Raw genomic sequence first — 57671 nt, 5'->3', positions numbered from 1 at the left:
ACCCTCGCGCGCCTGCTTGACCCGCCGAAAGGGCCGCGCATCGTGCTGACGACGGTCAATGCCCTGGTGCAGCGCGTGCCGCCGCGTGCCGCCTTCCAAGGCGCCAGCATGGAGCTGACCACCAACGGCCAGGTGAAGCCGGAGAAGCTGGCCGAGTTCCTGGAAGCCAACGGCTATGGCCGAGCCGGCACGGTGATGGAGCCTGGCGAGTACGCCATGCGCGGCGGCATCATTGATATCTTTCCGGCGGGCGAGGCGGACCCAGTGCGGCTGGATCTGTTCGGCGACACGATCGAGTCGATCCGGGTCTTTGATCCGTCGTCCCAGCGTAGTGCCGGCAAACGCGCCAGCCTGTCGCTGCGCCCGGTTTCCGAAGTGCCGCTCGGCCGGGAGTCGATCGCGCGGTTCCGCTCCGGCTGGCGCGACCTGTTCGGGCAGGAGGCGGCGGGCGATCCAATTTATCTGTCCATTTCCGATGGCCGCCGCCATCCGGGGATGGAGCACTGGGTGCCGCTGTTCCATCCGACGATGGAAAACCTGCTCGACTATCTGCCCGATGCCGCGGTCAGCCTGGACCACCAGTCCGATGAGGTGCTGGAGGGGCGGCTGGAGATGATCGCGGACCACGCGCAGGCGCGTAAAGCCGTGCCACGCGACGGCGAGGTGCCGTACCGGCCGATCCCGCCGGCGATGCTTTACCTGGACCGCGACGGCTGGGACGAGATGCTGTCGTTTGGTCCGCTGCTGGCCTTCACGCCGTTTGGCAAGCCGGACGGAGCGGGCGGGGTGGACGGCGGCGGACGGCCTGGGCCGGTGTTCGCCCAGTCTGGCGGTGGTTTGGCTGGCGGTGGGCCGGGCATCACCGTGTTCCAGCAGTTCCTCGGCCAGGCGGAGCGGTGGCGGTCGGAGGGCCGCCGTATCGTCGTTGCTGGCTGGACAAAGGGCTCGCGCGAACGGTTGACCAACCTGCTGCGCGAGCAAGGCTTCAAGGATGTCGTGCCGGAGGACAGTTGGGCGTCCGTGCGGCGCAAGCCGGCGGGGTCGGTCTCGCTGGTCGTGCTTGGTGTGGAACGCGGCTTCGTCGCCGACCGCCTGGCTCTGGTCAGCGAACAGGACCTTCTGGGCGAACGGATTTCCCGTCCGCCCCGCCGGCGCAAGCGGGCGGACCAGTTCATCGCCGAGGCCACCGAGATTGCCGAGGGCGACCTTGTCGTGCACCAGGAGTACGGCATCGGCCGCTACGACGGCCTGGCGACGTTGAACGTGACCGGCGCGCCGCACGACTGCCTGCGACTGATCTACGACGGCGACGAGAAGCTGTTCCTGCCGGTCGAGAACATCGAGGTCCTGTCGCGCTACGGCAGCGAGCACCAGGGCACGGCGCTTGACAAGATGGGGGGCGCTGCCTGGCAGAACCGCAAGGCGCGGATGAAGCAGCGCATCCGCGACATGGCGGGCGAACTGATCCGCATCGCGGCCGCCCGCAAGATTCGTGACGCGGCCTTGATGACGCCGGCGGAAGGCACCTGGGACGAATTCTGTGCCCGGTTCACCTTCGTCGAGACCGAGGACCAGGCCCGCGCGATCGGTGAGGTGCTGGAGGACCTGGCGTCCGGCAAGCCGATGGACCGGCTGGTCTGCGGCGATGTCGGCTTCGGCAAGACCGAGGTGGCGCTGCGGGCCGCCTTCGTCGCAGCGATGTCCGGGGCGCAGGTCGCGGTCGTGGTGCCGACCACATTGCTGGCGCGGCAGCATTTTCGAACCTTTTCGGCGCGCTTCGCCGGGCTGCCGATCCGGGTGGCGCAACTTTCGCGCATGGTCACCGCCAAGGAAGCGACAGAGGTCCGGCGCGGCCTTGCCAACGGCGACGTCAATATCGTCGTTGGCACCCACGCGCTGCTGGCGAAGTCGATCGAATTCTCCGACCTCGGGCTGCTGGTGGTGGACGAGGAACAGCATTTTGGTGTCTCGCACAAGGAGCGGCTGAAGGCGCTGAAGGCCGATGTGCATGTGCTGACGCTGACCGCGACGCCTATCCCCCGCACCTTGCAGCTCGCGCTGACCGGGGTGCGGGAGATGTCGATCATCTCCACCCCGCCGGTGGATCGGCTGGCGGTGCGCACGTTCATCATGCCGTTCGATCAGGTGGTGATCCGGGAGGCGTTGCAGCGCGAACGCTTCCGCGGCGGCCAGGTGTTCTGCGTCGTGCCGCGGATCGAGGACATGCAGCGGATGTCGGACCGGTTGAAGGAGATCGTGCCGGAAGCCCGCACCATCCAGGCGCACGGACGGCTGGCGCCGACCGAGCTGGAACGGGTGATGACCGAGTTCGGCGACGGCAAATACGACATCCTGCTGTCCACCAATATCGTTGAAAGCGGCCTGGACATGCCGGCGGTAAATACACTTGTAATTTACCGCGCCGACATGTTCGGGCTGGGGCAGCTTTATCAGTTGCGCGGCCGGGTCGGCCGCGGCAAGCAGCGGGGCTATGCCTACCTGACCTGGCCGCCGAACCACCGGCTGTCCATCGCGGCGGAGAAACGGCTGACGGTGATGCAGACGCTGGATGCGCTGGGGGCGGGGTTCACGTTAGCCTCCCACGATCTGGACATCCGCGGCGCCGGCAATCTGCTGGGCGACGAGCAGTCGGGCCACATCAAGGAAGTCGGCATCGAGCTTTATCAGCAGATGCTGGAAGACGCAGTGGCCGACATCCGGGTTGGAGAGGGCAAGCGTGTCGGTCAGGAGCGTGACTGGACGCCGAACATCTCCCTCGGCTTGCCGGTGCTGATCCCGGAGACCTATGTGCGCGATTTGCCGGTGCGGCTGGGGCTGTACCGGCGGATCGGCGCCCTGGCGTCCGACCCGGAGAGCGATGCGATGGCGGCCGAACTGGTCGATCGTTTCGGGCCGTTGCCGGAGGAAGTCGACAACCTGCTGGGTGTGGTCGCGCTGAAGCGCGCCTGCCGGGAAGCGGGTGTGGAGAAGCTGGAGGCCGGGCCGAAAGGCATGGTGCTGACGTTCCGCGGCAACGCGTTCTCCAACCCGGCCGGCCTGGTGCGGTGGCTGTCGAGCAAGGGCGGACTGGTGCGGCTGCGGCCGGACCACAAGCTGGCGATCTCCCGCGACATGGACGTGCTGACGCGTCTGAAGTTCGCGCGTGACACGCTGGGGGCACTGGACCAGATCGCGCGGCAGGCCAAGGCGGCGTGAGGCGCCGGACGGTTCTGGCTTTGCCGCTGATGGGCGTTGCCGGCGGCCGAGCCCAGGCGGCGATGGGCGAGGTGAACCTGCTGTTCGACGGTGACAGCATTTCGGCCGGGTTGGGTGCCTCGCCGGGACAGGGCCTGGATACCCGCGTCGGCGCCGCGCTTGGCGATCGCGTCCGGCTGCACAATGTCGCGGTCAGTGGGCGACCTGTGAGCACAGGCCTGCGGCTGTACCCCGAACTGGTCGCGCCGCTGTTCATGCCGGACAGCCGATGCAACGTGATCGTCTTCCACGCCGGAGACAACGATATTCTGCAAGGCCGGACGGCCGCACAGACTTATGCCGCGTTGACCGCCTATGTCGCCGCGGCGCACCGGCAGGGGTGGAAGATCGTTACTTCAACGGAACTGTTGCGCCCAGACTTCTCGCCGGGGCAGGAGGCTGAACTCCGGAGCTACAACCGGCTGCTCCGCGCCAACGGCGCCGGGGCGGATGCGGTGGTGAATTTCAGCTCCGATCCGCGGATGGTGGAGCTCGATCGGCGGAAAGATCCGCGGCTGTTCAGCCCCGATGGTATCCACCCGAGCGACGGCGGGTATGCGGTGCTGGCTGGGATGTTGACGCCGGCGGTGAAGCGGGTGGTTGAACGTTAGTTGTTTGGCAGAGGTGCCAGAGGGCCTTTGGTGAGTCTGGTCGGCCAGCCGGTAGCGACCCTGCGTGGAGAGTGCGCTGAAAACGTGAAATTTTCAGTTAACTGTGCTACTTTCGAGTATTATGAGCACAGAGCCACCACAGCTAGAAGACCTCGCGGGACTCTATCGTCGCGCCTTCGCCGAGTATGGCACGCGGGCGCTATGGAATATGCGCCCGGTTAGGGAGCCGACCCCGGCAGACGCCTTGGCGATCACCAAAGCGTTGCGCACGCATGGCCGCATGGACGGGCGGCGGCTTGCAGAGCGCATCGAAGAGATTTGCCGTGCCTATCAGTAAATTCCAATCGGACGTGTTGCGGCTGTTAGCGGCACAGCGTAGCCCCGACAGCTATATTGCGGGCGGCGTCGCCATTAACCAGCAAGGCCCGCGTTTTTCGGACGACATCGATATTTTTCATGACTCTGCCGCTCGGCAAGAAAGCGCTGTCAAGGCAGACGAGGCCGTGCTTACTGCCGCCGGCTACACAATCACATGGCCGCCAAATCAACGCACCGGGAAGCATGAGGCAACCATCGGAAAACACGGCGAGCAGATGCAGCTTGAGTGGGTGACGGACTCCGCTTTCCGGTTTTTTCCGACCCAGCCGGACGACCTGTTTGGCTATGTCCTGCATCCCGTCGATCTTGCGACCAACAAGGCATCAGCAGCGGCAGACCGCCGAGCGATGTTGTCGATCTTGTCACCATTCACGAAAATATCCTGCCGCTTGGGGCCGTCGTCGCGGCAGCGTGCGGTAAGTTCATCGGCACCACGCCGGAGGAAATGCTGGCCGAGATCATACGGCACAGCCGGTTCACGGGGGAAGAATTTCAGGTCTTGGCGATCGAGCAGCCGATAGACGTGCGCGGCTTGCATCGCCGTATCCGCAGCATGATCGAGGATGCCGAAAGCTTTATCGCTAAGCTGCCGAGCGATGCCGTGGGCGTGATCTTCATGGACGGTGGAGAATCGGTGCAGCCGGACGTGAATATGCTCGACAAGTATCAGCGCAACCCCGGCGCACCGAGCGGCCTCTGGCCTTCGTCGCCCGGAATTTCTAGGGCAATGCTCGAACGCTGCGGTAAGCCAAATCCCTAGCTTGGCGTCTGCGGCAATCAAGAACCCTGGATCAAGAACCCGTCCCAACGCCGTGCCAAGAAGCCAGGAAGACAGTTCCGATAACTTGTGCACCCAGGCAGCGAACTGCGTCCCAGTTTCAACATCGGTCATTGTCTGCTAGCCGCGCCCCGCCGGCTGGCGGTACCCTAACTGCGGATGACTCGACAAAACCACGCGCACTAGCCGGAAGCGGGCTAGACCCTAGCGGCGGCTGTCACCCCAAGATCCGCCGCGCTGATCGGTTCGCCGGGAATGACCAGCAGATACATGAACGTGGAGACCAGCCCGATCGCCGCACTGGTCAGCAGCGCCGGCGTGAAGTTTCCAGTCGCCTGGACGATGAACCCGGTGACGGTCGGTGCCAACGCGCCGCCGAGGTAGCCGCCGAAATTCTGGATGGCGCCGAGCGACGCGGTGCAGTTGGCGGGGGCGGCGACGGACGCCAGCGCCCAGGACATCCCGCTGGCCGAGGCGCCGAACATCAGCGCCGCCGAGATGGCGCCCACGGCCACGATGTTGCTGGATGTCTCGGCCGCGACGACGGTGAAGGCCGCCATGCCGAGCAGGCCGATGATGACGGGGATCTTTCGGCTGTTGATGGGGGAGAACCCTTGCTTCATCAGGCGATCGGCAATCCATCCGCCGCCAATGCTGCCGACGACGCCGAAGGCGAACGGGATGGCCGCCACCATTCCGGTCCTCGGGATCGACATGTGCCGCTGCATCTCCAGGTAGCCGGGCAGCCAGGCCAGGTACAGCCATCCCATGTAGACCACCCCGAAGAATCCCAGCAGCAAGCCCCAGGTGGTTCGAAACCGGAACAGGTGCAACCATTCATTGAGGGTAACAGGATCGCCGCGTTGGGCTTCTTCGCCATCGGTGAGGTATTGCGTTTCGGGTTCGGTGAAGCCGGCCTCTTTCGCATCGCGATACAGCAGGAACCAGGTGGTGGCGACGGCGATGCCCACCAGGCCCATGATGGCGAACATCCAGCGCCAGCCAAACGCAAGCATCAGCACGGTCAGGATCGGCGGCGCTATGGCAGGCCCAAGGGACGACGTCGAGTTCCAGATGCCGGTCGGCAAGCCGCGGTCCCGCACGCTGTACCAGTCCCGCACCACGCGGACCGCCGAGGAGAACATTGGCGCCTCACCCAGCCCGAGAAATATGCGCGCGATGGAGAACTGCCAGAACGACGTGACAAAGCCCGCCGCCGCCTGGGCGATCGACCACAGGCCAAGACCGGCTGCCAGCAGGCGATGCGGACCCACCCGGTCGACCAGCGCGCCGCCCGGCAACTGCGCGAAGGCATAGGCCCAAAGGAACGCCGACAGCAGCAGCCCCATGTCGCCAATCGACAGTCCAAGCTCCTGCCGGATCAGCGGGTTGGCGATCGACAAGGTGGAACGGTCCAGGTAATTCAGCGTCCCGGCGATAACCAGCATGATCAGGGCATTGCGCTGTGTCCGCCTGATGCGGAGCGGAGCGGTTGGTCCGGCCATCTTGACATCCTCCTGAGCAGGCTCTTGTGCGCGGTCCGCTCGGTGGAGGAAGATGACTCGGACCTTGTCAGCCCGTATAGGCGGGCATGATAAGCCTCACGGTCGTTTGATAAGGCGACGGGCTGGTTCGACAGGATGTGGTGGAATCGGGTAGTATCCATCTTGCCTATCAAGAACGAGCGGAGGAGGTCCTAATGGCGGGCAACGCAGAAGCTATGATCGAACTCGACCGTCAGCGCATGACCGCGATGGCGGAAAAGGATGTCGCGACCTTGAACAAGCTTATTTCCGACGATCTCATCTACACTCATTCTTCCGCTCGGCTTGATACCAAGCAGAGCCTGATCGATGCCATGGCGTCCGGGGCGACTGTCTATACGTCTGTCGAGCCATCGGATGTCGTGGCGCAGGATTTGGGGAGTGCCGTGGTACTGACAGGTGTGGCGGCGATCAGTGTCAATTCCGCTGGCAAGGCAAATTCGTTCCGAGTTCGCTTTACGGATGTCTATACCAACAAAGGTGGCGCCTGGCAGATGGTAACCTGGCAGAGCACGCGTCTGGCCTGATTGTAGACGCGCCTCATGGTGGTCCCTTGCATCGCAAAGTCGGCGCGGCCGCTCTTGTACGTCGTGGTGGTTCGATCAAGGTCAGCAGGCCGAGCAGGGGTGGTCAGGGCAAGGTAGGGTCTATGCCGGCTGGGGAGCGTCCCGACCCCTTCGAGCGGTGGGCGTTCGTCATGCCGACGGAGCAGGTCGGCATCGACGCCTTGCATTGTGCTTCTCCTGGAACCATGCGATCACCTGCGCCTCAGGCCAGTTCCACACGATGGCGAGGGCCTGGATATGGCAGCGGTAGATAACATTGTCGCGCCTGATGTTGCAGCCTAAACAGGCTATTGCGAAATTGTCCTCGTCGTCAGTCCCACCCCAGTCTCGTGGGAGGACATGCTCCAAGGTGGCACGTAACTGATTATTGCGCGTATCGGTCATGCGGCTGGCGCAATAGCAGCACCGCCAGTTCTGAGCTTCCGCGAGGCGAAGGCGAATGGACTGGAGCCGAACGCGGGGCATGTCATGCATCCGCCACGCGGCCTCGATCTGCCATCTTTTGATGTCGGAATGATCATCGACTGGCATTAGCCCGGCTCTCGCACTTGTTCATCAGGGCGCAATCCCGTTCGCGCCGAGCGACCAACTTGTTTTGGTTCAGGTCTGAAGAAGAAATTTCCTTGAATGCGTTCCTTCACGGCTGTTCCAGACATACACGCGACAATATTTTCTGTTACTTTGTAGATACAGCATTGCAAAGTGAAAACACCTCTAATGTCATCAGCTATTCCCACATGTCATCGGCTTTTAAATGCGAACGGCTGATGTGCCGCAATAACTCCAATCGTAGTATGTGCACATGCACACGTGCGGATGGCGAGCCTGCACCGCCATGACGTGGAAACCGCGGTGGGCGTCGATCAGCATATACCTAAATTGTTATAGTTATGCAAGATTCTCTCGCAAGGTGTGGCCTGCATACGACGTGCGAAACCTGCCTCGCCGTTGCAGTTCCGGCACCAGCAGGCCGGTGATGTTCTGCAGCAAAGCGCGGTGACCCGCCTGTGAGTGGACCAGCATGAAACCGCCGCGGGAGCCAGTGGCTTCAAATATTTCCTCGAAATAGTCGGCGATCTGCGTGGCGGTGCCCGCCTGGGTCGTTGCATATCCGGTGGCGGCGTGCAGGCCATGCTCGAAGAATTCATCGCGGGAGAGCTCGGTAGCCTCGCCATACTGGCGTGCCAGGATGCCGACGAAGCCGATAGGGGAAGCGTTGGCGGCGATAATCCGCTGGTTCAGTTCACGCAACGAAAAGCGTGGCGGCAACGTCGACATGTCGAAGCCGGTGTTATGAGAGAGCCAGACGCCGACGGCTTCGGGCGGCACGTCGGCAATCAGGCGTTGCTTGCCGCGGATCGCTTCGACCTCGGTTTCGGCGACGACCACCTTGGTGGCCCAAAGGATGCCGACCTGTTGCGGATCGCGGCCTTCGGCCTTCAGCGCGGCGTCCAACTGGGCGCGCTGTTCCGCCATCAGCTTGAGGCCCTTGCCGGCGCCGAACACGTGGTCAACGAAACGGGCGGCGCTCTGGATGCCGCGCGGCGACCCGCCGGCCTGGATCAGCACCGGGCGGCCTTGCGGTGAGGCCGGCACGGACAGTGGCCCTTTCACCTTGAAGAAGCGTCCGGCATGGTTGATCGCACGCACCTTGGCCGGATCGGCGACAAGTCCTGTCTTGCTGTCCCAGATGAATGCGTCCGGCTCGACGCTGGCCCAAAGTTGCTTGCAGACGTCGATAAACTCATCCATCCGGTCGTAGCGCTGGGCGTGCTCCATCAGCTCGTCGAAGCCGTAATTCTCGGCGTCGGCGCGCCGCTGTGAGGTGATCACGTTGAAGGCGATGCGGCCGTTGGTGATGTGGTCAAGCGAGTTCAGCAGGCGCGCGACGTAGAACGGGTGCATGAAGGTCGACGCGTAGGTCAGTCCGAAGCCGATATGGCTGGTGACGCGGGACATCGCGGTGATCCAGGGGCTCATGTCCAGACGCGGGAAGGCGACGCCGCGGCGGACGGCGGCGTCGATGGAACCTTCCCAGGTGTTGGGGATGCCGGTGCCGTCGCCGAAGAAGATCAGGTCGAACAGGCCGCGTTCGGCGATGCGGGCCAGGTCCTCGAACAAGCCGACATCGGGATAGGAGCGGTTGACCCACGACGTCGGCTGGCGCCAGTCGGTTTCGACCTGGGTCCAGGAGAAGTCGAGTGCCAGATGCATCCGTGGCTTGCCTGCACGGGGTCCCGACGACATGGTGCTTGCTCCGACCGTTCATCCGCGGGCTGCGGATGCCGCGCCAAAGCGCAAGCAAGTGTCGTACCGCCCAGGGCCAGTGCTGGCCATCCGCTGCCGATCGGCATTACATGCTAAAACGAAACAATATCCAGCCGTGGGCGGCCATTGGTGACAGGGACAGCGTGGACAAGCGCGCTTGATATCACCGGGCGAGACGATCTTGTCTTGTTGGCACCAAACATGCAGTGTCTGTCATGCAAAGTTGCGCCTGGTCGCCGCAGATAGCGACACGTCCCAATTCTGGAGATGCCTATGCCGACCGATGACCTGCATTACCTAGAACTGACCGAGCTGACGCGGCGCATGCACGCCGGGCAGGTTTCCCCGGTCGAGGCAACGCAGGCGATGCTGTCGCGCATTGCGTCGCTGGACGGCCGCCTGCACAGCTACGCGCTGGTGCTGTCGGACACAGCGCTCGCGGAGGCGCGTCAGGCCGCGGCGGAGATCGCCCGCGGCGAGATCAAAGGCCCGCTGCACGGCGCGCCGATCGCGGTCAAGGACCTGTGCTGGATGCAAGGCGTGCCGACCGCCGCCGGCATGACGATCTACCGCGACTACAAGCCGTCAGCCGACGCCACCGTAGTGCGCCGGCTGCGCGACGCCGGTGCCATCATCCTGGGCAAGCTGCAACTGACCGAAGGCGCCTACGTCGACCACCACCCGAAGATCACGCCGCCGGTCAATCCATGGGGCGCCGAGCACTGGGTCGGCTCGTCGTCGTCGGGCTCGGGTGTCGCGACGGCGGCCGGGTTGTGCTACGGCTCGCTCGGCTCCGACACCGGCGGCTCGATCCGCTTCCCGTCGGCGGCGCAGGGGTTGACCGGCCTGAAGCCGACCTGGGGCCGTGTCAGCCGCTACGGCGTGTTCGAGCTGGCGGCGACCTTGGACCACATCGGCCCGATGACCCGCAGTGCCGCCGATGCCGCCGCCATGCTGGCCGCGATCGCCGGCGCCGACGCGGACGACCCGACCGCGCTGCAGGACCCGGTGCCCGATTACATGGCGCAGCTCGACGGCGGCGTGCGCGGCGTGCGGATTGGCGTCGATGCCACCTGGATGGCCGCCGAGACCGATACGCCGGCGCAGCAGGTGCTGGACGCTGCCTTGAAGACCCTGCGCGAGCTTGGCGCCGACATCGTCGAGGTGAAATTTCCCGACACCGGCCAGATCATCCAGGACTGGTTCCCGTTGTGCGGCGTGGAAACCGCGGTCGCCCATCAGGAAACCTATCCATCCCGCCATAACGAATATGGCTCGTCTTTGGCCGGGCTAATCGACCTCGGGCGCGGCCTGTCCGGCATGGACTACCAGAAGATCGTGCTGCGGCGTAACGACTTCCGTGGGCGGGTGGCCAAGCTGTTTGGATCGATCGACCTGCTGCTGGCGCCGGCGCAGGGCTTCACCTCGCCCACCATCGCCAAGATGGCGACGGCTGGCCAGGACCCGGCGCTGATGCGCGCGCTGCTGAGCTACACCTGCCCGTTCGACATGAGCGGCAGCCCGACCATCACGCTGCCCGGCGGCGCCACCTCGGACAACATGCCGGTGGCCTTCCAGTTGGTCGGCGGACACCTGTCGGAAGGCCTGCTCTGCCGAGCGGGATATGCGTTCCAGGGGGTGACGGAGTTTCATCGGCAACATCCCGCGCTTGGCTGATCCCGACACGCGACGAAAAGGAAAATCACTGCCATGCACAGAAGATCCCTGCTGTTGGGCGCTGCCGCGGCGCCGCTTGCCGGGTTGGCCGGACGCGGCGCCCAAGCCGCCAATACACCGATCAAGATCGGCCTGCTGGAAGACGTTTCGGGCGATCTGGCGGCGATCGGCCTGCCGAAGCTGCACGGCTCGCAGTTGGCGGTGGACGAGGTCAACGCCTCGGGCGGCATCATGGGTCGGCCAGTCGACCTGACGCACCTCGACCCGCAGGGCGACAACGCGCGCTATCAGGAATTTGCCCGCCGCCTGCTGCAGCGCGACAAGGTGGACGTGCTGATCGGCGGCATCACCTCGGCGTCGCGCGAAGCGGTGCGCCCTATCGCCGACCGCGCCAACGCCTTCTACATCTACACCAACCAGTATGAAGGCGGCGTCTGCGATGCCAACATGCTGAGCGTCGGCGCGGTGCCGGAACAGCAGCTTTCCACCCTGCTTCCCTACATGGTCGAGAAGTTCGGCAAGCGCGTCTACACCGTCGCCGCGGACTACAACTTCGGCCACCTGTCGTCGGAATGGGGGCATTCGATCATGCAACCCCTAGGCGTCGACTTCGTCGGCGAGGAGTTCATTCCGCTGGGGGTGTCGCAGTTCGCCCAGACCATCCAGAACATCCAGCGCGCCAAGCCTGACTGGCTGTACATGCTGGACGTCGGCGCCGCGCAGTCGTCGTTCTACGAGCAGAAGAACGCCGCCGGCGTGCACCTGCCGATGGCTAGCCCGGTGAAGATCATGCTGGGCTTCGAGCACAAGCTGTTCCCGCCCGGCGTGATGGCCAACATGTACGCCGCCGCCAACTGGTTCGAGGAACTCGACACGCCGCCCGCCGATGCTTTCAAGAAGCGCTGGCGCGCCAAATATCCCAAGGAAGTCTACATCAACGACATGGGCTACAACGCCTATGTCGCCATCATGATGTACAAGATGCTGGTGGAAACCGGCAAATCCACCAGTCTGGCTTCCATCCGCAAGGTCATGGCCAGCGGCACCGCCGGGATCGAGGCACCTGAAGGTTTCATCACCATCGATCCCGCCAGCCAGCATTGCTCCCACCACATGCGGCTGATCAGCGTCGACGCCAAGAACGACGTTCATGTGCTGAAGGATTTCGGCATTATCAAACCGTACTGGCTGTCCTCGATCGGCTGCGACCTGACCAAGGCCAACCCGAAGGAGCAGTACACCCCGGATCATCTGCCCAAGCGGTAGAGCAAGATGCTGGGGACCGTCTTTTCAACCTTCTATCAGTTCGCCGACGTGTTCGCCTTCCTGGTGCTGTCGGCGGCCGGGCTCGCCATCATCTTCGGCATGATGGGCGTCATCAACATGGCGCATGGCGAGTTCATCATGTGCGGCGTCTACGTCACCGCCGCCACCTACCATGCCGGACTGCCGCTGCCGGCGGCGCAGGTCTGCGGCACGCTGGCCCCGGCGCTGATCGGCATGGTGATCGAGGTACTGGTCATCCGCCCGCTGTACACAAGACCGCTCGATTCGCTGCTGGTGACCTGGGGCCTCAGTCTGATCGTCACCCAGGGCACGCTGGTGCTGGTCGGCTCCACGTTTCCCGGCATCGGCACGCCGCTCGGTGGGTTCGAGGTCGGCGGCTACAGCTTTTCAAGCTACCGCATGGTGCTGTTCGCCGCCTCGCTCGCCGTGCTGGCGTTTGTCTACCTGCTGTTCATGCGCACAATTTTTGGCGTGCATGCGCGTGCAGTCATGCAGAATGCCGGCATGGCGCAGGCGCTGGGGGTGCGCCGCAGCCGCATCTACGCGCTGAGTTTTGGCATTGGCGCCGGCCTGGCTGGCTTTTGCGGCGCGCTGTATGCGCCGACCATGTCGCTGATCCCGACCATGGGGTCCAGCTTCATCGTGGAATCCTTCGTCACCGTGGTGGTCGGCGGGTCGAGCGTGCTGCTGGGCACCGCGCCCGCGGCGGTGGCGCTGGCGGTCGTGCGGACCGGGCTGAATGCCTGGTACGGCCAGATCATCGGCCAGATCGGCTTGCTGGTCGCCGTCATCCTGATCATCCGCGTGCTGCCGGACGGCTTTTCCGGCTGGCTCGCGAAACGCACCGGGTGAGGTTGCATTCATGCTGAAACTGATCAACGGCCCGCAGACGATGGGACGCGGCCGGGTCTTCTGGACCTGTGCCGCGGTGGTGTTGTTGGCGGCGCTGATCTACCCGGTGTTCGCCGATCCTTACGATGTCGGCAATTTCGGCTACTTCTTCATCTGGATCTTCATGGCGCTGGGGCTGTGCCTGATGTGGGGGCTGTGCGGCATGCTGTCGTTCGGCCAGACCTTCTTCTTTGGGCTGGCAGGCTATGGCTACGGCGTGCTGGCGACCGATCTGGGCAACACGCCGTGGGCTACCATGGCCGGGCTGGTCGGCGCCGTCGCGCTGAGTGCGGTCGCCGCCGCAGTCCTCGGCTACTTCCTGGTCTACGGCCGCATCAGCGGCGTGTTCTTCGGCATCGTGACCTTGTCCGTCACCCTGGCACTGGCATTTTTCCTCGGCCAGACCGCCGGACCCGAATGGGCCATCGGCGAGGCTCGGCTGAACGGCTTCAACGGCATGCAGGGCATGTCGCCGCTGACCGTGCCGTTCTTCGGCGGTCCAGTCGATCTGGAGCAGACGCCGCTTTATTACGTGCTGGTTGTCGGTCTGGTGGTCGTCTACCTGCTGCTGCGCATCCTGGCGAACTCCCGCTTCGGCAACGTGCTGGTGGCGATCCGCGAAGACCCGCAGCGCGCGGAGTTGCTGGGCTACGACGTGCGCCGCTACCAGTTGCTGGTGTTCGTGCTGGGCAGTGCGCTGGCCGGACTGAGTGGCGTGTTGTACACATCGTGGGGGCAGTTCATCACGCCGTCCAGCATCGGGTTGCCGGCGGCGGCGATGCCGATCATCTGGGTTGCGTTCTCCGGCCGGTCCGACCTGACGGCGACATTGGTCGGCACCTTCCTGCTGCTGTTCGGCTTCCAGACGATCACGGTCTACAGCCAGGAATCCGCACTGATCCTGATGGGCGCGCTGCTGGTCGCGACTGTGCTGTTCGTGCCGAAGGGCTTTGTCGTGGGCTTGGGCGATCTGCTGGCCCGCATGACGACGCGCCGCCGCCGAACCACGCGCCCGGTCCCGGTGCGGGAAACCTGAGATGGCCGCACTGTTGCGCATCGATACCGTAAGCAAGAGCTTTGGCGGCTTCTTCGCTGTTCGGGATGTCGACCTGACAGTGGAAATCGGCGACATCCATTGCCTGATTGGGCCAAACGGCGCCGGCAAGAGCACGCTGTTCAAGCTGGTGGTCGGCACCTATGCGCCGACCCGCGGCGCCATCCATTTTCGTGACCACGACGTCACGTGGGACCCGCCGTTCGCCCGCGTGCAGCGGGGCATGAGCATCAAGATGCAGACGCCAAGCGTGTTCAAGGCGCTGCCGGTGCGGCAGAACCTGCACATCGCGCTGCAGCATCATGTCGCCGCCGCCGACCTTCCGCGGGAGGAAGAGCGCCTGCTCGACCTTCTCGGCCTGGTCGCCAGCGCAACGCGGTTGGCTGGGGAATTGTCGCACGGTCAGCAGCAATGGCTGGAGATCGGCATGGCGGTCGCGCTGCGCCCCAGCCTGCTGCTGCTGGATGAGCCGACAGCCGGTCTGTCGCCCGAGGAAACCTGGCGCACCGGCGAACTTGTCAAGCGCCTCAGTGCCGGTGGCATGACGGTGCTGGCGGTCGAGCATGACATGGCGTTTGTCCGACAGATCGCCACCGCCGTCACCGTGCTGCACCTGGGTGCGATCTTCGCGCGCGGCAGCGTGGCGGACATCGTCGCCGATCCGCGCGTCGCCGAGATCTACCTGGGGACGCCGAATGCCGCCTGACATCCTGCTGGACGTGGTCGGGTTGCACGCCAGCTATGGCGCGACGCCGGTGCTGCAGGATGTCGACCTGCGCATCGGCCGTGGGGAGATCGTCGCGCTGATCGGCCGCAACGGCGTCGGCAAGACGACGATGATGCGATGCCTGATCGGCCTGCTGCGCGCCACCCGAGGCAGCATCCGTTACCGCGGCGCCGACATCACGCGGATGGCCGCCGATGACCGCGCGCGTCAGGGGATCGGCTATATTCCGCAAGGCCGCGACGTGTTCCCGCGCATGACGGTCGAGGAGAACCTGCTGGTGGGCCAGTCGGCCGGCGGCGGCGGGCCGGGCGGGCGCCGCGACCTGATCTACGGCTACTTCCCGATCCTGAAGGAGCGGCGCCGGCAGATGGCTGGCACCCTGTCGGGCGGTCAGCAGCAGCAGCTTGCCATCGGGCGGGCGCTGATCGGGGGTCCCGACCTGATCCTGCTCGATGAACCGTCGGAGGGCGTGCAGCCCAACATCGTGCAGTTGATCGTCCGCGTGCTGCGCTCGATCCGTCACGACATCGGCACCACGATCCTGTTCGTGGAGCAGAACCTGGACACCATCCTGACCTTGGCGGAGCGTTGCTACGTGATGGAGAAAGGCCAGGTCGTCGCGCAGATTCCGATGGGCGAGGTCTCGCAGGAGAGCGTACGGCAGCACCTGCTGCTGTAGGTGGAAATCACTCGGGGTCCGTCCGGCGCGCCGGGGCAGGGCGGCTTGACCCACACTCGATCGGGCGCATGCTGTCCATTCGTCAGCAAGGATGCCTGTGGTGGCGCCGACACCCGTACCGTTCACCCTTTCCGTTCCAGACAGCGACATCGCCGACCTGAAGACTCGCCTCGCTCTGACCCGTTTCCCGGATCAGGCGCCGGATGCACCTTGGGCCTATGGCACCGACCTGGATTACATGAAGACGCTGGTGCCGTACTGGCGGGACCAGTTCGACTGGCGCGCGCAGGAGGCGGCGCTGAACGCGTTCCCGCAGTTCAAGGTGCCGCTGCACGGCATCGACCTGCATTACCTGCACGTTCCGGGACAAGGGCCGGCGCCCATGCCGCTGCTGCTGATGCACGGCTGGCCGGGATCGGTATACGAATTCCTCGATATCATTCCGCGGCTGACCGATCCGGCCCGATTCGGCGGCGATCCGGCTGACGCCTTCACCGTGGTGGCGCCATCGCTGCCGGGCTACGGCCTGTCGTTCACGCCAGGGCAGCCGCGCTTCGACATCGAAGCCATCGCCGCCTGCTTCGCCGACCTGATGACCGACGTGCTGGGCTACAGGCGCTATGCGGCGCAGGGCGGCGACTATGGCGCGTTCACCGCGTCCCGCCTTGGCGTTGCGCACGCCGCCGGCGTGATCGGCATTCATATCAACCTTTTAACGATCCAGCGGGATCGGCCGCCGCCACCGAATCCGACCGAGGCAGAGCAACGCTATTTCGCCGAGCTGGCCGCGTGGCTGAAGGAGGAAACCGGTTACCAGTGGATTCAGGGCACCAAGCCGCAGACCTTAGCCTACGGCCTGACGGACTCACCGGCTGGCCTTGCCGCATGGATCGCGGAAAAGTTCCGGACCTGGACCGACTGCAATGGTGATCCCGAATCGGCGATCAGCCGTGATCATCTTCTGGCGAACGTTTCATTGTACTGGTTCACTGGCGCCATTGGTTCTTCGTTCTGGCCCTATTATGCCAGGAAGCATGGGCAATGGCCGATCCCCAGCGGTGCGACGGTCGATGTGCCGATGGGCTACTGTGCCTTTCCGAAGGAGATCATACGGCCGCCGCGCTCGGTCGCGCAGCAGATGTATACCAACATTCAGCGCTGGACCGAGATGCCGCGCGGTGGGCACTTCGCGGCGATGGAGCAGCCGGAGGCGCTGGCGGCGGAGATAGCGGCGTTTTTTCGCGGTTTGAGGTAGCAAGGGCAGGGCGCTGCCCTGCACCCGCAAAGGGGGCGACGCCCCCTTTGATGCCATTGAATAAGGGGTTTGGGAAGGAGGGGGCGACGGAGATGGATGAAACGCCCGATTAGCCCCCTCCTCCCCAAACCCCTTAATGGAAGGGTTCCAAGGGCATCCGCCCTTGGCGGGGTGCGGGGCAGCGCCCCGCGCTTGCTGCCTCAGAACTTCGAAACCCGCGTCTCCTTCGCCGTGATGAACTCCAGCAGCGCCGGCTTGCCCGCCTGCGTCTGCTCGATCCCGCGCTGGATCGCCGCCTTGATATCCTCCGGCTGCGTCACCCGCTCGCCATAGCCGCCGAAGGCCCGCGCCATTGCCGCGTAGTCGCCGGAGATATCGGTGGAACGATACTTCTCGGTGGAGATCGGCATCACTTTCAGCTCGATCGCCATGGAAAAATTGTTCAGCAGGATCGACAGGATGGGGATACGTTCTCGCACCGCGGTCTCGAAGTCCATGCCGGTGAAGCCGATCGCCGCATCGCCCCACAGGTTGATGCACAGCTTGTCCGGCTTGGCCAGCTTCGCCCCCATCGCCAGGCCCAGGCCCATGCCCAACTGCGTCGTCTTGCCCCAGCCGATATAGGACATCGGCTCGGTCGACACCCAGAACGGCGAAATCTGGTCCCTTGGACTGCCGGCGTCGTGCGTGATGATGGTGTTCTTCGGGTCCACCGTGTTCATCAGTTCCCAGATCACCCGGTACGGGCTGAGCGGCGCCTCGTTCGAGTTCAGCAGCGGGCGCCACTGCGCCATCCATTCCTCGCGGATGCCGGTGATCTCCGCCACCACCGCGGAGGCGTCGCGGTTGGACTTGAGGGTCTGCCGCAGCTCCCCGATCAGTGCGTTCAAGGTCAGGCCGGCGTCGCCGACCAGGCCGATCTCGCTCACCACGTCCTTGTTGAGGTGGTTGGGGTCCAAGGTCGAATGAATGATCTTCTTGCCCTTGGGAAACTTGATACCGAAGTTTGTTTCGGTAAATGAGCAACCAATGCCGATGATCAGATCGGCGTTGGTGATGAAGTGGTGCACCGGCTTCGGCACCGCGTTGCCGCCCGAGCCGAGCGACAGGGGGTGGTTTTCTGGGAAGGCGCTCTTGCCGCCCAGGCTGGTGGTGACGGGGGCACCCAGCAACTCGGCGAATTCGCGCAGTTGCGGCCAGGCTTCGGCCCATTGAACGCCGGTGCCGGCATAGATGACCGGGCGCTTGGCGGCCAGGATCGCGGCGGCGGCCTTGCGGACCTCGGCTGGGTCCGGCCCGAATTTCGGCGCGCCAACCGGGGTGTAGTCGATGTCGCCGATCTCCTCGTTCCAGATGTCGGTGGGGATCTCGACGATCGCCGGCCCGCTGCGGCCGTTGCGGATGGCGCTGAACGCGCGCCGCATGACGTTGGCCACCTCATGCGGCATGAACACCGGTTCGGCGCGTTTGGAAATTCCCCGCATCTCCCGCACGGCGCTGTAGTTGGGGTCGATGTGCGCGAGGCGGCGGGGATAGCCCTGCGGGATCAACAGCATCGGGATGGATTCGGAGAAAGCCTGTGCCACGCCGCCATAGGCGTTCTCGGTGCCCGGGCCGTGCTGCATGCAGAAAGCGCCGATCTTGCGGCCGGAGGTGACCCGCGAGATCGCGTCCGCCATATGTATGCCGATGCGTTCCTGCCGCACGATGACCGGGCGGATGTCCGCGGCGGCGGCGAATTCCAGCAGGTGGTTGACGGGGTAGCCGCACAGGATCTCGATCCCTTCCCGCTTCATGATCTCGGCGACAGCCTGACCGACTTTCATCCGCTTCTTCCTCCACGCTGGTGTTGCCTTGATGCAGGTATCCACGCCCCAGTCCGCATTGGGTCCGCGGCGCCTGACGACGAACGGTAGGACCGGGTTAGAGCCATGGCAACGTCTGTACGGCGACGGGCCTGGGCGGTCACAGGCCATGTTGTGGTTTTTGCGCCGCCCGGTCCGCCCGCGGCGGCGCCGGTCAGCCTCGCCGGGCGCCACTCATGGCCGGGAACAGCACGATCCGTGGCCTCATACCTCGACTGGTTCAGCGCTGGCGGTCATCTTGACGCGAACCGGAACATCAGACTTTCGCGGATGGTCCGGACACTGTCCACCTGACCTGTTGCCAGGTGAAATCCTGCCTACCATCATGTGCTGGCTGCATTCGACAACGGCCGTGCTACAATAAGGCCGGTGATCATTTGCGACGTGCTACTAGCTATTGCGTCTGGACGTCCAGATGACCACAATCAGTAGGATCAGGCGCGCCGCGATTCGGACGCCTCAGCCTCACAGCAAGGGAAAGGCCAGTCGGGCATGGATGGAATTGCGAACGCCGCCGACGAACATCCGATCAGGTTCGACCTGCTGACGGAGAACCCGGTCTACAAGCCTTTCCGCTATCCGTGGGCGTATGAAGCATGGTTGACCCAGCAGCGCGTCCATTGGCTGCCGGAGGAAGTTCCGCTCGCCGACGACGTCAAGGACTGGCACCGCAACCTCTCGGATGGGGAGCGTAATCTTCTGTCGCAGATCTTCCGCTTCTTCACGCAGGCGGATGTCGAGGTGAACAACTGCTACATGAAGCACTATTCGCAGGTGTTCAAACCGACTGAAGTGCTGATGATGCTGTCGGCTTTCTCCAATATCGAGACCGTGCACATCGCCGCCTACAGTCATCTGCTCGACACCATCGGCATGCCGGAGATCGAATATCAGGCGTTTCTGAAATACAAGGAGATGAAGGACAAATACGACTACATGCAGGGGTTTTCGATTGCGTCGCGGTTTGAAATTGCCAAGACGCTGGCGGCGTTCGGCGCCTTTACTGAAGGCTTGCAGCTCTTCGCCTCTTTCGCCATCCTGCTGAATTTCCCGCGCTTTGGAAAAATGAAGGGCATGGGGCAGATCGTCACCTGGTCGGTCCGCGACGAAAGCCTGCACTGCAACTCGGTGATCCGGTTGTTTCGCACGTTCATTCAGGAAAACCAGGATCTTTGGACGGATGAACTACGCCGGGAGATCTACCTGAGCTGCGCGACCATCGTGTCGCATGAGGATGCCTTCATCGACCTTGCCTTCGAGCAGGGACCGGTCCAAGGGCTGAATGCACGAGAGGTGAAGCAGTATATCCGCTACATCGCCGACCGCCGGCTGATCCAGCTTGGCCTGAATGCGCTGTTTCACGTTGCCAAGAACCCGTTGCCCTGGTTGGACGAGATGTTGAATGCCGTTGAGCACGCCAACTTCTTTGAGAACCGCGCCACCGAGTACAGCAAGGCTTCGACCTCTGGGACCTGGGAAGAAGCCTTCGCCAATACGGCGGCGAGCGGAAATGCCGCGCGCCTGCCTGCCGCCCTTGGCTGAGGCGGCCAGACGACGGGCGTGCCGCGCACGATCATGGCTTGAGCCGCGAACGGAGCTAGTACGTTAATTGCAATGAAACTATCCTGACAAATTCGCCAAAATATCTCGGCTGTTTAGGATTATTTTTGCTGTGCCTCGTTTTTTTTGAGGACCTGCGTTCACGTTAACGCCTTATTCACGGCTGGTGCGCTTCAATATGCATTACTGGTCCTGGAACAGGCCTACAGCCTATCAGCAGCCCCGACAGGATTTTCACGGTGATACGGTGCGCCGATGCACCATTAGGAGAACTCAATGGCAGGCACCATCATGGTAAGGGACCCGGTGAGCCATCATGAGGACGAAACCGGTCGCGAAACAACCCCTGGCGGCGCGCCGCGATACAGCCGGCGCCTGTCGGACAAAATCCTGATTGCCTTCCATCACGCCTGCGATCAGGGGGATTTCGAAGTCAGCGAACAGCTCCTGCATATCCTGGAAATGATGCTGACTCGCCGTCCATTGACACCGGATGGCACACGTCGCCGCAACATGGAAAGCCTGGTGGCCGCGCATGAGCGGTTGTGGCACCTGCGTCATCCCGATGCGGACGAGATGTAATCGCCTAGTGTCCAACCTAGTCGATGGCTAGGGCCGCACCGTCGCGGAGTATGGACTGCGCGGTCTCCGAGAAGGTTCCGTCCAACTGATGCAGTACGAGGCCCGGTGCCAATCGCATCGGCGTGCGTGAATTCCGTATGCCACGGATCATCACAAGTTTTGCCGACTGTCCGATCCTTGGCCACAACGGATAGATCACGGTGCAGGGACAGCGCGACTCGGCCATTGCGGTCACGCAGGTCGGCAGCAGGGCACTCGGCACGATCAGGGTCAGGCTGCCGCGGTCGCGCAGCTGACCGGACAAAGCCGCGATCCACGCCTGGACCAGGGTCTGCGACGCGCGTTTGGCAACGTCCCTCGCGTGGTCTGGGGATGCCGAGCCGCAGGCTGGATGGTAGGGCGGATTGGCAAGGGCGTGGTCGAATGCCTGATGGGGCGCCGCGGCTTCAATGCGGCCTGGGTTGACCTCGATGCCAGTGAAGCCGTTGGCCCTGGCATTAGCCGCCGCCAGTCGGGCCATCGCTTCATCAACCTCGATGCCGAGCGATCGGATGCAGGGCACGCGGGCGTGCAGGCAGAGCAAGGTCGCGCCTGCCCCGGTTCCCGCTTCCAGGATCCGGTCACCTGGTTTGGCGGGAACCGCGGCGGCGAGCAGTACCGGCTCGATCCCGCTGCGGAAACCCGAGGCTGGCTGATGGTAGACCAGCCGGCCATCCAGCAGGCGGCCTTCCGTCGTCACCACTCGCCAGCCTCGCGGAAGATGCGGCAGGCGCGTGGGAAATCTTCCTCCGCGACGACCAGCCGTCGTGGGATTGCCGCACCGCTGCCCTCAGCAATGCTGGCATGGGTGTCCAGCATCACGGTCTCGATCCCGGCGTCTGTCAGAAGCGCCGTCAGGAACGACAGTCTGACGGGATTGTTAGATGTGACAATCGTGCGCATTTATCGATCGTGAGCCGGATGATGGTCCGCCGCAACATGGAACTCGACCGGCAAAAGCGGCAGGTCACGGGGATGGGCCATGAGATAATCACGTTGTTCCAGCACGGCTGAGCAAAGATTGCACGGTGGGCCGTTGCCTTGGTCTTGTGCCAGGCTCGGGGCGGTCATCACAAGACCGCGCGCCATCGGACAGGCGGTGCAACCGGCGACAAGCGAATATGCCGGCGCGTGCTGGCTTGACCCTCTTTGTCGCCGCCCGATATGAAGATCACGCCGTTGAGGCTGTGGGGAGAACCAGTTGGCCGGCGTCGCCAGTCCATTCAATCTAGATGCGGCGCCCGTGTCCGGTCCAGCCGCGCGTGGAACCGAGGATGCGCTGACGACGCTGGTTGCCCTGGTCCATCACGACCTGGAAGCGTGCAACCGCGTGATCGTCGCCCGGATGGACAGCCCGGTGGCGCTTATTCCACAGCTTGCCGCACATCTTGTTGCCGCGGGGGGCAAGCGCCTGAGGCCTCTCCTGACCCTCGCCGCGGCTCGTTTGTGCGACTATCCACGCCAGGACGGCCTGTGCCAGGATGGGGCAACGCGGCATGTCGATCTGGCGGCCTGCGTCGAGTTCATCCATACCGCGACCTTGCTGCATGACGACGTGGTGGATGAAAGCCGGTTGCGCCGGGGTCTGGCCTCGGCCAACGCGGTGTTCGGCAACAAGGCGTCGGTTCTGGTCGGCGACTTTCTGTTCGCGCGCGCCTTTCAGTTGATGGTCGATGACGGCTCCCTCAAGGTTCTGGCGATTCTCTCGAAAGCGGCCGCGACGATCGCCGAGGGTGAAGTTCTTCAACTTGCCACGCAAAACGATCTTTCGACGACCGAGGCGCGGTATCTCGACGTTGTCAAGGGCAAGACCGCCGCGCTGTTCGCGGCCGCCTGCCAGGTTGGCGCCGTGGTCGCCGACCGGCCGGAGCGGGAGGAAGCCGCATTGGCGGAATACGGCATGAAGCTCGGGATCGCGTTCCAGCTTGTCGATGACGCGCTGGATTACGTCGCGGATCAAGCCACTCTGGGCAAGACCGTCGGCGATGATTTCCGGGAGGGCAAGATTACCCTGCCGGTCCTGGTTGCGTTCCTGGCGGGCAATGAGCGGGAAAAGGCGTTCTGGCAGCGGACAATCGAGACGCTGGACCAGCAGGACTCGGATCTGGATCAGGCGATGCGCCTGATCTCGGAGCATGGCGCGATCGACGCCACCTTGGGCCGGGCCAAGCGGTTTGCGACAGAAGCCAGAAATGCGCTGATGATCTTCTCGGATTGTCCGATCAGGCAGGCGCTCGCCGATGTCGCGGATTACACGGTGCAGCGGATCCGGTAAAACCATTTTGCGCGTGGTTAAGCCGGCAGGGTGGATGGCGACATGGCTGGTCTGCCACCATAGCCTGTCCGTGGTTCGACGGGCCGCCGACAGCCTGCGCCCCGTGCGCGCGGAAAAATTCGAAAGCATCTGTAAACCGACGTGGCACACCTGCGGCGCCTGTGGCACCTTGATGTAAAGGAGGTTCGCGATTGCGAAGCCAGTGGCGAAACGAATGAAGCATCAGGCCCGCGGTGCGGCCCAACCGGGCAGGCAGCCTGACAACGGGCAAGCTCCACGGGACAAAACGTTCACGAACCATCGTCAACTCTTTCGTTCTGTCGTCGGCCGGCTGCCGGAAACGGCGGTCGTTCAGGTCACTGGCACCGATCCGGACGGTGATGCGGTAGGCAGGCCGGCGACCTGGGACAAGACCTTCGGGGCACCGCCGCTGATCCTGATGCAACCCGAATTGCCCGGCCGTCCCGCCCTGGCGCCTGGCGAGAAGGTCCTGGTTCGGCTGAAGCCGATCGGTCCCGGACGCTATGAGGGACGAACGTTGAAGCGCTTGTCCGAGACGCCTGGCCGGGTGCTGGGCGTGTTCCGGCCCGGACGCGGCGAAAATCGCATCATCCCGACCGACCGCCGCTCAAAAGCGGAATGGATCGTTCCCGCGGGTGAGGCGGCGGGCGCCGAAGCGGATGAGATCGTGCTGGCGGAACCGCTGGCCCAGCAGCACCGTCTCGGACTTAAGCCGGCGCGGGTGATCGAGCGGCTCGGCCGGTTGGGCGACGCTCGTTCGATCAGTCTTATCGCGATCCACACCCACGACATCCCGCAGGCGTTTTCCGCGGCCGCATTGGCCGAAGCGTCGCGTGCGCGCGGCGTCCGGCTCGGGCGGCGCACCGACCTGCGGGGGATTGCGCTGATCACCATCGATGGCGCGGATGCCCGCGATTTCGACGACGCGGTCTATGCCGAACCGGATGCCGACAGTCCAGGCGGCTTTCGCCTGATCGTCGCGATCGCCGACGTGGCGCATTATGTGCGGCCCGGTTCGGCGCTGGACGAGGCCGGTCACAACCGCGGCAACAGCGTCTACTTTCCCGATCGTGTCGTGCCGATGCTGCCGGAAGCCCTGTCCAACGGCCTGTGCAGCCTGCGCCCGAACGAAGACCGGGGCTGCCTGTTCGTCGACATGCGCATCGACCGCCACGGCCGCAAGACCGCCCATCGCTTCGGCCGCGGATTGATGCGGAGTGCCGCGCGCCTGACCTATGAGGCGGTGCAGGCCGCGCGGGACAGGGATGAGGACCTCGGCCTGCCCCTGCCGCATCTTTACGCCGCGTTCCGTGCCTTGCTCGACGCCCGACAGGCGCGCGGCACGCTTGACCTCGATCTGCCCGAACGCAAGGTGGTCCTGGACGACCAGGGGCATGTCAGCAGCGTGGCGCCGCGGCCGCGTCTGGACAGTCATCGCCTGATCGAGGAGTTCATGGTCCTGGCCAATGTCGCGGCGGCCGAGGAACTGGAACGTTTGCATCAACCCTGCATGTACCGGGTGCACGCGCCGCCGTCCGACGAGAAAGTCGATGCACTGCGCGGTTTCCTTGCCACGCTCGGCGTCTCCTTGCCAGCCGCCAACCGACTGCATCCGCGTGACCTCGATCACGTGCTGCGCCAGGTAGCCGGCACGCCGGAAGCAACGCTGGTCAACGAGGTCATGTTGCGCAGCCAGTCCCAGGCGGCCTATAGCCCCGACAATATTGGTCATTTTGGCCTAGCATTGTCGCGCTACGCGCATTTCACCAGCCCGATCCGCCGCTATGCCGACCTGCTGGTGCATCGCGGCCTGATCAAGGGTCTGCGGCTTGGCTCGGACGGACCGGCGGACGATCAGGCTGCCGCGTTGCAGCAGACCGGTGACCACATCACCCAGACGGAACGGCGAGCCCAGCTTGCGGAACGCGATGCGATCGATCGTTATCTGGCTGCCTTCATGGCGGAGAAAGTCGGATCGTGCTTCGCCGCGCGCATATCAGGCGTGACGCGTTTCGGCCTGTTTGTAACGGTTGCGGAGTCCGGCGCCAGTGGTCTCATCCCCATGGCGAATCTCCCTGATGATTACTGGCAGCATGATGAACGGGAGCAGACCCTGACCGGCCGCCGCACGCATGTGGTGTTTCGCCTGGCACAAGACGTGGATGTCCTGCTGAGCGAGGCAAACGCCGTCACCGGCGGGTTGGTGTTTCACATTCTGCAAGGTGGTGACAACAGGCGGCCCCACCCGAGGCAGCCCCAAAGAGGCAAGCGGCCTCATTGGCAATAATCCGGATCTCGGTCCTGCTGGTGCTGTTCGGCGTTGGACGAGTACAAGCCCAGACCGGCGAAGTATCGTCAGTCGGCAATCTGTTTGCCACCGACAGGCTCGTTTCACTCTATACTGAGTCGCTGACTTTCATCACGCCGCGCATCCTCAATGCCGTTCCAGTCTCGCAATTGACGCTTTGGGGGCTGCAAGGGCTGACTGCCCTCGATCCGGAGATCACGACAGTCCAGAAGGACGGACACTTGCAGATGTCCCGGCAGGACAAGATGCTGCTGGACTTGATGGCACCGAACGACGAGGCGCCGGCGACCTGGGCACGGATTGCCGTGCTGATGACCTCGGCCGGATATGCCGCATCGCCAGCGGTTCATCGTGCCGGCGCCCAGGGCATCGTTCAGGGGTTCTTCGATGAGCTGTTCAGTCATATCGATCCCTACTCCCGCTATGTTCCGCCCACCGAGGCGGGGGAGGATCGCACAAGGCGGGCGGGCCGCGCTGGTCTTGGGCTTACCATAGGCCAGCGTGGCAGGCTGATGACCGTCAGGGCGGTGGTGCGAGACAGTCCCGGCGCGATCGCTGGTATTCAACCTGGGGCGATTCTTCTGGCCGTCGACGGTCAGCGTACCAAGAGCCGGGATGCCAGGACAATCGGTGCCCTGATGGCGGGCCCGGAAGGCTCCGCCGTCACGCTGTGCTGGCGCGGGCGCGACGGACGCACGCGGGATGCGAGGCTGATCCGGATCACGGTGCCTTCCGAGACGGTCTTCGCCGAACGTCATGCCGATATGCTGGTGTTGCGGATCACCAGCTTCAGCATGAGCACGGCGTCGCACATCGCTTTGTCGGTGCGGGACATGCTGGCGGAACCGCATCCGGTTGCCGGCATCGTGCTGGACCTGCGGGACAACCGCGGCGGGTTGTTGCGACAGGCGGTCACCGCGGCGGACAGCTTCCTGCCCGCCGGGGTGATCGCCACGACCACCGGCCGCGATGCGGACGCCAGCCATATCTGGCGATCAGCGGAAGGCGAGTTGGCGGAGAACGTGCCGTTGGTTGTGCTGGTCAATGGGCGCACCGCCAGCTCGGCGGAGGTACTGGCGGCCGCTCTGTCCGATCGTGGACGCGCCGTGGTGGTCGGCAGCGCGACCCTGGGCAAGGGCCTGGTGCAGACGATTGATCCGCTGCCTGACGGCGGCGAGTTGTTGGTGACCTGGAGCCGTGTGACGGCGCCCCTCGGCTGGCCGCTGCAAGCGCTGGGCGTGCTGCCGCAGGTGTGCACCAGCCTGGGCTGGGAGGCGCTGAACCGGCAGCTCGCGGCGCTTTCGGCTGGCTTGCAGCCGATGGCGCCGGCCATCAAGGCGGAACGGGCGGCGCGTGCTCCGGTCGCGCCGCTCGAGGCGCTTACGCTTCGCGCGCCGTGCCCGGCGGCTGAAGGCCGGCCAGCCGATCTGGTCGCCGCCCAAGCGTTGATTGCCGATCCGGTGGCGTATGCGGCGGCGTTGTTGCCGCCGATGTTGGACCGGTAGCGCGGCACCATCAGGCCGGTGGCGGCCGCATGGCGTCAGAGGTACAGTTACCTCCCAGTTGATGGCCTGGAACCGCCTTGTCCCCGTCATGTCCGGGCGACCCGACTGACGATGGAGGTGGCGCGGCAGCGTCGGCCGTTGCACCGGACGGTATTACGTCAAGTCGATCGCGAACCGCGTCAGGTCCTCCAGCTTGCAGTGCCGCAAGGCACCTTCCTCGGTGGCGCGCAACACGACCTGGGGTGCCGCACCGGCCTCCAGCGCCTCCTGCCAACGGGGTGCGCAGAGGCACCAGTGATCGCCCGGCTTCAACCCGGCGAAGCCGAACTCAGGCCGGGGCATGGAAAGGTCGTTGCCCCTGGCCTTGCTGAATGCCAGGAACGCCGCCGTCACAGCGGCGCAGACCGTATGGCTTCCCAGGTCCTCCGGACTGGTCTCGCAGCAGCCGTTGCGAAAGAAACCGGTCATCGGTTCGCTGGAGCAGACCGCGATCGGGCCACCCAGCACGTTGCGCGAAGGCCGCCGGCCGCGGCGCTGGCCATGTTCGTCGAAGGGCATGAAGATCCTTCCAGACTTACGACTTTGTTTACCAATTCGCGTGATAATGGCGTCATGAGCAGGCGCATACAATCCTCCACCATGGCCTGCGCCAACACCTTCGCGTTCGCCGGCATCGATGCGGTGCCGGTGGAGGTTCAGGTGCAGATCACCCCAGGTGCCCCGGCGCTGCTGCTCGTCGGTCTGCCCGACAAGGCGGTAGCTGAAGCACGCGAGCGTGTGCGCGCTGCGTTCTCCGCCATGGGGCTGTCGCTGCCGCCGAAGCGGGTGCTGATCAACCTCAGACCCGCCGATCTGCTGAAGGAGGGCAGCCATTTCGACCTGCCGCTGGCGCTCGGCCTGCTGGCGGCGATGGAGGTGCTGCCGCGGGACGAGGTCGCTGAGTACGCCGCCTTGGGAGAATTGTCGCTCGATGGCTCGCTCAATCCGGTGGTGGGTGTCCTTCCGGCGGCGATCGGCGCCTCCGCCGGTGGTCTGGGATTGATCTGCCCGGCCGGCCAGGGCGGGGAGGCGGCCTGGGCGGGCCGGATCGAGGTGCTGGCGCCGCCCGATCTGCTGAGCCTGATCAATCATTTCCGCGGCACCCAGGTGCTGACCCCGCCGGCGCCATCAGCGCGCGCGGACAGCGGTTCATGCCCCGACATGCGCGACGTCAAGGGCATGGAAAGTGCCAAGCGGGCCGTGGAGATCGCCGCCGCGGGCGGTCACAACCTGCTGCTGATCGGTCCGCCCGGCGCCGGCAAATCCATGCTCGCCGCGCGGCTGCCCGGCCTGCTGCCTGACCTTGATCCGCGATCGGCGCTGGAGGTCAGCATGATCCACAGCGTCGCCGGCCTGCTGGATGGTGGCCGGCTGGTGATGCGGCCGCCATTCCGGGAACCGCACCACTCGGCATCGCAGGCGGCGCTGTCCGGTGGCGGCCACCGCGCCCGACCGGGGGAAGTCAGCCTGGCGCATCGCGGCGTGCTGTTCCTGGACGAATTGCCGGAGTTTCCACGCCAGGCGCTGGAGTCGCTGCGCCAGCCGATGGAATCAGGCCATACGACGGTATCGCGGGCCTCGGCCCACGTCACCTATCCGGCCCGGTTCCAGCTTGTCGCGGCAATGAACCCATGCCGCTGCGGTTATCTGGGGGAGGGCGGCCGGGAATGCGGACGCGCCCCGCGCTGCGGCGAGGACTATCAGAACCGGGTCAGCGGACCGGTGCTTGACCGGATCGACCTGTCGGTCGCGGTACAGCCAGCGACCGCCGCCGAACTGGCGCATGCGCCATCGGGCGAAACCAGCACGCAAATCGCCGAACGCGTGGCGCGAGCACGGGCGATCCAGACCGCACGATATGGAACCACAGGCCCGGTCTGCAATGCGGAGGCGGATAGCCAGGTCATCAAACTGATGCCGGATGCACAGAAACTGCTGGAACAGGCGATGGAGAAGCTGCGCCTGTCGCCGCGCGGGTACACGCGGACAATGCGCGTCGGTCGAACCATCGCCGATCTCGCCGGGGCGGATCTGGTGAGCCGCGTTCATATCGCCGAGGCGCTAGCCTTTCGGCATCGTGGTCCAGGGGGTTGAGATAAGTGATTGCCTCGCTGTTCATCGGTCTTGCCGTTCAATACAAGGCTCGTTATTCTTCCTCAGATGTGCGAATGATTCGCAACCAAGGAGCGCAGTCCGATGGCGCAGGAAAGCTCGGCCGGCCGCCGCTGTGAACGGGCCGTGTTAACCGCCTATCGCGAACTGCGGCATATCGGTTCCGATGATCTGGCCGCATTCCAGGCCTGCACGACGCTGTATCGCATTCATCATCCGGAAGCCTCGATCAATGAGGCGCGGTTGCTGGTCGCGGAATGGATTGACCATCATCTTGTCCGGAAGGAACGCGGCCCTACCGCTGGCTGCGACTGCGGCTGATCGTCGGCCGCCCGAAACCGCGCCTCGGCCATTCCCCAGCCGAGCAGCAGGAAGAACCAGCCGCCAATCGGCATGCTGGTGAAGGCCGAGGTCGACTGGATTGGCCAAAGCTGGATCAATGTCGCGGCGAACAGGCCGACCCGCAGCGGATCAGGGTTTCGCCACAGGAAGCGGCCAAGCGGGATCAGCCAGACCAGGCCTGTCGCGCAGAACAGCGCAAGTCCGACGAACCCGCCGTCGTCCAGCGCCTGCAGGTAGAAGTTGTGCGGATGATCCCAGCAGATCTTCGCGCCGCCGCCGTCAGTTTCGCTGCCATCGAAGGTGGCTCGGAAATATCTTGGCATTGGGCATCCTGTGCCAAACCCGTTGAAGCCCATACCGGTGATGGGATTTTGCCGCCCAACCTCCCACGCCCTGGCGTAGAGCTGGCCGTAAGGGGAGACGTCAAAATGTTCGAGCTGGCGGGAAAATTTCTCGACCAGCCGATAATAGGCGTCCGGTGCGACAACCGGTGAAGCGGCCAGGATCAGACCAGTGGCGAGCGCGGCGGCCAGGATAGCCGGTCGCAGGCGCCGCATCAGGAAGGCGACGACCACCAGCCCCAGCACGGTCAGCACCAGCGGCATGCGCTGACCTGTCAGCACCATCACGATCAAGCCGAGCAGCAGCAGTGCATAGGCATAGACCGTGTTTCTGCGGCCCGGTTCGGCGAGCAGCGCGGCAACGGGCGGCAATAGGGAGGGGAACAAGATGCGGGCCAGCGCCGGGCCGGCGCGCGGCGAACCGAACGGACCTGTCAATTCTCCATCGGGACCGCGCGGCCAGCCAATCAGGTTCCGGCCGGTGACATCCTGAATCAGGCTGTTCAGCCCAATCCAGACGGCGGAGGCCGCGACCAGGCCGAACAGCCATTCACGCGCCTGCGGGGTTCGCAGCACCCTATGTTCCATCGCCGCGACGAGCAGCAGAAAACGCACGGTCAACAGGGCCTGGATCAGCGACCGCTCGCCGCCCTCGCCAAGCCCCAGCGCCGGCACCGGCACCGAGCAGATCACCAGCCAGCCCCACCATGCACCGGCGACCCACAGCCAGGGGGTACGGAACCAAGCCCAGTCCTCGTCTATGGCGGAGTAGGCAAGGAAACAGACATCCGCCACGCCGATCGCGACCTCGGCCACGCCGTGCGCGTGCATCAGCAGCAGCGGGAACAGCAGAACGCTGAACAGCGCGATACGGTTCAGCGCGGACAGGGTGCGGGACGGCGGGACGCGCAGCGACATGCGGCGGTTGGTGCCAGCGGACGACCTTGGGGGCAAGGCCGGTGCGACGGGATAACGCATGATCGCGCTGAGCGGAGCGTACAAAGCGCGTGGGTCATGCGATCAAACAAGCAGCTTGGCAACATTACCCCTGCTTGGGCGGGTTGGCGACCAGATGAACGCGGGACGGGCGCTGCAAGTACGTAACGGATGCAAACGCGCCCAACCACGATCCGGCCGCGGCGAATCCGACATAGACCCAGTTTTCGGTGTAGCTGATCACGGCGTAGGAAGAGAGCAAGTACCAGACACTGCTCCAGGTTGCCGCGGGCACGCGCCGGCGCGCCGCCACGGCGGAAGTGAACATCACATAGACCGCATCGGTCGCGGCGGTAGCCAGCACAACACCGCCGGCGATGAATGGGTCAATCGTCAGGATCATGCGACATTCGCCGCGCAAACTGGGGGCGTCCGCACGGTTGGCGCAGCAGCCGCGAGAGTGTCCCGCCGGTGCCGCGACAGCGGCGGATCGATGCGCTGGCGGTTGATCGTCTGCTTGACGCGCTTGGCGGCGACCTTCTTCGCGACAACGCGGCGGTCCCAGTCCTCGATATAGATCGCCCCCCAGGGGCCGAGGTCCAGGATCGTGGCGTACCAGTCGATCGCCAGCGGCAGCATCGGTTCGCCGAACAGGTCGCAGACCTCTCGATTCGTGCCGATGCCGCGCTCGTCGAGAGCGCGTGCGGCTCCGACAGTCGACCAGAGACCTGCGACGCCTGCGCCGAGAACGATGATGCGCTGCATGTCGCTCCTACTGTAACGCGTCGAGTCTCCGGATCTGGAGCATGTGGCCTGTCCGCCACATGCGGAAGGGCGGAGGAACGCTCAAGGCTTGGCTCCAGGTCCGATGGTCCCGTCGCGGGTTGAGTGGACGTTGCCTGAACGGCGAGTTCAATATTCCGAGGGTGATCGGCTCAGCCAGCGAAGTCAACGGGACCCGCGGGTGCAGGTGGTTCAGCCAAAAGCTGCTGCCGGCGGCGCCGTAGACGCATGGCATTGCGGAATTCGGCTGGGTTCGATTGTACTTCGTTGCGCATTCCAGTGTCGCCAGCGGCCTCTTGCGGTTTCCAGGATTTATGCTTCGAGCATCACATGGCGTGGCCTGGGGAACGGCGGCCGCGTAGCCGGTCAAGCGTTATTGGCCGGAACGACCATGCATCGACGCCAACATCGGTCTGTCGCGGCAGCGGCTTCAGTCGGCCATGGCTGTGGCCGTGCAGGTTCAGCGCCCCCTTCGCCATGCCGTTCCAGGTGCGGAACGCGTAGTGACATAGTACCAGCCGTGTCTGGTTGACGATGAGCTCGATATAGGACTGGGTGCTGCGCCATTGCGGCAAGGCCACGATCTCCGGCGCATCGTTGTTGCCGGTCACCAGGTGCTTGCGTCCATTCAGGGTGCGTAGCAGATCTGTTGCGGTGGCGACACTGGTGCGAAGCGCAAAATCGCCGAGGTGCCAGACATCGTCGTCCGGCCCGACCGTTTCATTCCAGCGTCCAATCATCGCCGCGTTCATCTCGGCCACCGACCCAAAGGGGCGCTGATAGAGCGACAAGGCGCCGGCGTGGCCGAAATGGGTGTCGGCAGTGAAGAATACTGTCATGCCGTGGTTGGGCAGGCAGCGCCTTTAGCGGACGAAGGTGCGGCACCAAGGCCTTGTTCAGCCATGGCGCCGGCGCTTGACCGGCGAATGGGCTGCCTCCCGCAAGGTCGAAGCAGCCCAAGCGCCTGTGATCCGGGTTCGCTAGCGGGTAAAGCCATCCAGTTCGTCCTGCGTCCAGGACACGACCTGCGGGATCGTCTGGCCCTCACGCAGGCGGGCCATCATCTGGTTGTGGATACCGCGGTTGTAGATCTGCACCGCGACGTCGGGCGACGCTTCGGACGCGGTGAGCGACGGCTTCTGTCCGCTGGACGGCCGGACCGGATAGTTGAACACGGTGCCTTTCGGCGGCCCGACTTCCTCCCAGATCTTGAAGTCGGTCATCTTGGCATACGGTGGCAGATCGTAGCCCTCGCTGGAGACGTCGCGGGCCTCCACATTGTCCCGCTGCATCAGGAACTCGATCAGGTCCTTGCCGGCGGTCTTGTTCTTGCTGAAATTGTAGACGCCCCAGAAGTAGCATTGTGACGGCACGAAGCGTCCCTTCGGGCCTGAGGGCGCCGGGAACGTCCAGCAATCTGCCGCGACGTCCGGCGCGTCGCGCTTGGCGACCGCCCAGGCGGACGGCGGGTTGAAGATCAACGCGGACTTGCCCGAGATCAGCGCGCGGTTGTTGGAGGCGTCGTCGTAGCTGACCGCATCGGCGGGATAGAATTTCACCAGCCGCTGCGCGAACTCCATGGCCTGGCGGGTGCCGTCCGACTTGAGTTGCGACTTGCCCTCGGCGTCGATCAGCGTGCCGCCAAAGGCGGCGAACAGCGCGCCGTGCATGTCGGTGCCATCGGAGTTCAGCCCGCCGCCCATGCCCAGGCCAAACGTCATGTTGTCCTTGACCGCAAGCTCGGCGAATTTCAGGAAAGACTCCCAGGTCCAACTGTCCTGCAGCGCGTTGTTTTCCGCCTTGACGGGATACATCGCCTGGATGTCGAGGCCATGCTTCTTGAACCAACTGATGCGGGCGCAGGGCGGTTTGACCTGCGTGCCGCTGCTGGACGGGACGGAGGCCCAGTGCCCCTTGTATTTGCCGAGATAGGTGCTGACGCTGTTCACGTCGCCGTTGGCCGCGATCAGACGTTGCATGACATCGTCCACAGGCTCCAGCGAGTCAGCGTAATTTTGTGCGTCCCAACTGACGAACGTCATCACGTCGTGGCCGGCCTTGGCCTGAGTTTCGGCGGCGGGCGTGAGCGCAAGCTTGCCGCCCGTCGAGGTGATGAAGTCGGCGGTGACGTCGACCTTGCTCTTGGCGGCCCAGGCATCAACCTGCTTTTTCATGACGGTATTGGCGCCTGGAACCCAATGGTCCCAGAAGCCAATGTTCAAGCTGCCCGCGGCGCCGGCGGTTCTGATATGTACCAGTGGCAGTGTAGCGGCGGCGGCACCCAGTTTAACGGCACGGCGACGCGAGATCATTCGGTTTGGCATGGAAGACTCCCAGTAGGACGCATTAGCCTTGTTTCGTTAAAACACCTTTTTCCGGGTGTTCTTTCGATCTACCAAAAGCAGCAACGGTTGGGGACTCAAATTCGGCTGTGGAGCCGGTATCGTTCACATTTTCAGTGGTTATCAACGCCGCACCCTTGGTGGCAAGCATCGACATGCCGGCCCATTGGCAACCAGACGGCGCCTTGGTTGACAGCAGCCCATGCACCCGGCCTGCTTATTTCAAAGCGACAAGAGGAGAAACGCCATGCAAATTGGATTCAACCTGCCGGTCAGCGGGCCGATGGCCACCGCCGAGGTGATGGCGAACACCGCGCAACTCGGCGAAGCGCTTGGCTTTGACTACCTGACGTTGACCGATCACGTGGCGCTGCCCGACACCAGCGCGCCTGGCTATCCCTACTCCACCACCGGGGAATTCTACTCGCCGGATCCCGGCCATCGGATGGAACAGTTGACCGCCGCTGCCTGGGTTGCGGCGAAGACCAGCAAGATCCGGCTGGTGCTCGCGGTCATGGTCGTGCCGCACCGCCCTGCCGTGCTGGCATCGAAAATGTTGGCCACGATCGATGTGCTGTCTGGCGGCCGGCTTGTCGTCGGCATCGGCGCCGGCTGGCTGAAGGTCGAGATCGAGGCGGTGGCGACCACACCATTCGCCGATCGCGGTGCCGTTACTGACGAGTACATGGACGCAATGCGGACGATCTGGACGCAGGAAAAGCCGGGCTTCCACGGCAAGCATGTTCATATTGATGGCCTGCTGATCGACCCGAAGCCGGTGCAGAAGCCACATCCGCCGATCTGGGTGGGCGGCGAGAGCGGACCATCCATGAGGCGAGCGGCGCGCATCGGCGACGCCTGGTATCCGATCGGCAGCAACAACGCGCATCTGCTGGACACGCTTCCCCGCCTGCAAGCCGGCATCGGCCGGCTGCGGGACCTGACCGAGGCAGCCGGCCGTGATCCAAATGCCATCGGCGTTACCTATCGCGTCAAGCGCCATGGCCAGCCCGCACCGTCGGCGACTGATGGCAATCGAAAGTTGTTCACCGGCACCGTCGCCAACACGATCGAGGACATTGCTACCCTGGAGGCGATCGGCGTGACGGCGCTGGATTTCGACTTTGAAGGCTCGGACGCGGTGAAATCGACAGCGGATATGAAAAAATTCCGGGATGAGGTCTTGTCCAGACTATAAGCCTACACAACCTGCGGATGTATGAACCTAGACGCATCTCTCGTTGAACATAAACGAGGTTTCGACCTCCATCTCCAGGGCCGGCCAAGCGAAGCGGAGCCGTTCTATCGAAAGGCCGTGCAGCTTGATCCGGAGTTGAAGGAAGCCTGGATGAACCTGGGCCTGGTCGCCCTGTCCCTGGGCAAGGCCGAGGAGGCACAGCAGTGTCAGCGGGAGGCACTGCGCCTCGATCCGGACATGGCTGATGCGCATAACAACCTGGGCATGGTCCACTACAGCCTGGGTCGCATGGCGGAGGCTGAAAGCTGCTTTCGGGCCGCGCTACGGCTGCATCCGGAGCATGCCAATGCAACGCTGAACCTTGGGTCGGTGCGCCAGATCGGCAATGATGTGGAGGAGGCGGAAGGCTTGTTCCGTTGCGCCTTGGCACTCGGTGTCGATCCGGCGCGGGCGAACAGCAACCTGTCGCTGGCGCTGATGGAGCAGGTCCGGCCGGAAGAGGCGGAAACCTGCTGCCGCGAAGCGCTGGACATGCGGCCGGACTATCCAGAGGCACGCGCCAACCTCGCGTTGGCCCTGCTGATGATGGGCCGGCTGGAGGAGGGCTGGCAGGCTTATGAATCGCGGTGGCATGTCGAGGCGATGGCCGCACCGCCGCCGACCTTGCCGCGGCCGCGCTGGACCGGGCAGGCGCTGAACGGCGAGACGGTCCTGCTGTATGCCGAGCAGGGCTTCGGCGACACGCTGCAATTCTGCCGCTATGCGTCAATGGTCGCCGCGGCCGGAGGTCGTGTCGTGCTGGTCGTGCCAAAGCCGCTCGGCCGGCTGATGACGACGCTGGAAGGCGTTGCCCAGGTGCTTTCGGAGGACGATGCATTCGTTCCACCATTTGATTACCATTGTCCTCTGCTCAGTCTGCCTTTCGCGTTCGGCACGACGATGGAGACGATTCCGGCCGCAACTCCATATTTGCATGCCGATCCATCCGTGTGGGCCGAGGCCCTGGGCGCGCTACCCGGGCTGAAGGTCGGGCTGGTATGGGCCGGAAAATCACGCATCGAGCAGCCGCATGCGGTGGCGATCGACAGGCGCCGGTCGATGCGGCTGGTTGACATGGCACCGCTGTTCGCGGTGGCGGGCGTCAGCTTTGTATCACTGCAGCTCGGGCCTCCGGCAGGCCAGATGCGGCGGCCGCCCGGCGAGATCGTGTTGCACGACTTTTCCGACCGCCTCGGGGATTGGGCGGACACGGCGGACCTAATCGCGGGGCTCGATCTGGTGATCGCGGTGGATACGGCGGTGGTGCACCTGGCGGGCGCGCTGGGCAAGCCGGTATGGATGCTGAACCGCTTCGACTCGTGCTGGCGCTGGTTTATTGGGCGGGATGACACGCCTTGGTACCCGACGATGCGACTGTTCCGGCAGACACGGCGTGGCGACTGGGCGGGTGTGATCGAGCGAGTGCGGGTGGCGTTACAAGACCTTGTGGCGGCCGGCCGGCGCTGAACGATATCTCACCAAAGTCTCGATCTATCGGCCGGTCAGCGCAAGGTGTGCGCCAGCGCCGGCTTGCGGGGCGGTGGATCGGACAGCCGACGCGGCCTGTCCAGGGCGTCTTTGCCGACAAAGAGGAGTCGTCTTCGGAATGCCGCTGGACTTTCGACCGTCAGGATTGCCTTGACCGATTCCAAGCCCCCGGCAAAGAAGGCGCGTCTCAACGGGCGACCATGGTCCGCCACCCATGCCGGCAGATCAAGTCCGTAAGTCGCGGAAAGATGTTCCGCCGTTGCGGCCAGGTAGGCATCCTTGATGTCTTCGATGAGCTCCGGCTGATCCTGTAACGATACCGGGCGGGTCACTGGGTCGGCGTAGAATTCGTCCAGAAATTCTCGTAGTGCCGGGTCGAAGAACTGCTGGTTGGCTAGCACGCGGCGGGACAGGTCCAACAGCGTTTTGGGCCGTGGCGATTGGATTTTCATGTTGGTCTGTTTCCGTCGCATGCCTCAGCGTGATTGGCATGGGGAGCGGTCTCCTGCATTGCCGAAAATATCTCATCAAGGCCGAACTGCACCTTGGGCAGGAGGACGGACCGCGGGTAGAACGACGATACCAAGGCAATTGCCTCCTCTACGTTCCGGATGCCGATCTCGACGGCAAGGTGGCGAATGTGCTCGATATCCCTGTTCGCATCCACTCCGCCAAGCCACATCGCTCGGCACTTCATGGCGAAGAGGTATTCTGGCCTTGGAACCAACAGGCGCAAGCCGGGTTCGGCCTCCGCCCAGGCTGCACGGCCTGATTCGGCGAAGGCGTCCAATAGAGCCGGCCGGTTAAACGGTGCGTTCCGCACAGCAGCCACTCCATCAATATCGTCCGGGATGAGGTCCACAGGAGAACAACATAGACCAGGTTGGGCGCGATTACACGGACTGGGATATGCTCGTCTGGACGCCTACGCCACTGCCATCCGTGACCGGGCCACCCAGTGCCAACCCACCACCGCGAAGGCGATCAGCACCGGGGGCACCACGGTCAGGTTCAGCACGGCCCAGCCGTTGGTCGCCTCGATCGCCCCCGACGTCACCGCCGTCATCGCCACGCTGCCGAACACGATGAAGTCGTGCGTGGCCTGGACCCGAACCCGCTCCTCGGCCGAATAGGCGGAGGTCAGCAGCGTTGTGCCGCCGACGAACATGAAGTTCCAACCCACCCCCAGCAGCGCCAGCGCAACCATGAACGTGCCGAACAGCGGCAGGTAGGACAGGTTCACGAACACGCAGGCCAAGGTCAGCAGGCCGCCGAGCAGAATGATCTGGTGCACCCCGAACTTCTGGATCAGCCGTCCAGTGAAGAAGCCCGGGGCGAACATCGCGATGGAATGGGCGCGGATGACGTCCGCGCTCGCCGCCACACCGAAACCGCACATCATCATCTGCAGCGGTGTCGAGGCCATGACCAGGTTCATTGTTCCATAGCCGACCAAGGAACTGACGACCGCCGCGACAAAGTAAGGCCGGGCGATGATGCTGCGGAATGGTATGGGCAGGCTGACCTTCTTTTCCGCCGGGGGTACCCGTACGAAGCATAGCAGGATCGCCGTCAGCACCGGCAGCACGGGTAGATACAGATACGTTGCCAAAAAGGTGTAGCCGGTGATCAGCGCGTTGGTGCGCTTGACCATCTCCGGCCCGATGATCGCGGCGATCAAGCCGCCTGTCAGCACCAGGGAGATCGCCCGCGCCTTGGCATGCGGATCGGCCACCTCGGCCGCGGCGAAGCGCAGATGCTGAGAAATGCCAAAGCCGATGCCGGCGGGGATCGCGCCGAGGCAGTAGATCACGAAACTGCCGGTGTAGATGCCGGTGGCGAAGGTCAGGCTGCCGCTCAGCATGATGGCGCAGCCCAGCCAGAAGCCGCCGCGGCGGCCGAGGCGGGGAAAGGCATAGCCGGCGATCACCGAGGCACTCATGACCGCGACCATCTGGATGGCCATGGGCAGCGTGTTCAGCGCGGAGCCGGACAATTTGAACCCGACCAGGGACGCCATGATCGCCTGGCCGGCCATGACAGCGTTCATCAGCGCCTGACAGGCGAACAGCAGCCACACGTTCTTGTTCATTTATCCGACGTCCGTTCCCGCCTAAAAGTGGCTCCAGCCGCCTCTGTTCAAAGCAAGAGGTTCTCCATTGGCCGTACGTATAATGACCTCCGCCGGACCGGAGTGGAAGCGCCCGATGCGGGTAACAGGGATGCCGGCAGTGGAGGCGGCGTGGTACAGGGCGGCTTCGCGGTTTGGTGGAACGGCCAGCAGCAATTCGTAATCGTCCCCGCCGGTCAGGCAGGTTTCGAGCCAAGCCGGTCCAGCGGCGCGGGCGGCGTCGGATAACGGGACCAGGTCAGCGGTGATCTCGGCCGCCAGATCGCTGGCCTGGCAGATATGGCCGAGGTCCTGCACCAGCCCGTCCGACACATCCATGCCGGCGGAGGCGATGCCGGCCAGTGTCAGGCCAACCCGGGGTTGAGGCAGGCGGTAGCGGTCGAGCAGGTGACCTGAAGGGTCGGAGAGACGGCCGCGGGCCACCGCCAGACCAAGCGCGCCGTCGCCGATCGTGCCGGTGACAAAGATGCCGTCGTCATCGCGCGCGCCCGAGCGACGGATGGCGGTGTCCGGCGCAACGTGACCAATCAGCGTCAGTGACAACGAGACAGGCCCAGGCGTGGACGTCGTGTCACCGCCCAGCAGGCTGACACCATAGGTCGCCTGATCGGCTGCCAGCCCGGCGGCAAAGCCCGCGAACCAGGCCTCCGGCGTGTCCCGCGGCGTTGAGACGGTCATCAGATAGGCCAGCGGCACCGCCCCCTTGGCGGCGAGGTCCGACAGGTTCACCCGCAGCAGCTTGCGGCCGACAAGGTCCGGCGGGTCGTCCGGCAGGAAATGCACCCCGGCCACCATCGCATCCGCTGTCAACACCAACTCCCGTTCGGCTGGTGGTGTAAGCAGGGCCGCGTCGTCCTTCAGATCCAAGGCACCAGCGGCCGCCAGCGGCCGGAAATGACGGGCGATGAGGGAGAATTCGGCGGGGATAATCATTGCATTTCCGCTTTGTTCGTGGCGATAGGGGGATAACAACAGCCGGCCGTAATCTCGCTATGATCTATAAACAAATTTCAGCCGTTGCTGAAATCCGCTGTGGATTGACTTCCTGCTTGCGCACCGACCTGCAACAGCGCCACGACAAGAGCAAACCTGCGGTGCGCGGTGTCTTGTGGCTTTGCATGGCGCCAACCTGGCCATGAAGTCCCTGTCGCGGGCGGCGGAGGTGCAGGCCGCGGGGCTGGATGGCAGGCTTGACGTCCCCGTCTCCGCCCTGCGCCGTGCGACGTGGTGGGCAAGTCTGATCGGCCTTTGCGTGCTGCTGGTCGTGCCGCTGATGGTTGTCGATGTGCCACCCTTGTCGGATTACCCAAACCATCTGGCACGCGCCTTCGTCCTTCAGGCACTGCCGAATGATCCTGTCATCGCGACATTCTTCGCGCCCCGTTGGGCCATCATTCCTAATCTGGCGATCGACCTGATCGCGCCGCCGCTGATCCGGGTGCTCCCGGTGCATGATGTCGGGCGGCTGCTGATCGCAGCGTCAGTGCTGCTGCCGGTGCTGGGAACGGTCGCATACAGTGCCGCCCTCGGCGGCCGCTGGTGGAGCCTTGCCGTCGGGTTGATTGCTTACAATGGCACCCTGCTGGAAGGATTTTTGAACTTCAGCCTGTCCATCGGACTGGCTCTGCTGCTGGCCGCTGCCTGGCTTCGCTGGCGGGAGAGCCATCCGGTTCGCACGATCCTCCTGAGTGTCATGGGAGCCGCTGGTCTGTTCGTCTGTCATCTGATGGGACTGCTGTTCTTCGCGCTTCTGGTTGCCTCGGCCGAGGTTTCCCGCGTGCCGCGAGATCGTCCGACGCCACGGGTCCTGCTCCGTTCGGCAGTCAGCCGCGGTTCAGTCCTGCTCCTGATCCTTGCCGAACCCGCTGGGTTATATGCCGCTTCCCCGCTCGGCCGCCTGGGCGGCGATGCGGTGTTTCCGTCCGCGTCCCAGAAGCTGGTTCATCTGCTGGCGCCATTCACCAACTACAGCCTGGCGCTGGATGTCTGCACCGCCCTGGTCGTAGTGGCCTTCATGTTTTTGTGCCTGCTGCTGCGGCGAGGACGGATGCCTGGACCGGCGGCGATCGCGGCGTGCATCAGCCTGGTTGCCTATCTGGCATCGCCGTACGCGTGGAAAGGCACGTATCAACTGGATACGCGCTTCGCCATCATGCTGGGCTTCATGCTGTTCGCCGGCTTTGTGCCGTTGCGCTGGCCCGTCTGGCTGTCCCACGCGGCCGTTGCGGCGGTGCTGCTGCTGTTCGTCGCCCGCATGGCGCTGCTGACAACCGCGTGGGCGCAACATCGTGCCGACCTTGCCGATCTGCGCCAGGCGCTCGTACCGGTGCTGCCGGGACAGGCGGTCTATGTGGCATCGGTCAGTCCGACCGACGCGCCGGCGTATTGGGCGCGCGCACCCTGGCCGAGGCATCTGTCCGATGGCGTTCAGACGGATACCCATCTCGGCGCCCTGGCGCTGATCGAGCGCCGCGCCTGGTGGCCGTTTGAGTTCGACATCCCGTCGCAGCAGCCGATCGAGACGCGGCAGCCTTATCGAGATCTGGCGGTACGCATCGGTGACCTGCCGAACCAAGCCACGCTGTTGAAGGCGGACCTGTGCGGCTTCGACGTGGTGCTATTGACGCAGGCGGACGCCGCGCCTGACCTGCCCGAGCAGCGCTTTCATCTGCTGGTCCGGGCAGGTTTCGCCGCGCTGTACGCGATTACCGATTGCCATCCAGCACAATGAGCGCGGCGCGGCTGGCGTTCCAGTTTCATCACAAGAACCACGGCGCGAAGGACAGGGCTTTTGCGGAACGCCGGCGAATTCGCTGACCCGCGGTTGATGAAGCAGCATTTTGAAGGACGAGAGTGACCTGCGAGGCGTGCCGAGCGCTGTTCCAGTGCAGTTGTGACATTTGTCCCAGGCTCGCCTCGCCGCCTGAAAAGACTGTTCGGCTGATACCGTAAACAGTATAGCCGAACAACCTGTTCGATGGATCAGCAACACCTAATGGACGACCTGAAGCCCGCGCAGGTCCCACCGACCAAGCGCTTGTCCAGCAAGACGCAGGTAACGGTGCTGCTATTGGTGGCGGTGCTGGTCGTTGCCGGATTTATCGCTGGGCCGACGGCACTCCACGTGCTGTTCGGGACGCCCCCGATCGAGAGGACGCAGGAGACGGCCGCGCAGGCAGGTGATGGCCGGTCGTTCAAGCCGACCGACCGACAATGGGCGACACTCAAGCTGCAACGTGTGGACGACCGGGTGTTTCAGGATGTGACGACGACCGACGGGAAGATCGCCATCGATGATGATCTGGTGACATCCGTCTTCTCGCCTTATTCGGGACACGTCACGAAGCTGATTGCCAAGCCGGGGGATGAGGTCGCACGTGGCGATCCGCTGTTCGCGATCCAGGCGACGGAACTGGCGCAAGGTCAAAACGACCTGATCAGTGCGGTGGCCACGCTGCGCACTGCCAAGGCGCAACTCACGCTGGCTCAGACCAACGAAAAACGCCAGCACGCGCTGTATCAGGCACAGGGTGCGGCGTTAAAGGATTGGCAACAAAGCCAGGTGGACTTGGCCAATGCCGAGGGCAATCTGTCCACCGCCGCGATCGCATTGTCCGCAGTCCGCAGTCGGCTGCGCATCTATGGCAAGAGCGACAGCGACATCAGCACGCTTGAGGCCACGCCGGATATCCTCAAGATCAATGCGGATACCTTTGTTCGTGCGCCGATCGCCGGCACCATTACGCAGCGCCAAATCGGGCTTGGCCAAAATATTGTTGGTGCATCTGCTTCATCGGGTGCGTCCAGCCCGGTTTATCAAATTGGCGATCTGAGCAAGGTCTGGCTCGTGGCCAATGCAAGGGAGGAAGACGCGCCGCTGCTGCACAAGGGTGATCGCGCGGAGGTCAGCGTGCTGGCGTTCCCCGGCCGCTCGTTCAATGCTCGTCTGACCTATGTCGCCCCGTCGATCGACTCCATCACGCATCGCCTGCCGGTGCGTGCCGAGGTTGAAAATCCAAAGCGCGAGCTGAAGCCGGAGATGCTGGCCGGGTTTCGCATCATTACCAGCGAGGACGCGACTGCCCCCGCGGTGCCGGAAAGCGCCTTGGTCTTCGAGGGATCGTCCGCGCACGTCTGGACCGCTGATCCGGCAACCAAGACGCTGGCCATCCAGCCGGTCAAGGTTGGGCGGTTGATGGGTGGCATGGCGGAAATCATGGAAGGTCTGACAGCCGGCGAAACCGTGGTGGTCGCCGGCGCCGTGTTTATCGATCGCGCCGCCGCCGGTGATTAAGGGACCCGTTACCGTAATGCGGGTGAAGGCGACCTGGGTTCGGCGATCGGACACGAACAGGTTTTCCGATGGATAGGCTCATCGTCCTGGCACTGAGGCAGCGTGTCCTGGTCGTCGTCATGCTGATTAGCGTTCTCGTTGGCGGTACTGTCGCGTTCATGAACCTGAACATCGAGGCCTATCCCGATCCGGTGCCGCCGCTGGTCGATATCATTGTCCAGAATCCCGGCCAGTCGGCCGAGGAGATGGAACGATATATGACCATCCCGGTCGAGATTCAGATGGCCGGCATCCCGCATGTCAATGCCATCCGCACTATCTCGCTGTTCGGCCTGTCCGATATCAAGGTGCAGTTCACCTACGACTTCACCTATCAGCAAGCCGAGCAATGGGTGATCAACCGGCTGGCGCAGTTGCCGCCGTTGCCGGGCGGGGTTACGCCGCAAATCTCCCCCAGCAGCCCGATTGGCGAAATCATGCGCTACCGCGTGATCGGACCACCGGGTTACTCCGTCACCGACCTGAAGACCATCCAGGACTGGATGCTGGAACGCCGCTTCAAGGCGGTTCCAGGTGTGATCGACGTGAACGGCTGGGGCGGCAAGACCAAGACCTTCGAGGTCGACATCAACCAGCCGAAACTGATTGGATATGGCCTGACCATTCCGCAGGTCATTGCCGCGATCAACAACGCCAACACCAATATCGGCGGCCAGACGGTGAATTTCGGCGATCAGGCGGCGGTGGTACGTGGCATCGGTCTGATCCACAGCGTTGATGAAATCGCCACGACCATGGTCGCGCAGAACAATGGCTCTCCTGTCCTGGTGCGCGACATCGGCAAGGTGACGGTATCCAATCTGCCGCGACTTGGCATCGCCGGGCAGGACAACGACGACGACATCGTCATGGGCATCGTGCTGATGCGGCGGGGCGCCGAAAGCCTGCCGACGATCAGGCGGGTGGAGGCGCTGATCGACAGCATCAACCACTCCACCATCTTGCCGCCTGGTGTTCACATAGAGCGTTTCTACGATCGTTCTGATCTGATCAAGGTGACCACCCACACCGTGCTGCACAACATGGTTGAGGGGATCTTGCTGATCTTTGTCCTGCAATGGGTGTTCCTGGGCAACCTGCGCAGCGCGCTGATCGTCTCGGCCACCATTCCGTTCGCGCTCGCCTTTGCCATCGGCCTGCTGCTGTTGCGCGGCGAGTCGGCGAACCTGCTTTCGGTGGGTGCGATCGACTTCGGACTGGTGGTCGACGCGACGGTCATCATGATGGAAAACATTGTCCGGCGCTTGTCGCAGCCCGCCGACCAGCGCTTTCATGGCTCGCCGACCCTAGGGCGCATGCGGTCCACGGTTGAACTGCGAGGCAAGTTCGCGGTGATTGCCAACTCGGCAACCGAGGTCAACAAGAGCATCTTCTTCTCGGCCGCGATCATCATTGCGGCCTTCGTCCCCTTGTTCACAATGAGCGGCATCGAGGGCCACATCTTCGGCCCGATGGCAACCACTTATGCCTATGCCATAGCCGGCGGCCTGATCGCCACCTTCACCATCACCCCGGCGCTGTCCGGCCTGTTGCTGAAGGACCATGAGACGGAAAAGGACACGATCCTCGTTCGCTTCATCCACCGGCTGTATGAACCCGTCGCGCGCTTTGCACTGGCCAACCGCATCTTCACCCTGGGCATGCTGGCGCTGATGCTGTTCCTGGCGTTCATGGCGCTGCGCACGCTCGGCCTTGAATTTCTGCCCAAACTGGAGGAAGGCAACCTTTGGATCCGCGCGACGATGCCGACGTCGTTGTCGCTTGAAGCCGGTGATGCGCCGGTCAACCGGATGCGGCGATTGATAAGAAGCTATCCGGAGGTCGTGACTGTCGTCTCTCAGCACGGCCGGCCGGATGACGGCACCGATGCCACCGGCTTCTTCAACGTCGAGTTCTTCGTGCCGCTAAAGCCCTTCGATGCATGGCCGCCCGGCATCGACAAGGAAAAGCTTGTCGATCAGATGACCAAGCGCTTCGCCGAGGAGTTTCCCGGCGTTGACTTCAACTTTTCCCAGTACATCGAGGACAACGTCGAGGAAGCCGCGTCCGGGGTGAAGGGCGAAAACTCGGTCAAGCTGTTCGGTGGCGATCTGAAAGTGCTGGAGCAGACCGCCAACAAGATCAAGGACGTGATGGCCAGCGTGCCTGGCATCAGCGACCTTGGCGTGTTTTCCTCGTTGGGCCAGCCGACGGTGCGGATCGATGTGGATCGTGCGCGGGCCGCTCGCTACGGCCTGGCGCCGGGCGACATCAACACCACGGTTCAAGCGGCCATCGGCGGACAGGCGGCGGGCAACGTGTATGAGGAAGGCTCGGACCGCAACTTCCCGATTATCGTCCGTCTCGCCCCCAAGTATCGCCAGAGCCTGGCGGCGATCCGCAATATCACGATCGGCGCGCCCAATCCGGGCGGCAGCGGCGTCGTGCAGATTCCGTTGACCGAGGTCGCCCGGGTGCAACTGACGTCCGGCGCGTCCTTTATCTATCGCGAAGGGCAGGAGCGCTATATCCCGATCAAGTTTAGCGTCCGCGGCCGGGATCTTGGCACGGTGGTGCTGGAAGCACAGAAGAAGGTCGACGAGGCGGTGGCTTTGCCAGGCGGTTATCACCTGGAATGGGTCGGGGAATTTGGCAGCCTGCAGGAAGCGATCGGCCGGCTGGAAGTGGTGGTGCCGTTGGCCATCGGCCTGATCTGCCTGCTGCTGTTTCTGAACTTTGGCTCGCTGATCGACATGGCGTTGGCGGCCAGCGTGATCCCGATGACGCTGATCGGAGGCATCCTGTCGCTCTGGATAACCGGGACGGCGTTCAGCGTCTCCGCCGCGATCGGTTTCGTGGCGCTTTTCGGCATTGCCGCGATGGATGGGATCATCGTGCTGACGTTCTATAACTCACTTATCGAAGGCGGTGCGGATCGTGCCGGGGCCATCGTTCGCACGTGCCAAGTGCAGATGCGGCCGGTGCTGATGACGTGCGTGGTCGCTGGCGTGGGGCTGCTGCCGGCGGCGCTGTCGAATGGCATCGGCTCGCAGGTGCAAAAGCCCCTGGCACTGGTTGTGGTCGGCGGCGTGATGCTGGCGCCTGTGCTGATCCTGATCATCCTTCCTGTCCTGATCGACGTGTTCTCTCGGCGATCCGCGCCCGAAGCAGGCGGGCAATCCAGTCTGAGGCCGGCGGAATGATCATGCGTCCGATCCTTTCGGCCGCTGCCATCGCGATGGCGTCATATCTGATCGTGGCCGGTCTGGTGGGCTGCGCGGTTGGTCCTGACTTCAAGGCTCCCGCGGCACCGGCCGTGACTGGGTTCACGCCGGAAAAGACCTTACCGGACACCGCTGGCACGAATGGTCCACACGGCGTGTCGCAGCATTTCATCACTGACATGGACATTCCGGCGCAGTGGTGGCGGGTATTCCACTCCGAGCCGTTGAACCGGCTGATTGAGCAGGCGATCGCGGCCAACCCGAACCTGGCCGCGGCCCAGGCGGCGCTGCGGCAGGCCCAGGAAAACGCTTACGCCCAGCGCGGGTCATATTTTCCGATCGTGACAGGGGCGTTCAACGCCAGCCGCAACCTGACGCCGACTGCCTCCGAGACGCCGTTCTCGATCACCGGCAGCCCGTATTACACGCTGATCACGCCACAGCTTAACGTGTCATTCGTGCCGGATGTATTCGGCGCCAATCGGCGCGCCGTCGAGTCGCTGACCGCGCTGGCGCGGAACGAGGAATTCCAGCTTGAAGCAACCTACCTCACGCTGACCGCAAATGTCGTGACTGGCGTGATCCAGGAAGCATCCCTGCGCGGCCAGATCGCCGCGACCCTCGAAACCGTGCGGGTGGAGAGCCGGTTGCTCAACATCCTGCGTCGCCAGCAGGTCTTGGGACAGGCGGCAGGGGCCGATGTCGCGGCGCAGGAAGCCGCATTGGCGCAGGCGCAACTGACGCTGCCGCCGTTGCAAAAGCAACTGGCGCAGCAACGCGACGCGCTGACCGTGCTGGCCGGCCACTTCCCCAGCGAGGCGATTGCCGCGACGTTCCAACTGGAAGACCTTGCTTTGCCGATCGATCTGCCGGTCAGCCTGCCCTCGAAGCTGGTACGGCAACGTCCGGATGTGCGCGCGGCGGAGGAAATGCTGCATTCGGCCAGCGCCTTGATTGGTCAGGCTGTCGCGGCTCGGCTGCCGCAGATCATTCTGACCGGCGATATTGGCAACAGCCCGACGGCAAGCGGCACATTCCTTGTGCCTGGGACGAATTTCTGGACCATCGCCGGCGGCATTACCACGCCGCTGTTTGATTTCGGCACGCTGCTGCACAAGCAGCGTGCCGCGCGGGCGGCGTTCGAGCAGGCCGGCGCACAGTATCGTGCCACGGTTCTCTCCGCCTTCCAGAACGTCACTGATGCGCTGCACGCCCTGCAGACGGACGCCAACGCCCTTGCGTCGGCCACCGCCGCGGGAAAAGCCGCTGCCCGCAGCCTGTCGATCGTGCAACGGCAACTTGCGCTGGGACAGGTCGCCTACCTGGCACTGCTGAATGCCCAAAACGCCTATCAGCAGGTTCGGCTGGCTTTGGTTCAGGCGGATGCAAACCGCCTGGCCGATACCGCTGCCTTGTTCCAGGCGCTTGGTGGCGGCTGGTGGAACCTGACGGATGACCAACTGGCGACCCAAGGCATATCCACCAGCCCAACACCCTGATAAAGACGATATTCAACAAGTCCGCCATTCCTGTGGCGCGTCCTGATCCGGGCATCCATCGGCGGCTGCGTCGGGCATTGGGGTCGATCCGCCCGCGGACTTGTCGACCGCCCGCCGATCCGGCAAGGTTTCGCCGCAAGGACAAGGTGCCAGGAGCGTGAAGGCGTGATTCTGCTGCAGGTTGTGGTCAGCGGCCTGCTGATGGGATCGGTCTACGCGCTGTTCTCTTCAGGCCTGACCCTGATCTGGGGCATGATGAACGTCGTCAACTTCGCCCACGGTGACTTCGTCATGCTGGCGATGTATGTCGCCTTCTATGCCTTTACCTTGCTGAAGCTGGGTCCCGTTTTCTTTATCCCAGGCGCCGCGGCGCTGATGTTCGTGCTGGGCGTGGTCGTCTATCTCGGCCTGGTGCGCCATGTGGCGAAGGGGCCAATGCTGGCGCAGATCCTGGGCACGTTCGGCTTGGCGCTGGTGCTGCGCTACACCGCGTTCTGGGCGTTCACCGCCAATTTCGTGTCGTTGCCCGGCACCTTGGTCGGTGGCACGTTCGACCTGGGCGGATTACGCATCGAGGCCTCCCGCCTGCTGGCCGGCGTCGTGGCGCTTGTCATTACAATTGGCATGCATCTTGTCCTGACCCGCACGGCGCTTGGCAGCCGATTGCTGGCGGTGGCGGAGGACCGCAACGCAGCCATGCTGATGGGTATCCGCCCGGATCGGATGCAGGCGATCGCCTGGGGCGTCGGCGCGGCGTCCGCCGGCGTGGCGGGCGCGCTGATTGCCATGTTCTTCTATATCTCTCCGACAGTTGGGGAATCACTGTCCTTGATCGCCTTTGTCGTGGTCTGCCTGGGCGGTTTCGGCAGTGTGCCGGGGGCGCTGATCGCTGGACTTGGAATCGGCACCATAGAGGCGCTGTCGGCCTACCTGATCGGCGCGGTTTATCAGGATGTGGTTGTCTATGCGCTGTTCCTGCTGGTCCTGTGGGTGCGCCCACAAGGCCTGCTGGGCACGAATTGACGATCCGTCCCCTGGGCCATCCCCTGGGCCGTCCCGTGGTCCGTCCCCTGGCATGAAGCAATGGCTCCTGGTGCTGGTCGCCTGCATCGTCATTGCCGCGTGGCCGCTGGTGGTGCAGGACGTGTTCCTGCAGCGCATTGGCGCCCTGGTGCTGCTGGCGGCGATTTCCGCCTCCGCCTGGAACCTGCTGGGCGGCTACGCCGGGCAGGTTTCCGTCGGGCACGCGGTCTACTTTGGCATCGGCGCCTATAGTTCGCTGGTGGTCTATACAAGGCTTGGCTGGCCACCGATTGCCGGGGCGCCGCTAGGCGTGGTGGTCTCCATGGTCGCCGGGGCGGCGGTCGGCACGCCGACCTTTCGGCTGCGCGGCCACTATTTCTCGATGGCCACCATCGCGGCGGCGGAGCTGTTTCGGATCCTGGCGGCGAACTGGCCGTTGCTGGGTGCCGCGGTCGGGCTGATGGGGCCGCCAGTGCCGCGCACCGCATGGGATCTATCGTTCATCAGTCCGATCCCGTACCACTATCTGTTCCTGGCCGTGCTGATGCTGCTGCTGGGTCTGACCTGGCTGATGCAGCGCAGCCGGATGGGCTACTACCTGGCGGCAATCCGCGGCGGTGACCGGGCGGCGCGCAGCCTGGGTGTCCCGGTGCTGCGCTACAAGCTGTATGCCCTGCTGCTGTCGGCGGCTTTCACTTCGGTCGCCGGGTCGCTGTATGCGGTGATGGTCGGCTTCATCGACCCGGACAGTGCGCTGGGCATCCTGATTTCGGTCAAGATGCTGATCATCGCGGCGCTGGGCGGGGCAGGAACCCTGTTCGGTCCGCTGGTCGGTGCCATTATCCTGATCCCGCTAGAGGAAACCACCAATGCCGTCTTCGGCGGCGGCGGCACCGGCCTGACGTTCATTGTCTATGGCGCGATCATCCTTCTGGTTGCCCGCTTTCAGCCGGGCGGCATCGCCGCAATCTGGCAGGCGATCACGACGCGCCGGGCGTCTCGTGAGACGGCGCGCATGGCGTCTGACGAGACGACGCGAAGGACGATTCATGTTCCTTGAAGCGCGCGGCATCATCAAGGCGTTCGGCACCTTCCGGGCGGTCGATGGCGCCGACCTGGACCTTGCCGAACACGAGATCATCGGCCTGATCGGTCCCAACGGCGCCGGCAAGAGCACGTTCTTCAACTGCTTGTCCGGCGACGCCCAGCCCACCTCCGGCAGCATCCGCTTCCTGGGTCGCGACGTCACAAGCATCACGCCGGAGGCGCATGCCCGGCTTGGCATGGCCCGTACTTTTCAGGTGCCGGTCACGTTCGAAGACATGACGGTCATCGACAACGTCATGGTCGGCGCCTTTCTGCGCCAACCGCATCGCACCGCCGCCCGCCGTGTGTCGCAGGAGGTGCTGGACTTCACCGGCCTGGCGCATCTGGCCGGTTCGCTGGCCAGATCCCTCGGCACGCCGGGGCGAAAGCGGCTGGAGATCGCCCGGGCCTTGGCAACCCAGCCGCGTCTGCTGCTGCTGGATGAAGCGTTGGCGGGCCTGACACCAGCCGAGGTACGACTGGCGATCGACCTGGTCCGCCGCATCAAGGCGCGCGGCATCACCATCATTATCGTCGAACATATCATGGAGGTGATCCTGTCGCTCGCTGAACGGGCGGTGGTTTTCCATCAAGGCAAAGTCATCGCCCAGGGCGCGCCGCGGGCCGTGGTGGACGATCCGGCCGTAATCGCGGCCTATCTTGGTCATCACATGAAACGGGTGCGGATGTGACGGCACCGCTGCTGCGTGTCGCCAAGCTTGCGGTCCGCTATGGCGATCTGGTTGGGGTGGCGGACGTCTCGCTGACCGTTCCACAGGGCGCGGTCGTGGCGTTGCTTGGGTCGAACGGCGCTGGAAAGACAACGACCTTGAACGCCATCGCCGGCCTGGTCGCGCCGGCGGGTGGCACGGTCGTATGGCGGGACCGGGACATCACCGGCAAGCCGGCTTATGCGATCGTCAGCACGGGTCTTGCGCTGGCGCCCGAAGGCTGGCGGCTGTTCGTGCAGCAGACAGTGGAGCAGAACCTGCGTCTCGGCGCGACCGTCCTGCCCGACAAGAAGCGTGTGCCGGCTTTGCTGGAGCGGGTTTTCACGCTGTTTCCCCGCCTGGCGGAGCGGCGGCGGCAGCGGGCCGGCACGTTGTCGGGCGGTGAGCGGCAGATGCTGGCGACCGGGCGAGCCTTGATGAGCGACCCAAAGCTGCTGATGCTCGACGAGCCGAGCCTGGGACTGGCGCCGGCGGTGGTCGAGTCGATGTATGACACGTTGGGACGGCTGCGGCGCGAGGGCCTGACGCTTTTGCTGGCGGAGCAGGCGGTGGAACTGGCGCTTGAAGTGGCGGACTATGCTTATGTGCTGCAAACCGGGCGCACGGTGCTGGAGGGTCCTGGCGCGCAACTCGCGGATGATAAGGACGTGCAGCGAATTTATCTGGGACTGGAGACGGAAACACGTTGATCGTGGCAAACCTGAACTATGAGCGAAGCCCACGAAGATCGTCGCCCCGGCCGTGTATAGGCGGTGATTGGGCTAAGCCATCATGCAGACGTCTTATCTCGAGCCTGTGCCGGAAGCGCCGCACGCGCGGCTCACGCACGTAATTCTTGTATCCCGCCATGGCGATCAATGCCGCCACTTCGATGAACAGGTCATTGCTTTTCTGTCCCAACGAATTTGAACTGGAGTCGATCACCAGCGCCGAGAACATCAGCAGCCATGCGTTCATGCCACCGGCAAAGCGCGTGACGTGAACAAGGAACCCGCCGAACAAACAGACGAAAGCACCAAAGCCAATAAGACCAAGGTCGAGGAATATCAGCAGCCAGAAATTTTCGATATCTTCGACGTCAGACAGACCGATCTGGTATCTCAGATGTTCGAGTTCGACCATGGGAACCCCAAACAGCCAGTTTTTCAGGGTCAGGAAATTCAACACCACCCACTGCTGTGTCCGCACGCTGGCGCTGCCGGCATCGTCGTGAAACAGACTGTCGATGATGCGATCGGCAATGGTCGTCTGGGTGACGATGACGGTTATCAAAATCGGCAAGATGATGGCGGCGGATACGATCGCGAGCACAAAATCCAGCTTCAGATTGCGCCGGAGTATGCCCGTCATCAGCACGTAGAATGCTGCCAGTGCCGAGACGATCAGTGTGACGCCGAGCGCGGCGCGACCGCCAAATTCAAGCAGGCCAACAAGCAGAACGCCGAGTATCAGGGCGGAACCTATGAACCGTATACGCATGCTGTAAAGCAGGAATACGCCCATTGCCGTGATCAATGAGGCGGTCAATGGGTGGCTATAGAATGCGTTCGCACGAAAATCGCCCTCCGCCTTAATCGCCATTGCCGCCAGTTTGGGATCGGATGGAAGGAACGGGAACCAGTTGTGCTCCGTCACGCTCTCGATCAGTCCGACCAGGCAATTGGCCAGAATGAAGGTCATCAAGATCTTTGCCAGCAAACGCTTTTGTTTGTCCGTGGCCGGTTCGAGCAACAGAGCCAGCAGCGCCGGGGACCAGAAACTATCGAAGTAGAACGCGGTTCCACTAAACCCGTTAAAGAAGGCCGCGTACATGGCAAGCATCGGAATGCCGAACACGAACAGCATCAAACCCGGCGCGTCGCGGCAGCGTTGATGAAATGGCACCACGCCACTGAGCATGGCGTAGATCGCACACAACAGGACGATCATTGACGCCGGATGGACGCGGATGTTGACGTCGATGCCGAACGTCGCGAGCAGGTTGCCAGTCAGAACGAATTGCAAGAAGATGGCAAACACCGCCACCCAAAATATCGCGCTGGTCGATCTGGCTTTGCTCCGTAACGCCAGGGGTATTACAGGCTTGAGCATACGCAGTCGACTTGGCGCCGGCGAACCTGCTACGGAGGATGGTGCCACGGTCTAGCAACCCGCGGCATTATGGTCATCACCGGCACCCACGTATGTCATCCTTCGGAACCTTTCGATTAAGGATATATAGCTCAACAGCCAGAGGGGGCGTGTCATAAACCTTCGGGATCTGCGGTTCAAATCAACGTGCTGCCACGTTATCGCATAACGATAACCGATTTTTCCCGGTTGTGGCCTTGAGCAAAACTATTGATCATCCGCTGCAATTATCCAGGTGAGGATGACGCGATCTTAAACGATCATGGTCTAAAGGAGACGGTTCTTGTCCAGATCGCTGATCCGCGGCCGTTCGGTCATCACCCACGTCATCGACCGTCACACCTGGAATGAAATCCGCAGCGGCGCGGTGCTGCAGGAAGACGGCATCATCACCGCGATCGGCGGGTTCATGGAACTCTCGGCGGCGCATCCCGATGTGCCGGTCATCGGCAGCGATCAGGACATCCTGCTGCCTGGTTTCATCAACGGCCACCACCATGTCGGACTGACGCCGGTGCAGCTCGGCTCCTGCGACATGCCGCTGGAGCTCTGGTTCGTCACCCGCATGGTGTCGCGCAACCTGAACCTGTACCTGGACACGTTGTATTCCGCGTTCGAGATGATCGCTTCGGGCATTACCACGGTGCAGCACATCCATGGCTGGGTGCCGGGCAAGCTGTCGCAGGTAGCAGCCAGCAGCGACGACGTGGTCCGGGCCTACCACGACATCGGCATGCGGGTCTCCTACTGTTTCGCGGTGCGCGACCAGAATCGGCTGGTCTATCAGCGCGACGAGGATTTCACCGCCAGCCTGCCGCCCGATCTGCGGCCGGCCATGCAGCGCTGGTACGACCGGTTCGAGCTGTCGCTGGACGATCACATCGCGCTGTTCGAGGATCTGTATGGCAGGCACCAGACTAGCCGCAGAGCGAAGATCCAGCTCGCACCGGCGAACCTGCACTGGTGCTCGGACGCGGCCCTGACGCGGCTGTCCGACCTGTCGCGCACGTACGAGGTGCCGCTGCACATGCATCTGCTGGAAACCGCCTATCAGAAGGAATATGCCCACCGCCGCGGCGGCTGTAGCGCCGTGGAATACATTGATCGGTTTGGTCTTCTCGGCCCGCGGATGACGCTGGGCCACGGCGTCTGGCTGACCGAGGCGGACATCGACCGGGTGGCCGAAACCGGCACCTGCGTCTGCCACAACTGCTCCTCCAACTTTCGCCTGCGCTCCGGCGTGGCGGCGCTGAACCGACTGGAGGTGCTAGGCGTCAACACCGCGATCGGCCTCGACGAAGCCGGCATCAACGACGACCGCGACATGCTGCAGGAGATGCGCATGGTGCTGCGGGCGCATCGCATCCCCGGCCTGGACGACAGCGTGCCGACCGCGGCACAGGTGTTCCGCATGGCGACCTCGGGCGGCGCGAAAACCACCGCGTTCGGCGAAAGGATCGGCACGCTGGCGGTGGGCAAGGCGGCCGACATGGTGCTGCTGGACTGGCGGCAGATCAGCTATCCGTATCTGGATCAGGACATGCCGCTGCTGGACGCGGTGCTGCTGCGTGCCAAGACCGGCGGTGTGCGCGGCGTGATCTGCGACGGCGAGGTCATCTATGTCGACGGCCGGTTTACCCGGGTTGATCGTGACGCCGCACTGACGTCCCTGCACGACGAACTCCAGAGGGCGCTGACGCAGGACGAGGTCGACCGGCGCGGCTTGTCAAAGGCGCTGCTGCCGCACGTGAAGGCGTTCTATGCCGATTATATCAATCCGGAGCGTCATGAACCGTTCTACAAGCCGAGTTCGCGCGTCTGATGCTTATGCCTCCGTCCACCGCTCGCCCCACTTGTCCATGAACACCACATCCTCCAGCGCCGTGCGTCCCACCGGCCCGAAGTTCCCCGATGGATAGCCGATCGGCAGGATGGCGTACGAATGCGCGCCTTCCGGCAGACCCAGCGCCGCCTCGGCCTGCTGCTCGAACAGCAGATACAGCGTGGTCAGCGTCGCCCCCAGCCCAAGAGCCCGCGCCGCCAGCAGCATGTTCTGCACCGCCGGATAGATCGATGCCCCGGATGTCCTGGTGTGCGCGCCGCCCATCAGGCACGGCACGATCCATGCCGGCGCCTCATGCAGATGGTCCGCCAGGTGTTCCGCCGCGGCCAGCAGCCGCTCGAACCTGTCGAGCGACGATCCAGGCGGCGGCGCGCCTTCGCGATATCGGGGACCGACGATCTCGTGCCAGCCACGCCGATACCACTGGGCGACCTCCGCCTTGATCGCCGGATCGCGCACCACCAGGAACCGCCAGGTCTGCATGTTGCCGCCGTTGGCTGCCGCGGTGCCGGCCTCCAGCACCTGACGGAGCAGCGCCGGCGGCACCGGGTCCGGCTTCAGCCGGCGCATTGAGCGTGTACTGCGGATAATCTCGAACAGGTCGGTGTGCATCGTCTATGTCCATCCCTTGAACGGTAGCACCAACGGTTGCACCGCCGAACGCGCCGGCCAGACGGCGACATATGCCTTGCCTTCCAGTTGCACCAGCAAGGTCGAGGCCAGCGTGTTCTGACCCTTGGCGTCGTATTTGATGCCGTCGTAGCCGATCATGAGCTGATCCGGCTTCAGGTCCTGCGCCCGCAGCGCCGCCTGGATCTTCGCCGGCTCGGTTGAGCCGGCCTGGTTGATCGCGTCCATCAGCGCCAGGAAGCCTTGCATCGCCCGCGCCGAGGTATCGTCCAGCGCATGGCCCGCAAGCTTCTGGTAAAGCGCGTTGACGACGAAAGACGTCGATCCCGGCTTGCCGGGGTCAAATGAGCTGCGGTTGATGACGCCTTGCGCGAGGTCGCCGGCCGCGACGATGAACGCGGTGTCGGAGAACCCGGAGTCGTCGCCGATCACGATCGGCGGCTTCCAGTTCAGCGTGTGCATCGTCTTGGTGAACAGGATGGCATCCGACGTATAGCTGACGAAGATCACCACGTCCGGATTGGCGCTTTTCAACTGCAGCACCTGTGCGCTGACATCGCTGGAATTGGCGTTGTAGGCGATCCGCGGCTCCACCGTCAGCCCTTTGGCGGTCATCGCCGGAATGATCGCAGTGGCGGTGGAGGTGCCGTACTCGGTGTTCTCGTTCACCACGGCGACCTTGTCGATCTTGAACCCGGCGGCCTTGCGCTCGGCCAGGAAGTTGGCATAGGCGATGCCGAAATCCGTGCCGATCGGCGTCGGGCGGAACAGCCATCTGAACCCCCGTTCGGTCAATGATGGCGCGGACGACTCGCTGGCCATGTAGGGGATGCCATAGCGTTCCGCGACCGCGCTGGCGGTCAAAGCGCAGCTTGACTGGTAGCCGCCGGCCAGTGCGACGACCTTGTCCTGCGTGATCAGGCGCAACGCGGTGCTCTGCGCGATCGCCGGGTTGCCCTGGTGATCGGCGAAGACGGCCTCGACCTTGCGGCCGCCCAGGCCGGGCAGCCCAGCGGTCGCCGCCAGCGGCAGGTTCGGCAGGTCGGGATGCGCGGTGTTGATGATCTCGACGGCGACTTCCACCGCCTGCTTGGCCGCGACCCCCGCCGATGCCGCGCCGCCGGTCAACGGATACAGCACGCCGATTCGCACCGGCGCGTCGGCGGCACGCCCCAGGCGCGGCAGCAGTGCCAGCGCCGGTGCGGCAAGCCCCAGCCGGGAGAAGGTGCGGCGGGTGGTCTTCAGCATATCGTTTTCCCTTTTGCGAGACGGTTCAGTGCATAGGGACACGGTGATGGCGTCAATGGGGCCGGATTTTGGTTGCTCATCGCGCTCGGCTGTCGACGAGGACGTGAGCCGTGATCGCGACGTGCGCAGCGGACCGGTTACCGGGTTCAGACGGTGCGCAAGCCGGGTAATTTTTCAGCACGGCGAGTCGGTCAGCCGGTTCGGGATAGGGCGAACGCGCGCTGTGCGCTTCGACAATTCGGCCGAGCGTGTTGAGGGTAGCGGTGTGGACACGGCCAGGGCTGCGCATGAGCGAGCGCAGCCAAAGACGTTTCCAGTCCGTGAAGCCTTAGCTCGTCAGCCGATCCGCCAAGGCCCTCTGGAACTCCCCGATCATCATGAAGCCAGGGTCCGAACGGCAGGCAGCCTCGGTCTCCCGCAGGATTTCGGCATCCGTCTTGGTCAGGTCCAGCGGCATCCCATGCGGCTGAGGCACATGAAACGGCGTGTCGAGATACGCCTCCACCACGTTGCCTTCCGGGTCCTTGAAGTAGCACGACCAGGCATTGCCGTGGCTGATCACCCGCATGTCAGAGGCGCCGTTGTCCAGCGCCCGCCGATGCACAACGCGCAAATCCGCCAGGCTGTCAAGCATGAAGGATATCTGGTTGATCGGGTTGAAGCCGGATGTATCCGGGCGGCCGGCAGCCAGCACCAACTGGTGGTGGTTGCCCGGACTGCCGCTGAGGAAGGTAAGTTCCGCCCCGCTGCGTGCGGTGCCGCTGTCGGTGACCACCAAGCCCAGCACCGTGGTGTAGAAGTGCTCCAGAACCGGCTTGTCGTGCGCGTAGATGCCCACATGGGCGAGGCGCGCGTGAATGGCTGCCATGGTCGTGTCCCCTGTTGCTCTTGGGCGGATTGAACGACGGCGCCGCTTGTCATGCAAGGCGAGGGCTCCGCCCGCCACCTCCCCTTGGGACCCCGCCAAGGGCGGAACGCCCTTGGAACCCATTTAAGGGTTTGGGGGAGAGGGGGCTACTCGAGGTTATCAACGCCTCGGTTGCCCCCT

Annotated in this window: 50 protein-coding genes (1 of these 50 cut by a window edge); 29 read left to right on the top strand and 21 right to left on the bottom strand. The window is 63.9% G+C overall.

What is annotated here, in order from left to right; all coding sequences use genetic code 11:
- The 3 genes from mfd to ACQY4S_RS05890 all read left to right on the top strand — a co-directional run.
- Window positions 1-3216, top strand: the 3' portion of a protein-coding gene (gene mfd, locus ACQY4S_RS05900) for a transcription-repair coupling factor (RefSeq protein WP_428484261.1). 246 nt of this gene lie to the left of the window's left edge; the window shows 3216 of its 3462 coding nt (coding positions 247-3462); its start codon lies off the left edge, out of view; its stop codon occupies window positions 3214-3216.
- Window positions 3213-3866, top strand: coding sequence for an SGNH/GDSL hydrolase family protein (locus ACQY4S_RS05895; protein ID WP_428484260.1), 654 nt, complete (start codon window positions 3213-3215; stop codon window positions 3864-3866). Before mfd ends, ACQY4S_RS05895 begins: the two co-directional genes overlap by 4 nt.
- A gap of 604 nt (window positions 3867-4470) precedes the next feature.
- Complete coding sequence (locus tag ACQY4S_RS05890) at window positions 4471-5004, top strand: hypothetical protein (protein ID WP_428484259.1); 534 nt, start codon at window positions 4471-4473, stop codon at window positions 5002-5004.
- A 215-nt stretch (window positions 5005-5219) separates the two neighbouring features.
- Here ACQY4S_RS05890 and ACQY4S_RS05885 read toward each other — a convergent pair whose 3' ends face one another.
- Window positions 5220-6527 carry an MFS transporter gene (locus ACQY4S_RS05885; protein ID WP_428484258.1) on the bottom strand — a complete coding sequence of 436 codons (1308 nt, stop codon included), beginning with the start codon at window positions 6525-6527 and terminating at the stop codon, window positions 5220-5222.
- Window positions 6528-6721: 194 nt separating this feature from the next.
- Between ACQY4S_RS05885 and ACQY4S_RS05880 the strand changes: the two genes are divergently transcribed.
- Entirely contained in the window at window positions 6722-7093 is a 372-nt protein-coding gene (locus ACQY4S_RS05880; protein WP_428484257.1) for a nuclear transport factor 2 family protein, read from the top strand.
- 168 nt (window positions 7094-7261) lie between these two features.
- Here the strand turns inward: ACQY4S_RS05880 and ACQY4S_RS05875 are convergent, their stop codons facing one another.
- Complete coding sequence (locus tag ACQY4S_RS05875) at window positions 7262-7597, bottom strand: HNH endonuclease (RefSeq protein WP_428484639.1); 336 nt, start codon at window positions 7595-7597, stop codon at window positions 7262-7264.
- Between the two features lie 423 nt (window positions 7598-8020).
- Window positions 8021-9346, bottom strand: a complete 1326-nt coding sequence (locus ACQY4S_RS05870; protein WP_428484256.1) for an NtaA/DmoA family FMN-dependent monooxygenase — start codon at window positions 9344-9346, stop codon at window positions 8021-8023.
- Window positions 9347-9673: 327 nt separating this feature from the next.
- On the opposite strand from ACQY4S_RS05870, the gene ACQY4S_RS05865 reads away from it, so the two are divergent.
- The 7 genes from ACQY4S_RS05865 to ACQY4S_RS05835 all read left to right on the top strand — a co-directional run bounded on the left by ACQY4S_RS05865 (window position 9674) and on the right by ACQY4S_RS05835 (window position 16970).
- Entirely contained in the window at window positions 9674-11077 is a 1404-nt protein-coding gene (locus ACQY4S_RS05865) for an amidase (protein ID WP_428484255.1), read from the top strand.
- Window positions 11078-11110: 33 nt separating this feature from the next.
- Window positions 11111-12343, top strand: a complete 1233-nt coding sequence (locus ACQY4S_RS05860) for an urea ABC transporter substrate-binding protein (RefSeq protein WP_428484254.1) — start codon at window positions 11111-11113, stop codon at window positions 12341-12343.
- 6 nt (window positions 12344-12349) lie between these two features.
- Entirely contained in the window at window positions 12350-13216 is an 867-nt protein-coding gene (locus tag ACQY4S_RS05855; RefSeq protein ID WP_428484253.1) for an ABC transporter permease subunit, read from the top strand.
- 10 nt (window positions 13217-13226) lie between these two features.
- A complete protein-coding gene (locus tag ACQY4S_RS05850) occupies window positions 13227-14291 on the top strand; it encodes an ABC transporter permease subunit (RefSeq protein ID WP_428484252.1) in 1065 nt (354 codons plus the stop codon).
- Window position 14292: 1 nt separating this feature from the next.
- Entirely contained in the window at window positions 14293-15015 is a 723-nt protein-coding gene (locus tag ACQY4S_RS05845; RefSeq protein WP_428484251.1) for an ATP-binding cassette domain-containing protein, read from the top strand.
- Complete coding sequence (locus ACQY4S_RS05840) at window positions 15005-15715, top strand: ABC transporter ATP-binding protein (RefSeq protein WP_428484250.1); 711 nt, start codon at window positions 15005-15007, stop codon at window positions 15713-15715. The genes ACQY4S_RS05845 and ACQY4S_RS05840 overlap by 11 nt, the downstream gene beginning before the upstream one ends.
- 100 nt (window positions 15716-15815) lie before the next feature.
- Window positions 15816-16970 carry an epoxide hydrolase family protein gene (locus ACQY4S_RS05835; protein ID WP_428484249.1) on the top strand — a complete coding sequence of 385 codons (1155 nt, stop codon included), beginning with the start codon at window positions 15816-15818 and terminating at the stop codon, window positions 16968-16970.
- 200 nt (window positions 16971-17170) lie between these two features.
- On the opposite strand, the gene ACQY4S_RS05830 is transcribed toward ACQY4S_RS05835, so the two are convergent.
- Entirely contained in the window at window positions 17171-18946 is a 1776-nt protein-coding gene (locus ACQY4S_RS05830) for a thiamine pyrophosphate-requiring protein (RefSeq protein ID WP_428484248.1), read from the bottom strand.
- Window positions 18947-19327: 381 nt separating this feature from the next.
- Here ACQY4S_RS05830 and ACQY4S_RS05825 point away from each other — a divergent pair, with 381 nt between their 5' ends.
- On the top strand, window positions 19328-20377 hold the full coding sequence (locus ACQY4S_RS05825; protein ID WP_428484247.1) for a ribonucleotide-diphosphate reductase subunit beta: 1050 nt from the start codon (window positions 19328-19330) through the stop codon (window positions 20375-20377).
- 294 nt (window positions 20378-20671) lie between these two features.
- Window positions 20672-20977, top strand: coding sequence for a hypothetical protein (locus ACQY4S_RS05820; RefSeq protein WP_428484246.1), 306 nt, complete (start codon window positions 20672-20674; stop codon window positions 20975-20977).
- A gap of 16 nt (window positions 20978-20993) precedes the next feature.
- On the opposite strand, the gene ACQY4S_RS05815 is transcribed toward ACQY4S_RS05820, so the two are convergent.
- On the bottom strand, window positions 20994-21716 hold the full coding sequence (locus ACQY4S_RS05815; protein WP_428484245.1) for a tRNA1(Val) (adenine(37)-N6)-methyltransferase: 723 nt from the start codon (window positions 21714-21716) through the stop codon (window positions 20994-20996).
- Window positions 21713-21919, bottom strand: a complete 207-nt coding sequence (locus ACQY4S_RS05810) for a DUF2007 domain-containing protein (RefSeq protein WP_428484244.1) — start codon at window positions 21917-21919, stop codon at window positions 21713-21715. The genes ACQY4S_RS05815 and ACQY4S_RS05810 overlap by 4 nt, the downstream gene beginning before the upstream one ends.
- A 298-nt stretch (window positions 21920-22217) precedes the next feature.
- Here ACQY4S_RS05810 and ACQY4S_RS05805 point away from each other — a divergent pair, with 298 nt between their 5' ends.
- The 3 genes from ACQY4S_RS05805 to ACQY4S_RS05795 all read left to right on the top strand — a co-directional run bounded on the left by ACQY4S_RS05805 (window position 22218) and on the right by ACQY4S_RS05795 (window position 27125).
- A complete protein-coding gene (locus ACQY4S_RS05805; protein ID WP_428484243.1) occupies window positions 22218-23291 on the top strand; it encodes a polyprenyl synthetase family protein in 1074 nt (357 codons plus the stop codon).
- A 214-nt stretch (window positions 23292-23505) separates the two neighbouring features.
- The gene (rnr, locus tag ACQY4S_RS05800; RefSeq protein WP_428484242.1) at window positions 23506-25599 is read left to right on the top strand and encodes a ribonuclease R; all 2094 of its coding nucleotides are present in this window, start codon (window positions 23506-23508) and stop codon (window positions 25597-25599) included.
- Window positions 25590-27125, top strand: a complete 1536-nt coding sequence (locus ACQY4S_RS05795; protein ID WP_428484241.1) for a S41 family peptidase — start codon at window positions 25590-25592, stop codon at window positions 27123-27125. Before rnr ends, ACQY4S_RS05795 begins: the two co-directional genes overlap by 10 nt.
- Window positions 27126-27278: 153 nt before the next feature.
- On the opposite strand, the gene ACQY4S_RS05790 is transcribed toward ACQY4S_RS05795, so the two are convergent.
- Window positions 27279-27683, bottom strand: coding sequence for a DUF2237 family protein (locus tag ACQY4S_RS05790; protein WP_428484240.1), 405 nt, complete (start codon window positions 27681-27683; stop codon window positions 27279-27281).
- A 54-nt stretch (window positions 27684-27737) separates the two neighbouring features.
- Here ACQY4S_RS05790 and ACQY4S_RS05785 point away from each other — a divergent pair, with 54 nt between their 5' ends.
- Both ACQY4S_RS05785 and ACQY4S_RS05780 read left to right on the top strand, forming a co-directional pair.
- A complete protein-coding gene (locus tag ACQY4S_RS05785) occupies window positions 27738-29258 on the top strand; it encodes a YifB family Mg chelatase-like AAA ATPase (protein WP_428484239.1) in 1521 nt (506 codons plus the stop codon).
- 102 nt (window positions 29259-29360) lie between these two features.
- On the top strand, window positions 29361-29597 hold the full coding sequence (locus ACQY4S_RS05780) for a hypothetical protein (protein WP_428484238.1): 237 nt from the start codon (window positions 29361-29363) through the stop codon (window positions 29595-29597).
- Here the strand turns inward: ACQY4S_RS05780 and ACQY4S_RS05775 are convergent.
- From ACQY4S_RS05775 to ACQY4S_RS05750, 6 genes are all read right to left on the bottom strand, one after another.
- Window positions 29546-30937: an O-antigen ligase family protein gene (locus ACQY4S_RS05775; RefSeq protein WP_428484237.1), complete on the bottom strand. Its 1392-nt coding sequence runs from the start codon at window positions 30935-30937 to the stop codon at window positions 29546-29548. The genes ACQY4S_RS05780 and ACQY4S_RS05775 overlap by 52 nt on opposite strands.
- Window positions 30938-31001: 64 nt before the next feature.
- A complete protein-coding gene (locus tag ACQY4S_RS05770; protein ID WP_428484236.1) occupies window positions 31002-31298 on the bottom strand; it encodes a hypothetical protein in 297 nt (98 codons plus the stop codon).
- A complete protein-coding gene (locus ACQY4S_RS05765; RefSeq protein ID WP_428484235.1) occupies window positions 31295-31660 on the bottom strand; it encodes a hypothetical protein in 366 nt (121 codons plus the stop codon). Before ACQY4S_RS05765 ends, ACQY4S_RS05770 begins: the two co-directional genes overlap by 4 nt.
- A 344-nt stretch (window positions 31661-32004) precedes the next feature.
- Window positions 32005-32517 carry a metallophosphoesterase family protein gene (locus tag ACQY4S_RS05760; protein ID WP_428484234.1) on the bottom strand — a complete coding sequence of 171 codons (513 nt, stop codon included), beginning with the start codon at window positions 32515-32517 and terminating at the stop codon, window positions 32005-32007.
- 141 nt (window positions 32518-32658) lie between these two features.
- Entirely contained in the window at window positions 32659-34002 is a 1344-nt protein-coding gene (locus tag ACQY4S_RS05755) for an ABC transporter substrate-binding protein (RefSeq protein ID WP_428484233.1), read from the bottom strand.
- Window positions 34003-34024: 22 nt separating this feature from the next.
- Complete coding sequence (locus ACQY4S_RS05750) at window positions 34025-34228, bottom strand: hypothetical protein (RefSeq protein WP_428484232.1); 204 nt, start codon at window positions 34226-34228, stop codon at window positions 34025-34027.
- 39 nt (window positions 34229-34267) lie between these two features.
- On the opposite strand from ACQY4S_RS05750, the gene ACQY4S_RS05745 reads away from it, so the two are divergent.
- Together ACQY4S_RS05745 and ACQY4S_RS05740 are read left to right on the top strand one after the other, a co-directional pair.
- A complete protein-coding gene (locus ACQY4S_RS05745; RefSeq protein ID WP_428484231.1) occupies window positions 34268-35218 on the top strand; it encodes an LLM class F420-dependent oxidoreductase in 951 nt (316 codons plus the stop codon).
- Window positions 35219-35239: 21 nt separating this feature from the next.
- The gene (locus ACQY4S_RS05740; RefSeq protein WP_428484230.1) at window positions 35240-36724 is read left to right on the top strand and encodes a tetratricopeptide repeat protein; all 1485 of its coding nucleotides are present in this window, start codon (window positions 35240-35242) and stop codon (window positions 36722-36724) included.
- Between the two features lie 35 nt (window positions 36725-36759).
- Here the strand turns inward: ACQY4S_RS05740 and ACQY4S_RS05735 are convergent, their stop codons facing one another.
- The 4 genes from ACQY4S_RS05735 to thiL all read right to left on the bottom strand — a co-directional run bounded on the left by ACQY4S_RS05735 (window position 36760) and on the right by thiL (window position 39809).
- On the bottom strand, window positions 36760-37164 hold the full coding sequence (locus ACQY4S_RS05735; RefSeq protein ID WP_428484229.1) for a hypothetical protein: 405 nt from the start codon (window positions 37162-37164) through the stop codon (window positions 36760-36762).
- A gap of 29 nt (window positions 37165-37193) precedes the next feature.
- Window positions 37194-37607 carry a hypothetical protein gene (locus tag ACQY4S_RS05730; RefSeq protein ID WP_428484228.1) on the bottom strand — a complete coding sequence of 138 codons (414 nt, stop codon included), beginning with the start codon at window positions 37605-37607 and terminating at the stop codon, window positions 37194-37196.
- A gap of 63 nt (window positions 37608-37670) precedes the next feature.
- Window positions 37671-38837 carry an MFS transporter gene (locus ACQY4S_RS05725; RefSeq protein WP_428484227.1) on the bottom strand — a complete coding sequence of 389 codons (1167 nt, stop codon included), beginning with the start codon at window positions 38835-38837 and terminating at the stop codon, window positions 37671-37673.
- A 21-nt stretch (window positions 38838-38858) separates the two neighbouring features.
- Window positions 38859-39809, bottom strand: a complete 951-nt coding sequence (thiL, locus tag ACQY4S_RS05720) for a thiamine-phosphate kinase (RefSeq protein ID WP_428484226.1) — start codon at window positions 39807-39809, stop codon at window positions 38859-38861.
- A 202-nt stretch (window positions 39810-40011) separates the two neighbouring features.
- On the opposite strand from thiL, the gene ACQY4S_RS05715 reads away from it, so the two are divergent.
- The 8 genes from ACQY4S_RS05715 (at window position 40012) to ACQY4S_RS05680 (ending at window position 51461) form a co-directional block, all read left to right on the top strand.
- Window positions 40012-41607, top strand: coding sequence for a hypothetical protein (locus ACQY4S_RS05715; protein ID WP_428484225.1), 1596 nt, complete (start codon window positions 40012-40014; stop codon window positions 41605-41607).
- 264 nt (window positions 41608-41871) lie between these two features.
- Window positions 41872-43170, top strand: a complete 1299-nt coding sequence (locus ACQY4S_RS05710) for an efflux RND transporter periplasmic adaptor subunit (protein WP_428484224.1) — start codon at window positions 41872-41874, stop codon at window positions 43168-43170.
- A 68-nt stretch (window positions 43171-43238) separates the two neighbouring features.
- A complete protein-coding gene (locus tag ACQY4S_RS05705) occupies window positions 43239-46412 on the top strand; it encodes an efflux RND transporter permease subunit (protein ID WP_428484223.1) in 3174 nt (1057 codons plus the stop codon).
- Window positions 46413-46414: 2 nt separating this feature from the next.
- Window positions 46415-47932, top strand: a complete 1518-nt coding sequence (locus ACQY4S_RS05700) for an efflux transporter outer membrane subunit (RefSeq protein ID WP_428484222.1) — start codon at window positions 46415-46417, stop codon at window positions 47930-47932.
- Window positions 47933-48097: 165 nt separating this feature from the next.
- Window positions 48098-48955, top strand: a complete 858-nt coding sequence (locus ACQY4S_RS05695) for a branched-chain amino acid ABC transporter permease (protein ID WP_428484221.1) — start codon at window positions 48098-48100, stop codon at window positions 48953-48955.
- 52 nt (window positions 48956-49007) lie between these two features.
- The gene (locus ACQY4S_RS05690) at window positions 49008-50015 is read left to right on the top strand and encodes a branched-chain amino acid ABC transporter permease (RefSeq protein ID WP_428484220.1); all 1008 of its coding nucleotides are present in this window, start codon (window positions 49008-49010) and stop codon (window positions 50013-50015) included.
- Window positions 50005-50733, top strand: coding sequence for an ABC transporter ATP-binding protein (locus ACQY4S_RS05685; RefSeq protein ID WP_428484219.1), 729 nt, complete (start codon window positions 50005-50007; stop codon window positions 50731-50733). Before ACQY4S_RS05690 ends, ACQY4S_RS05685 begins: the two co-directional genes overlap by 11 nt.
- Window positions 50730-51461, top strand: a complete 732-nt coding sequence (locus ACQY4S_RS05680) for an ABC transporter ATP-binding protein (RefSeq protein WP_428484218.1) — start codon at window positions 50730-50732, stop codon at window positions 51459-51461. Before ACQY4S_RS05685 ends, ACQY4S_RS05680 begins: the two co-directional genes overlap by 4 nt.
- Window positions 51462-51477: 16 nt before the next feature.
- On the opposite strand, the gene ACQY4S_RS05675 is transcribed toward ACQY4S_RS05680, so the two are convergent.
- Window positions 51478-52797 carry a VpsF family polysaccharide biosynthesis protein gene (locus tag ACQY4S_RS05675; RefSeq protein ID WP_428484217.1) on the bottom strand — a complete coding sequence of 440 codons (1320 nt, stop codon included), beginning with the start codon at window positions 52795-52797 and terminating at the stop codon, window positions 51478-51480.
- Window positions 52798-53185: 388 nt separating this feature from the next.
- Between ACQY4S_RS05675 and ACQY4S_RS05670 the strand changes: the two genes are divergently transcribed.
- Window positions 53186-54724 (top strand): amidohydrolase family protein, encoded by a 1539-nt coding sequence (locus ACQY4S_RS05670; RefSeq protein ID WP_428484216.1) that lies wholly within the window; start codon window positions 53186-53188, stop codon window positions 54722-54724.
- 3 nt (window positions 54725-54727) lie between these two features.
- On the opposite strand, the gene ACQY4S_RS05665 is transcribed toward ACQY4S_RS05670, so the two are convergent.
- From ACQY4S_RS05665 to ACQY4S_RS05655, 3 genes are all read right to left on the bottom strand, one after another.
- Window positions 54728-55357, bottom strand: a complete 630-nt coding sequence (locus tag ACQY4S_RS05665; RefSeq protein ID WP_428484215.1) for a nitroreductase family protein — start codon at window positions 55355-55357, stop codon at window positions 54728-54730.
- A gap of 3 nt (window positions 55358-55360) precedes the next feature.
- Entirely contained in the window at window positions 55361-56623 is a 1263-nt protein-coding gene (locus tag ACQY4S_RS05660; protein ID WP_428484214.1) for an ABC transporter substrate-binding protein, read from the bottom strand.
- Window positions 56624-56951: 328 nt separating this feature from the next.
- Window positions 56952-57491, bottom strand: a complete 540-nt coding sequence (locus ACQY4S_RS05655; RefSeq protein WP_428484213.1) for a VOC family protein — start codon at window positions 57489-57491, stop codon at window positions 56952-56954.
- Window positions 57492-57671 lie beyond the last annotated feature (180 nt).

Source organism: Rhodopila sp., assembly GCF_965276935.1.
In the GTDB taxonomy this organism is placed as follows: Bacteria; Pseudomonadota; Alphaproteobacteria; order Acetobacterales; family Acetobacteraceae; genus Rhodopila.
The sequence above is the reverse complement of the archived record's forward strand: the minus strand, read 5'-3'. Positions and strand labels throughout refer to the sequence as shown.

What these genes read in the sequence shown, in the direction of transcription:
- ACQY4S_RS05865 (WP_428484255.1), top strand. Translation starts at nt 9,674, where the DNA reads ATGCCGACCGATGACCTGCATTACCTAGAACTGACCGAGCTGACGCGG.
- ACQY4S_RS05715 (WP_428484225.1), top strand. Translation starts at nt 40,012, where the DNA reads ATGAAGTCCCTGTCGCGGGCGGCGGAGGTGCAGGCCGCGGGGCTGGAT.
- ACQY4S_RS05765 (WP_428484235.1), bottom strand. Translation starts at nt 31,660, where the DNA reads ATGCAGCGCATCATCGTTCTCGGCGCAGGCGTCGCAGGTCTCTGGTCG.
- ACQY4S_RS05820 (WP_428484246.1), top strand. Translation starts at nt 20,672, where the DNA reads ATGGCAGGCACCATCATGGTAAGGGACCCGGTGAGCCATCATGAGGAC.
- ACQY4S_RS05875 (WP_428484639.1), bottom strand. Translation starts at nt 7,597, where the DNA reads ATGCCCCGCGTTCGGCTCCAGTCCATTCGCCTTCGCCTCGCGGAAGCT.
- ACQY4S_RS05855 (WP_428484253.1), top strand. Translation starts at nt 12,350, where the DNA reads ATGCTGGGGACCGTCTTTTCAACCTTCTATCAGTTCGCCGACGTGTTC.
- ACQY4S_RS05685 (WP_428484219.1), top strand. Translation starts at nt 50,005, where the DNA reads ATGTTCCTTGAAGCGCGCGGCATCATCAAGGCGTTCGGCACCTTCCGG.
- ACQY4S_RS05885 (WP_428484258.1), bottom strand. Translation starts at nt 6,527, where the DNA reads ATGGCCGGACCAACCGCTCCGCTCCGCATCAGGCGGACACAGCGCAAT.
- ACQY4S_RS05705 (WP_428484223.1), top strand. Translation starts at nt 43,239, where the DNA reads ATGGATAGGCTCATCGTCCTGGCACTGAGGCAGCGTGTCCTGGTCGTC.
- ACQY4S_RS05775 (WP_428484237.1), bottom strand. Translation starts at nt 30,937, where the DNA reads ATGCGTTATCCCGTCGCACCGGCCTTGCCCCCAAGGTCGTCCGCTGGC.
- ACQY4S_RS05785 (WP_428484239.1), top strand. Translation starts at nt 27,738, where the DNA reads ATGAGCAGGCGCATACAATCCTCCACCATGGCCTGCGCCAACACCTTC.
- ACQY4S_RS05880 (WP_428484257.1), top strand. Translation starts at nt 6,722, where the DNA reads ATGGCGGGCAACGCAGAAGCTATGATCGAACTCGACCGTCAGCGCATG.
- ACQY4S_RS05710 (WP_428484224.1), top strand. Translation starts at nt 41,872, where the DNA reads ATGGACGACCTGAAGCCCGCGCAGGTCCCACCGACCAAGCGCTTGTCC.
- ACQY4S_RS05770 (WP_428484236.1), bottom strand. Translation starts at nt 31,298, where the DNA reads ATGATCCTGACGATTGACCCATTCATCGCCGGCGGTGTTGTGCTGGCT.
- rnr (WP_428484242.1), top strand. Translation starts at nt 23,506, where the DNA reads ATGAAGCATCAGGCCCGCGGTGCGGCCCAACCGGGCAGGCAGCCTGAC.
- ACQY4S_RS05655 (WP_428484213.1), bottom strand. Translation starts at nt 57,491, where the DNA reads ATGGCAGCCATTCACGCGCGCCTCGCCCATGTGGGCATCTACGCGCAC.
- ACQY4S_RS05860 (WP_428484254.1), top strand. Translation starts at nt 11,111, where the DNA reads ATGCACAGAAGATCCCTGCTGTTGGGCGCTGCCGCGGCGCCGCTTGCC.
- ACQY4S_RS05830 (WP_428484248.1), bottom strand. Translation starts at nt 18,946, where the DNA reads ATGGCCTGTGACCGCCCAGGCCCGTCGCCGTACAGACGTTGCCATGGC.
- ACQY4S_RS05810 (WP_428484244.1), bottom strand. Translation starts at nt 21,919, where the DNA reads ATGCGCACGATTGTCACATCTAACAATCCCGTCAGACTGTCGTTCCTG.
- ACQY4S_RS05780 (WP_428484238.1), top strand. Translation starts at nt 29,361, where the DNA reads ATGGCGCAGGAAAGCTCGGCCGGCCGCCGCTGTGAACGGGCCGTGTTA.
- ACQY4S_RS05845 (WP_428484251.1), top strand. Translation starts at nt 14,293, where the DNA reads ATGGCCGCACTGTTGCGCATCGATACCGTAAGCAAGAGCTTTGGCGGC.
- ACQY4S_RS05840 (WP_428484250.1), top strand. Translation starts at nt 15,005, where the DNA reads ATGCCGCCTGACATCCTGCTGGACGTGGTCGGGTTGCACGCCAGCTAT.
- ACQY4S_RS05825 (WP_428484247.1), top strand. Translation starts at nt 19,328, where the DNA reads ATGGATGGAATTGCGAACGCCGCCGACGAACATCCGATCAGGTTCGAC.
- ACQY4S_RS05660 (WP_428484214.1), bottom strand. Translation starts at nt 56,623, where the DNA reads ATGCTGAAGACCACCCGCCGCACCTTCTCCCGGCTGGGGCTTGCCGCA.
- thiL (WP_428484226.1), bottom strand. Translation starts at nt 39,809, where the DNA reads ATGATTATCCCCGCCGAATTCTCCCTCATCGCCCGTCATTTCCGGCCG.
- ACQY4S_RS05850 (WP_428484252.1), top strand. Translation starts at nt 13,227, where the DNA reads ATGCTGAAACTGATCAACGGCCCGCAGACGATGGGACGCGGCCGGGTC.
- ACQY4S_RS05760 (WP_428484234.1), bottom strand. Translation starts at nt 32,517, where the DNA reads ATGACAGTATTCTTCACTGCCGACACCCATTTCGGCCACGCCGGCGCC.
- ACQY4S_RS05665 (WP_428484215.1), bottom strand. Translation starts at nt 55,357, where the DNA reads ATGCACACCGACCTGTTCGAGATTATCCGCAGTACACGCTCAATGCGC.
- ACQY4S_RS05690 (WP_428484220.1), top strand. Translation starts at nt 49,008, where the DNA reads ATGAAGCAATGGCTCCTGGTGCTGGTCGCCTGCATCGTCATTGCCGCG.
- ACQY4S_RS05700 (WP_428484222.1), top strand. Translation starts at nt 46,415, where the DNA reads ATGCGTCCGATCCTTTCGGCCGCTGCCATCGCGATGGCGTCATATCTG.
- ACQY4S_RS05725 (WP_428484227.1), bottom strand. Translation starts at nt 38,837, where the DNA reads ATGAACAAGAACGTGTGGCTGCTGTTCGCCTGTCAGGCGCTGATGAAC.
- ACQY4S_RS05740 (WP_428484230.1), top strand. Translation starts at nt 35,240, where the DNA reads ATGAACCTAGACGCATCTCTCGTTGAACATAAACGAGGTTTCGACCTC.
- ACQY4S_RS05745 (WP_428484231.1), top strand. Translation starts at nt 34,268, where the DNA reads ATGCAAATTGGATTCAACCTGCCGGTCAGCGGGCCGATGGCCACCGCC.
- ACQY4S_RS05790 (WP_428484240.1), bottom strand. Translation starts at nt 27,683, where the DNA reads ATGCCCTTCGACGAACATGGCCAGCGCCGCGGCCGGCGGCCTTCGCGC.
- ACQY4S_RS05755 (WP_428484233.1), bottom strand. Translation starts at nt 34,002, where the DNA reads ATGCCAAACCGAATGATCTCGCGTCGCCGTGCCGTTAAACTGGGTGCC.
- ACQY4S_RS05870 (WP_428484256.1), bottom strand. Translation starts at nt 9,346, where the DNA reads ATGCATCTGGCACTCGACTTCTCCTGGACCCAGGTCGAAACCGACTGG.